Here is a 57,671-nt window from a genome sequence, read left to right as displayed (position 1 = left end):
CGCGTCGTCGCTGGTACCGCTCCTCGCGCCCCGCACGGTATGCCTCCAGCCGCTGCCGCTCCCTCGCACTCGCCTCCTGCATCTCGCGGCGGCGGTCCGTGGCGACGAAGACGGCCAGCGTCTCCTCGGCGATCGTATCAAGGGCCGACAGGAGGTCGATGCCGGGCTCGCGCAGCCCCCATCGGTCGAGCTCCTTGACCCCAGCGCGGAGTCCGGCCGGCGTGAGCCCCACCCAAGCCCCGGGTTCGGCGTTGTGGAGCAGCAGCGCGAGGAACGCCCGCGGCCCCAGCGCCCCCTCGGAGTAGCTCCACGCGGGGTGAGCCGCTGTGGCGATAACGGCTGCGAGCGGATCGGTGTCGGGGCGCCCCTGGGCCAGCGCCTCGATCGCATCGCCATGCGCCCACGCGACCTCGTTCGCCTCAGCGTCCAGCTTGGTAAAGCGGAACAGCAACCGCCCTCCGCCCGCGCTGCCCGTGCGCCTGGTCCACCGGGCCCCGCGTTCCAGCGCGGTGAGGATCTTCTGCGCCTGCCGCGGTGTGGTGTTGATCTGCCCTGCCAGCCAGCCCGCGGTCACCATGACCGCGGTCTTCGCCTCAGGCTCGCCAGTGACCTCGACGGCGCGTGCCGCGGTCACTGCGGCGGCGAGGCGCACCCGCGGCTCGGCCCTCGAAGAGATCGCCGCGTTGTCGGGAAGCGGCGAGAGCAGTCGGGCCACGGCTCGGCGCGCGATCTGTCGGCGAGCTGCGTCAACACCCTCACCCGTCCGCATCTCCTCCAGGTGCCGTGCCGCGCGCGCAGCGGCGGAGCGTGCGACGCCGGGGGAGGCGAGAACTTCGCGCAGCTCCGTGTCTCGGGAAGAGATCCATGCGGTGACGGCCGGCTCACTCCAGCCGGCGGCAAGGGCGCGCGTGTAGAGAGCGAGCAGGCGTGCCTGTGGTGTCTGATGCTGACGAGCGCGATCGGCGAGCGTGCGCGATAGCAGCGGCCCGAGAGCAGGGCGAGCGGGGCGAGAGCTACCGGTGTCGGCAGAGAAACGAGGGGTCATGCTGGTCTCCGATGCGTTCCTAGTGTGGTGCCGCATCCCAGCCGCGCAGCGGCTGTGGACTCGGCTACGACGTATGTATGCGGCGCAACGAGGAACCGCGGCAGAAACCGGGCTCGGCTGCGCCTCGCCCGGCGTGAACGGGACGCTGGCGCACCGTGGCGAATCGCATGCGCGCGGGACGCGGCGCTGAGCGGCTCGGCGGGTTCGTCGCGCAGCGGCGGGCGGCGAAGCCGCCCGCGTGGTCGTCAAGCTGACGCTGCGATGCTCGATGCGAGCGGACCTGGTCGGCGGCGTAGAGGGTGCGCGACGTCGACGCTACGGGGCTCGGCATCGGGCCTGGCACGAGGCGCGGTGCTGAGTGTGGTTCGAAGCCGACAGATTGCAGGCTGAGGTTGAGAAGCTACCTACTCAGATTCCAAGGCTGATCTGCATTCTCACGACCGAGTGAATCATCGACTCAACCCATCCGCTCCAGTTGGTCGCGCATCTCCGGAACCAACTTCAGAACTAACCTGATCGAGAACGTCGTGCCTGACGCTGCTATCGCACGGCGTCGAGTTGCCCACAGAGGCGGAGCGTCAGACCGCGCACCTCAGTACCGGACGCCGAGATCGGGAGGTACTCCGTTGCAGTGTGCGTGCCGTCCGACTGGGTCACTACGAAGATCACACGTCCTTCAGCCTCGCTATGGATCACATGCACGTGCGGTCGCTCGGAAGTGATCTGCCCGTCGGGACCGTAGAAGGCACCAATCCGAGAAGCGTCAGCGTTGCTCTCGCTGTAGTAGCCCTCCGGGCGGCTGGGGCGAGGATAGCGCGCATAGTCGTCAGCATTTGCAGCTTTCTGTTGCAGCGCGTGGAGCTCCTTCCGTAGCGCCGCGACCTCCTTGTTGAGCGTCTCCATGCGAGACAGCGCCGCATTTCGTTCCTTCTCGACGGCTGCGTTGTGAGCATCGACATCGCGCTGCATGGCCAAGTCATCGCGTTCGAGTGCCTCCGCTTCCCGGAGTAGCTCTTCTCGCTCGGACATGTAGGCGGTGACTTTCTTCGCCAGAGAGGTGTAGCGCCGGCCGAAGTCCATCGCTTCGCGGCGCAACGCATCTTGCGCCGCCGGATCGCGCGCCGCTACGGCTCTCCGTTTGAGCTCATCACCTTCGCGTGCCAGCGACTGTTGCCGCTGCTCGGATACATCGTCGGCACGCCGACCTAGGGCCTGCGCTCGCGCTTCAAGTCGCGACCTCCTTTCACCCAGGTCGCGGGCACGTTGCGACAGCGACTGCTTTCGAGATGACCCTGCTTTGGCCCGTTCGAGGATCTGCTGTTGTTCCGATTCCAATGTGCGAAGGCGCTGTTGCAACGTCGCAATCTCGTGGGTGCTGTCTGACACGGCGAATCGGCTCCTAGCGTCGACGCCCGATATGCCGAGCAGATGCGGACTGGGCACAGTCGTGGGCCTTATGTTGTAGCAGGTCTCAGCGCCTTGGCGCAACAGGGCCGGCTGGCCGAGAACAACGGCTCACTTCGTTCGCCGGCGCAGCGGCAAGCACACGCGATGAGGTCGTTGAGCTACGTCGCGCGCCACGGTGCGTCTCGTGGTCGCGGCGCTTCGTCGCGTGGCGGCGGGCCGGCTACGCCGGCCCGCGTGTCGGTTCGTTCTGCGGTGTGAGCGTGATGAGGACGTGCCGTGCGAGGGCGGGACGGATCGCATCGGAGGCGGGGCTGGGAGGGCTTCGGGGTCGGCGGGGACGCAGCGCTGGGCGGCTGATCGATCCGAAGCCAATCAGGGTGTAGCTAGGGCTGGGGTTCAGAGGTTCATGATGATCAGGATCTTGATCAACTACCCGACCGTAACCACCACCACCGCCCGCGCCGCATCCCCCTGCGTCTGGCTACACTCGGCGCACAAGCGATTGGAGCCGCGGATGACCTACGACCCCGAAGAGCATGGCCGCAGGGCCAACGCATGGCGCTACGGCGAGGGCACGAAATGGGATCAGGACGAAGTCTGGATTACGGGTGCAGGCGACATGATTCCGCTGGAGGACCTCGAAGCCGACCATCTCCACAACATCGTCGGCCGCATCGAGCGAGGGAGCAGCGCGGACGCCGTCGAGGATACGCCGCTAATGCGCCGACTTCGCGAGCTCGACGGCGACGGCGGATAGACCTGAGCCGGACCTTCGGCCCGGCGCCAAGGGCACGCACCCTCGACGCCAGCGCCGAGCCATCGGCAGCGGGGGAGCGGTTCCACCCGTTCCCCACGGCTAAACCACACGACCTGCGGCACACGGCGGCGTCCATCGCCGTGCAGGCGGGCGCGAGCGTGAAGGCTCTCCAGCGGATGCTCGGGCATGCGTCGGCTTCTATGACCCTCGACCGGTACGCAGGGCTGTTCGACGAAGAGCTTGACGACGTGGCCGCGCGCATCGGCCGCGCGTTCGACGACGACGACGCCACAGCCTGACCGTGAGTCGGCCTAGATGCGCCCCGGGAGCCAGTCCTGGGGCGTTTCTTTCTGTGCTTGCCCTGCCCACAAGAGATCCAGATCAGGCGTGGGCAAGTCGTGGGCACGGCCCCGAAATCGCGGACGGAAGCTAACCCCGCAGAAACAGAAAACCCCCGGTCAACCGGGGGTTTTCTACTGTGGGCGATACCAGACTCGAACTGATGACCTCTTCCGTGTGAAGGAAGCGCGCTACCAACTGCGCCAATCGCCCGCGACGACCATCCTGCCACATCCGCGGGAGTGCCAGGCGCCATCCGCGCGCCCCCGTCACACGGGGCGCGCCGGTTTGGCCCTCGCCCGAGGATGGGCTACAGTCGAACACGCACGCCGCAAGGCGGGCAACGCGGATGTAGCGCAGTTGGTAGCGCATCACCTTGCCAAGGTGAGGGTCGCGAGTTCGAGTCTCGTCATCCGCTCGAGTGGAGTCTCACGGTCCACCGGGAAACCGGCACCTGGGCCGCACACCTGGTGGCGTGGCCGAGAGGCGAGGCAGCGGCCTGCAAAGCCGTCCACACGGGTTCGAATCCCGTCGCCACCTCACTCACCGCACCGATCAGCCCCATCGATCGGAACGGGCGATTGGCGCAGCGGTAGCGCGCTTCCCTGACACGGAAGAGGTCACTGGTTCGATCCCAGTATCGCCCACCAAGATCCGGCCCCTGCCTCTAGGGTCGTTGTCATGAGCGACCAGACCACCTCCGCCCCTCCCGGTTGGTATCCCGACGCCCAGGTCCCCGGTGGGGAGCGCTGGTGGGACGGGATCGGCTGGACCGACTTCCGCCGCACAGCCTCGACCGTGCCGCCGGCGGTCGTCGCGAGCTACGCGAGCCCGTACGGCTACGCATCCGCGACGACCCTGCCTGGAGGTCCCGTCCCGCTCTGGGCGCCGCTCTACGGGGCGACGATGGGGCAGGCGTGGCAGCGGTTCTGGAAGAAGTACGCGGACTTCACGGGGCGCGCCTCCCGGTCGGAGTTCTGGTTCGCCTACCTGTGGATCATGATCCTCGTCTTCGGCACCTACCTGCTGCTCGGCATCGCGGGCGGCGTGCTCGGCGCCGTCACGGCATCGAACGGCTACTCCTCGGGCTCGGGGGCGTTCGGCGTGGTCTACGGGCTCGTGTCGCTCGTGCTCATCGTCGGATGGATCGGGATGTTCATCCCGTACCTCGCCGTCGCCGTCCGGCGGCTGCACGACGCGGGCTACCCGGGGACGTATCTGCTGTTCTCGCTCATCCCGTTCGTCGGCGGCATCCTGATGATCGTCTTCCTCGTCTCCGAGTCGAAGCCCTCGGGCGCCATCTACGACCGGCCGACGAGCTGACGGGATCCCGGGGAGGAGCACGATGCGCGCACCCGTCGTATCCGGCGTCATCCTCGTCGCGGCGGTGCTGCTCCTCGCGGGGTGCACGGCGCCTCCCGCGCCCGAACCGGAACCCGACTGGGGGCTGTCGCAGGTCGCCGACCCCCTCCCGCTCGAGCAGCTCGCGGCGTTCAGCGGCGTCGTCATGCTCAACACGGACGCCGACTGCACGGGCACCCTCGTCGACACCGGGGTGCCCGACGGGCCCGCGTGGGTCCTGACGAACGGCCACTGCGCGGGCGACCTGGGGCGATTCGACCAGCAGACCACGATCGGCGCCGCCGGCGTAGGCCACGCGGTGTTCCTCCGGGCCGCCGGCAACCTCGACGCCACCTACTCGCGCGACGTCGTCGAGGTGGGCTACTCCACCATGCGGTTCACCGACACCGCACTCGTGCGCCTCGAGGGCACGCTCGGCGAGCTGCAGGCGCTCGGACTGCGCGCCGTGCCGATCGCCGACGACGAGCCCGCACCGGGCGACGAGGTCGTCAACGTCGGGGTGCCGGTCCAGCACCTGGACGAGGACGACCGGGTGCTGCGCCGAGGCGAGTGCACCCTCGGCGAGCAGCAGACGCTCATCGAGGGCTCCTGGACCTGGTTCGGCGCCTGGGCGAACGACTGCCCCGGCATCGTGCAGGGATCGAGCGGCTCCCCGCTGCTGCGCCTGGCATCCGACGGCACCCCCGAGGCGATCGTCGCCGTCATCAACACGACGACCGCGGGGGCCTCGCGCGACATCGGCGGCCCCTGCTTCCTGCAGCAGCCGTGCGAGATGCACGACGGTGAGGCGCGCCTCGTCGTCGACACGAGCTACGCGCAGAGCGTCGCCGGCATCGGGCGGTGCCTGGATGCCGCGACGGGGGAGCTCACCTTCGGCGAGGGATGTCCTCTGCCGAGGGGCGACGTCTGGGTCGAGTTCGGCGGGGGGCCCTTCCGCGGCGGTGATCTGCCGGACGGCGTGGGCCGGTTGCCGCGCGTGAGTCTCATCGGCGAGGAGGCGGGCACGGTGCGCACGGCCCTCGTGCCGTTCGGCGACGGGCGGGCGTGCCTCGACCCGGAGACCTATGCGGGGGCGGAGCAGCACGATCTCCCGCAGGCGGGGGAACGCTGGGAGGTGGTCGGGCTCGAACTGCCCGTCACGCTGCCCGAGGTCGAGGGGCGCTACCACCTCTGCGCCGTGCGCGGCGAGGCCTACGACCGCGCGGCCGCCGTGCTGTTCGAGGTCGATCGCACGCCGCCCCGCTACCCGGCGAGCGCCGAGGTGCTCCGCGGCGACGACGGATCGGTCTTCGTGCAGCCGCACTTCAACCCGCCGGAGATCGGCAGCGTGCGCTTCACCTGGGGACCGAAGGGCGAGGTCGACTGCACCGACACGGCCGCGTTCGAGGACTTCCTCATCGTGCCGGTGGCGATCGCGCCCGACGAGCTGCCCGCGACGTATTGCCTCTACGGCATGGACTTCGCCGGCAACCCGAGCGAGGTCACCGTCATCGACATCCCCCGTTCGTGAGCGCGCGGTGACGCGCCGACCCGGATGCGGCCGGCACCGCGGCCGGGGACCGACGATGGCTCCATGACCGTGGCGGAGCAGAGCGCGCACGCCCGAGCCGCGCCCTCCGCCGACGCCGCGGACGCCGCAGCCGGCTTCCGCGCGCCGTACCGTCCCGAGCTCGAGGGACTGCGGGCGGTCGCGATCCTCCTCGTCGCCGCCTCGCACCTGTGGTGGGGGCGCATCTCGGGCGGCATCGACGTGTTCCTCGTCGTCTCCGGGTACCTCATCACCGTCACGCTCGTGATCCGCTGGATCCGCACCGGCGAGGTCGGCGCGGTGCGCTACCTGCGCAGCCTCGGCGGTCGGCTGCTGCCCGCCGCGCTCCTCGTGATCGGCACCGTGGTCGCGGTGTCGACGGTGCTGCTCGCCGCGACGCGCCCCGCGCTGCTCGGCGACATCCTGCGCTCCTCCGGCTGGGCGGCGCTCTTCGGCGAGAACTGGTACCTCGCCTTCGCGACGGGCGGCTACCTCGACGCCGACCGGGTGCTGAACCCCGTCGAGCACTTCTGGGCGCTCTCGATGCAGGTGCAGTTCTACCTCGTCTGGCTCGTGCTCGTGGCGGTGCTCGCGGCGGTCGTCGGGCGCCGCAGCACGGCGCAGCGGCGGATGCGGCTCGCCGTGACCGCGATCGCGGTCGTCGCCCTCGCCTCCTGGGCGTGGTGCGTCGTCGAGACCCTCCGCGATCAGCCCGTCGCCTATCTCGACACCTCCGCGCGCATCTGGGAGTTCGCGGTGGGCGGGCTGCTCGCGCTGCTCGGGGCGCGGCTCGTCCCGGGACGGGTGCTCGGCTGGATCGTCGGCTGGTTCGGGCTCGCGATGGTCGTCGGGCTCGGCTTCCTCGGCGACTTCGACCCCTGGTTCCCCGGCATCGCGTCGCTCTGGCCCGTGGCCGGCACCGCGCTCGTGCTCATCGGTGCGAATGCCGCCGCGGGCGGCGCGGAGCGGCTGCTCGGCTCACGACCGTTCGTCTGGCTCGGCGGGCTCGCCTTCGGGCTGTACCTCTGGCATTGGCCCGCGATCTCGGCCCTCGCGATCCTGCAGAACCGGCGCGAGTTCACCGTGACCGACGGGCTCACCATCGTGCTCGCGGCGCTCATCGCCTCCTGGGTCATGAAGCACGCGTTCGAGCAGCCCTGGCAGCGCTGGGGGAGGCGCACGCCGTGGGCTGCCATCGTCGCGGCGGTGCTCGTCGTCGCGCTCGGCGTCGGCGCGCTCGTCGCCGTCCCCCCGGCCTTCCCCGCGGCGTCGCCCACCTCGAGCGAGACCCCGGTCGACACGGAGTCGCCCACCGACGACCCGCAGTACCTCGACGCGCCCGACGTGTTCCCCGACGCGGGCACCCTCGCCGAGCGGGTGGCCGCATCCGCGGAGTGGGAGACGCTCCCCGACGGGATCCTGGCCGACGCCGACTCGGCGACGACCGCGTACCTGGGCGAGGAGTGCGTGCACGGCACCACGTGGGCGACGGCGTGCACGCTGGGCGACCCGGACGCCGAGCACACCGCGGTGATCGTGGGCGACTCGGTCGCCGCCAGCTGGCTGCCCGCGCTGTCGAACGCCCTCGGGCCGGCCTGGCGCGTGGTGCTCGCCGTGCAGGGAGCCTGCTCCGCGGCCGCCGTCGCCGCGTACTACGACCGCCAGACCGACCCCGCGTGGGTCGCGCAGTGCGCCGCGATCCGCGCGGACCGCGAGGCGGGAATCGTCACGAGCGACCCCGAGCTCGTCGTCTTGACCAGCTCCTCGCGCACCCTCGACCGCCTCACCAGCGGAGCCACCGGCAGCGAGGCGACGGCGGAGTGGCGACGGGGGATGGAGGAGAGCCTGCGTCGACTCGGTCACGTCTCGTCGCAGCTCGTCGTCATCGCGCCGCCGCCGCTGTCGGTGGCGAGCTGCGGATCGGCTGACTTCGAGCCCGGGGGGACCTCCTGCCGGGTCCCGCTCACCCCCGAGTGGCGCGAGCAACGTGCCGCCGAGTCGGCGGCCGCGGCGGCCATGGGTGTCTCGTACGTCGACACCAGCCCCTGGTTCTGCACGCCGGCGGGCCTGTGCCCGTGGGCGGTCGACGGTTCGGTCGCGCGCACGGACACGCATCACCTGACGAAGGAGTTCTCGGCGCGGCTCGCCGCCGTGATGCGCACGTCGCTCCTCGAGGCGGCGCCCGGGCTGCCCGACGTCGGAACGCGGCTCGACGCGCCGGTAAAGTAAGGGGAATGAGCGCCCAGACCGGCTTCGAGCTGTTCCCCGACCGCTCCGTCATCGCGATCCGCGTGAACGGCGAGCTGAAGGACAAGGCGACGACGGTCACCGAGACGGATGTCGTGGAGCCGGTCGAGGTCAGCTCGGCCGACGGGCTCAACATCCTGCGCCACTCGACGGCGCACGTCATGGCGCAGGCCGTGCAGCGCATCAACCCGGAGGCGAAGCTCGGCATCGGCCCGCCCGTGCAGGACGGCTTCTACTACGACTTCGACGTCGCGGAGCACTTCTCGCCCGACGACCTCGCCGCGATCTCCAAGGAGATGGACCGCATCATCCGCTCCGGCCAGCGCTTCGTGCGCCGCGTCGTCACGGACGACGAGGCGCGCGTCGAGCTCGCCGACGAGCCCTACAAGCTCGAGCTCATCGGCCTGAAGGGCGGCGCCGAATCCGGGAAGGACGGCGAGAGCGTCGAGGTCGGGGCCGGCGAGCTCACGATCTACGACAACGTCGACCGTGACGGGAACGTCGCCTGGAAGGACCTCTGCCGCGGCCCGCACGTTCCGAACACCGGCGCGCTCGGGGCCTACAAGCTCACCCGCGTCGCCGCGGCGTACTGGCGGGGTTCCGAGAAGAACCCGCAGCTGCAGCGCCTCTACGGCACCGCCTGGCCCACCAAGGACGAGCTGCGCGCCTACCTCGAACGCCTCGAAGAGGCGGCGAAGCGCGACCACCGCAAGCTCGGCAAGGAGCTCGATCTGTTCTCCTTCCCGGACGAGATCGGCTCGGGCCTCTCGGTGTGGCACCCGCGCGGCGGCGTCGTCCGCATGGAGATGGAGCAGCACGCCCGGCGCCGCCACATCGCGGCCGGCTACACCTACGTGTACACGCCGCACATCGCCAAGGAGGACCTCTTCCTCCAGTCGAACCACCTCGTCACCTACAGGGAGGGGATGTTCCCCCGATCGTCATGGACGAGGAGCGCGACGCGGACGGCGCGGTCACGAAGCAGGGCCAGGACTACTACCTGAAGCCCATGAACTGCCCGATGCACATCCTCATCTACAAGGAGCGGGCTCGCAGCTACCGCGACCTGCCGATGCGGCTCGCCGAGAACGGCACGGTGTACCGCAACGAGCTCTCGGGCGCCCTGCACGGCCTCACCCGGGTGCGCGGCTTCACCCAGGACGACTCGCACCTCTTCGTCACCCCCGAGCAGCTCGAGGAGGAGGCGACGAAGGTGCTGGAGTTCGTCATCTCCATGCTGCGCGACTTCGGCCTCGACGACTTCGAGCTCGAGCTCTCGATGCGCGACGACGAGAAGTCGAAGTGGATCGGATCGGACGAGTTCTGGGACTACTCGACGAACGCGTTGCGCAACGTCGCGAGGGCCTCGGGGCTCAAGCTCACCGAGATGCCCGGCGAGGCTGCGTTCTACGGCCCCAAGATCGACCTCAAGACCCGCGACGCGATCGGTCGCACCTGGCAGCTGTCGACCGTCCAGGTCGACCCCAACCTGCCCGAGCGCTTCGGCCTCGAGTTCACCGACCGCGACGGCCAGAAGAAGCGCCCCATCATGATCCACCGGGCCCTCTTCGGATCCATCGAGCGCTTCTTCGCGATCCTGCTCGAGCACTACGCGGGCGCGTTCCCGGTGTGGCTCTCGCCCGTGCAGGTCGTGGGCGTCCCCGTGGCCGACGAGTTCGCCGACTACCTCGGCGAGGTCATCGACCGGCTGCGGGCCGACGGCGTGCGCGCCGAGCTCGACACGAGCGACGAGCGGATGCAGAAGAAGATCCGCACCCACACGCTCGCGAAGGTGCCGTATCAGCTCATCGCCGGCGCCCAGGACCGCGACGCGGGCACCGTGAGCTTCCGGTTCCGCGACGGTCAGCAGGAGAACGGGATCCCCGTCGACGAGGCCGTGCGACGCATCCGCGCAGCGATCGACACCCACGCGCAGGTCTAGGGCAACAATCCTGCGCACGACGCAGGGATCTTGCGCATTCCCCCTCTAGCGCCCCGCCCGGGCGTGCGGATACGTTACCCAGCAGGCGCCGAATAGACCCATGGGTCTACCCGCGAAGGGGGGCGGCGTCGCATGCCGCACCACCACTCGCGGAAGGGAAGCCATGCGCTCTCGTCGGTCTGTCCTCGTGTCCGTTCTCGCCGCATCGGCACTCGTCACGGGGGCGATCGCCGGCCCCGCGTACGCGGCCGATCCCGGTTCCGGTTTCACCGCCACGACGGTGACCCCCGAGGCGCCTCCGCTGGATCTGGCGCGCTCCAAGTCCGGTCAGCTCGCCGAGAGCGACGACGCGCTGCTCGCACGCTCGGATGCGACGGTGATCCCCGTGATGGTCAAGGTCGACATCGACCCCGTCGCCTCGTACGCGGGGGGCATCGAGGGCTACGCCGCCACGAGCCCCGAGGTCACCGGCAAGGAGCTCTCGCTGAGCGACCCCGCGGTGAAGAAGTACCTCGACTACGTGAACCAGGTGATCGCCGAGACCCGTGACAGCATCGTCGCGGCCGTGCCGTCGGCGAAGACGATCACCACCTACGCGGTCGCCTACGGCGGCCTCGCGATGACGGTCAAGGCGCGCGACGCGAAGACCGTGCTCGGCGTGGAGGGCGTCGCGGCCGTTCAGGACAACTCGCTGCGGCACCTGCCCACCTCCGACACCGGTTCGCTCTCCGCATCCGCCTCGGCCGTGAGCGCCGCGGGGGCGGCCGTCGCCGCCGGCGGCAGCACGATCGACAACGACGCGAGCACCTTCATCGGCGCGGATGCCGTCTGGCCCTCGCTCGGCGGTCGCGACAAGGCGGGCAAGGGCGTCATCGTCGGCGTCATCGACACCGGCATCTGGCCCGAGCACCCGATGCTCGCCGACAACGGCCTCCCGAAGCCGGCGGGCGGCCCCTGGGCGTGCGAGTTCGGTCAGGGCGGCGACGCCGCGTTCGCGTGCAACGACAAGCTCGTCGGGGCCTACGCGTTCCTCGACACCTACCAGTCGCTCAACGCCATCGGCGCGGAGGACTTCTGCTCCGACGCCGGCTGCTCGGCCCGCGACTCCGACGGTCACGGCACGCACACCGCGACGACCGCGGCGGGCGACTACGTGTCGAGCGCACCGATCTTCGGCGTCGACCGCGGCCCGGTCAGCGGCATCGCACCCGGAGCCTCGGTCATCGCCTACCGCGCGCTCGGGCCGCTCGGCGGCTACACCTCCGACCTCCTCGCCGCCGTGCAGCAGGCGATCGTCGACAAGGTCGACGTCATCAACTACTCGGTCAGCGGCAGCGCCTCCGTCTACACGGACGCCGTGGAGCTCGCCTTCCTCGACGCCTACGCCGCGGGGATCTCGGTCAACGCCTCGGCCGGCAACGACGGTCCGGGCGAGTCCACCGCCAACCACGCGGGACCGTGGGTCACGACGGTCGGCGCCTCGACCTTCGACCGGCAGTTCGCCTCGACCCTGACGCTCACCTCGACCGACGGGGCCACCTACTCGAAGGCCGGCTCGACCCTCACGCAGGGCGTGACGGACACGCCCGTCGTGCTCGCGGCATCCGTGCCCGGGTACGCGGGCGGCGCGGCGTGCCTCGAGCCCTTCGCGGCCGGATCCGTGACGGGCCAGGTCGTCGTCTGCGCCCGCGGCACGAACGGCCGCGTCGAGAAGGGCTACAACGCCCTGCAGGGCGGCGCCGCCGGCATGATCCTCTACAACCCGGTGGCGAGCGACGTCGAGACCGACAACCACTTCCTCCCGGCGATCCACCTCGAGGGTCCCAACGACGAGCTGCTCGCCTTCCTCGGCGCGCACCCCGGCATCACGGCGACGTGGGCCGAGGGCCAGTCGACGGCGGCCCAGGGCGACGTCATGGCCGGATTCAGCTCGCGCGGCCCGATCGGCGAGTTCCTGAAGCCCGACATCACCGCCCCCGGCGTGCAGATCCTCGCGGGCCTCACGCCCGCCTCGACGGATCTCGCGACCGGACCGCAGGGGGAGCTGTTCCAGGCCATCGCGGGAACCTCGATGTCGTCGCCGCACGCGGCGGGCGTCTCGGCGCTCGTGATCGCCGCCCACCCGAACTGGACCCCCGGTCAGGTGAAGTCGGCGCTCATGACCTCCTCGCTGCAGAGCGTGACCAACCCCGATGGGAGCCCCGCGGGCGTCTTCGACCGCGGCGCCGGCAGCATCCGCGCAGACCGCGCGGTGTCGCCGACCCTCACCATCAGCGAGACGGCGGCGGACTTCCTCGCGAGCGCCGCGGACCCGCTCGGGCGTCACGACCTCAACATCCCGAGCGTGCTCATCGACCCGCTGCCCGGTGCCGCGGTCGTCAAGCGCACGGTCACCAACGTGAGCGGCAAGGCGCAGACCTTCACCGCGAAGGGAACGCTCGCGGGCGGGGCGCAGGTGATCGTCACCCCGGCCTACTTCACCCTGGCACCCGGCGCGTCGAAGACGCTCACGATCGTGCTGAGCGGCATCAACGTCGACGAGGGATGGCACGAGGGCCAGATCACGATCACCGCCTCGCGCAAGGGGGTCACCCCGGTCGTGCTGCCGGTCGCGGTCAACGTGGGCGAGGCCTCGCTCGCGCTCGCCCAGTCGTGCACGCCGACGGAGATCAAGCGGAGCAAGACGACGACCTGCACGGTCACCGCGTCGAGCACGATGCCGGTCGACGTGCAGGCGACGATCGACGTGCTCGCCAACCCGCTGCTCAAGGTGACCAAGGTCACCGCGCCGGCCACCAAGCGCCCGCTCGGCGCGACGTGGACCGGGACGCTGACGGCGGCCCAGCCGCCCACGATCGACGCGATCGACGCGGTCGACCCCGGGGACACCGCGAGCGGCGGCTACCTGCCGCTGTCGCTCTTCGGGGTCGCTCCGATCGCCGGCGTCGACGACGAGAGCATCACGAACTTCACCGTGTCCGACTTCGTCTACGGCGGTGAGGTCTACAACCGGATCGGTGTCGTCTCGAACGGCTACGTCGTGATCGGTGGGGGAGACGCGGGTGACGTCGAGTACGCACCGCCGGCATCGTTCCCCGACGCGGCGACCCCGAACAACGTGATCGCGCCGTTCTGGACCGACCTCAACCCGGCCGCCGGCGGAGCGCTCCGCGTCGGCACGTTGACCGACGGCACGAACGACTTCCTCGTGATCGAGTGGGAGGACGTGCCCTCGTGGAGCGACGGGGGTGAGAACTCCTTCCAGGTGTGGATCCAGCTCGGCACCGCCGAGAACCAGTGGATCACCTACGGAGGCGACCTCACCGCCGACTCCTCGGTCGGGTCGCTCTCGGGAGCCGAGAACCGCGACGGCACGAGCGGGGTGACGATCGCGGATGTCGACCCGGAGTCGGCCTACGTGCTGCACACGAGCCCGCCGACGGCGGGCGGGGCGGTGACCTTCGACTACACGCTGAAGGGCCTGCTGCGCGGCACGTGGTCGACCGCCGCGACCCTGCGCTCGGATGCCCTCGACACCATCCCGGTCGAGGTCACCAAGATCAAGGTCAAGTAGGCCGAGCGGATCGTGGGGGCGCCCCGGCGCCCCCACGATCCGCCGTGCCGGCGATCGCTACCCTGGTGACGATGACACGCGACTACGACGGCAGCGAATACCCGGACGCCGAGCCGTCCACCTCCCTCGCGGGCGTGCCCGACGGCTTCGGCCGGCTGTGGACCCCGCACCGCATCGCCTACATCGAGCAGGGCGGCGGCGCACCCGGAGACGAGTGCGTGTTCTGCACGGCGCCGACCCTGTCCGACGAGGACGCCCTCATCGTGCACCGCGGCGAACTCGCCTACGCCCTGCTCAACCTGTTCCCCTACAACAGCGGTCACCTGCTCGTGGTGCCGTATCGGCACATCGCGGGCTACGACGAGGCGACGGAGGCCGAGGTCGCCGAGATCGGCGCCATCACGCAGACGGCGATGCGCGTCATCCGCGGCACCTCCCACGCCGACGGCTTCAACATCGGCATGAACCAGGGGGCGATCGCGGGTGCCGGCATCGCCGCGCACCTGCACCAGCACGTCGTGCCGCGCTGGGCGTCGGATGCGAACTTCTTCCCGATCATCGCCCGCACGAAGGCGATCCCGACGCTCCTCGGCGAGGCGCGCGCGACGATCGCGGAGGCGTGGCCCGCTACCTGAGCCGACGCACCTCGAACTGCAGGGGCGGGTGGGCGTAGAACTCCTGCGCCTCGACGAGCTGCAGCTCGCGCTCGCCCGACTCGTGGGTCGCGCGCAGCAGCTCGTAGACGCTCGAGGTGGTGCGGGCGAGCGCGGTCGCGGCGTCGCCCGACTCCAGGTAGTGGGCCGTGAAGAGCGCCGCCGTCACGTCGCCCGAGCCGTTCGCCTTCATTGGCAGCAGCGGGGTCGTCACGATCCAGGCGCCCGCCTCGTCGACGACCATCATCTCGATCGTCTCGGGGTCGCGGTCCGGCCGTTCGACGCTCGTCACGAGCACCGTGCGCGGCCCCAACGCCCGCGCCGCATCCGCGGAGTCGAGGGTCGACTCGATCGTCGTCGGCGAGGTGCCGGTGAGGAAGCCGAGCTCGAACTGGTTGGGTGTGATGATGTCGGCCACCGGCACCACGCGCTCGCGCAGCAGCACGGGGATCGCGGGTGCGACGAAGCATCCCGACTTCGCGTTGCCCATCACCGGGTCGCACGCGTACACCGCGGAGGGGTTCGCGGCCTTCACGCGCGCGACCGCGTCGACGATGACGTCGCCGATGCCCTCGGAGCCCTGGTAGCCCGAGAGCACCGCGTCGATGCCCGGGAACACGCCGCGCTCCTCGACGCCGGCGATCACCTCGGCGACGTCCGCGGGCGGGATGAGCGGCCCGCGCCAGGCGCCGTAGCCCGTGTGGTTGGAGAAGTTCACGGTGTAGACCGGCAGCACCTCGACGCCGATGCGCTGGAGGGGGAACACGGCGGCCGAATTGCCGACATGGCCGTAGGCGACCGCCGACTGGATCGAGAGGATCTTCACCCGCACGATCATGCCACCGGCCGACGTGTGGCCGAGTGTGTCGCCCCCGGCGGATCGTGCCCCGCGCGGCGGAATAGGATTCCTCCCATGACGACCCCCGAATCCGGATCCACCGCCGCCACCGCCCTCGGTACCGACCGCGTCAAGCGCGGCCTCGCCGAGATGCTCAAGGGCGGGGTGATCATGGATGTGGTCACGGCCGAGCAGGCCCGCATCGCCGAGGACGCGGGTGCGGTCGCGGTCATGGCCCTCGAGCGGGTCCCCGCCGACATCCGCGCCCAGGGCGGCGTCGCCCGCATGAGCGACCCCGACCTCATCGACGAGATCATCGCCTCCGTGTCGATCCCCGTCATGGCGAAGGCCCGCATCGGCCACTTCGTCGAGGCGCAGGTGCTGCAGGCGCTCGGCGTCGACTACATCGACGAGTCCGAGGTGCTCTCGCCCGCCGACTATGTCAACCACATCGACAAGTGGCAGTTCACGACGCCGTTCGTGTGCGGCGCCACCAACCTGGGCGAGGCGCTGCGCCGCATCACCGAGGGCGCGGCCATGATCCGCTCGAAGGGCGAGGCGGGCACGGGGGATGTGTCGGAGGCGACCAAGCACATCCGCACCATCACCTCCGAGATCAACGTGCTGCGCTCGAAGACCAAGGACGAGCTGTACGTGGCCGCGAAGGAGCTGCAGGCCCCCTACGAGCTCGTGGCCGAGATCGCCGAGACCGGCAAGCTGCCCGTCGTGCTGTTCACGGCAGGCGGGGTCGCCACCCCCGCGGATGCCGCGCTCATGATGCAGCTCGGCGCCGACGGCGTGTTCGTCGGCTCCGGCATCTTCAAGTCGGGTAACCCGGAGGCGCGTGCCGCGGCGATCGTGAAGGCGACCACCTTCTTCGACGACCCGGCCGTCATCGCGGACGCCTCGCGCGGTCTCGGCGAGGCCATGGTCGGCATCAACGTCGCCGACCTGCCGGCCCCCCACCGCCTCGCCGAGCGTGGCTGGTAACGCGCCGAAGGTCGGCGTCCTCGCCCTCCAGGGCGACGTGCGCGAGCACCTCGCGGTGCTCGGCGCCCTCGGGGCGGATGCCGTGCCGGTGCGCCGCCCGTCCGAGCTCGCCGAGGTCGCCGGGCTCGTGCTGCCCGGCGGCGAGTCGAGCGTCATCGACAAGCTGAGCCGCCTGTTCGGGATGCGGGAGCCGGTGCGGGAGCGCATCGCCGCCGGGATGCCCGTCTACGGCACCTGCGCGGGCCTCATCATGCTCGCCGACTCCGTGCTCGACGGCATCGCGGGGCAGCAGAACTTCGGCGGGCTCGACGTGGCGGTGCGCCGCAATGCCTTCGGCAACCAGAACGACTCCTTCGAGACCGACCTCGACGTCCCGGCGCTCGGCGAACCGCCCGTGCACGCCGTCTTCATCCGCGCCCCGGTGGTCGAGAGCGTGGGCGCGAACGCGACGGTGCTCGCCTCGCTGCCCGACGGCCGGATCGTCGCCGTCGAGCAGGGCAACCTCCTCGGCACCTCCTTCCACCCCGAGGTCACGGGCGAGCACCGCTTCCACGCCCGCTTCCTCGACCGGGTGCGCGCCACCTCCTGACGGGCCATGCTGGGGGCATGAGCCTCTACTCGGACTTCGCCCCCCGCCGCACCGTGCAGATCGTGGCGGACGTCGTCGCCATCGTGGTCGTGATCGTCGCCGTGCTGCTCGGGGTCGCCGTGCACGGCGCGATCGCCGCGCTCGGCGGCGTGCTCGTGAAGCTCGAGGAGGCGGGCGACGGCTTCCAGGGCACGATGGGCGAGATCGGGGACCGGCTCGGCGAGGTGCCCCTCATCGGCGACGGCATCCGGGGGCCGTTCGACTCGGCGGCCGGCGCGGGCGGCTCGCTCGCCGACGCGGGACGCGCGGGGCAGACGATCGTCGAAAACATCGCGACGGCCGCCGGGGTCGGGGTCGCGCTGCTGCCCATCGCGATCGTGCTGCTCGTCTGGCTGTGGCCGCGCGTGCGCTTCGCCCGCCGCGCCGCGGAGACGCGCGCGCTCCTGCGGCTCGAGGGCGGGGAGCAGCTGCTCGCGCTGCGTGCGCTCGACGGCGCGCCCGCGAAGGAGCTCGCCGCGATCGCGCCGCACGTGGTGCGCGGATGGCAGGCGGGGGAGCCGGAGGTCGTGCGCCGGCTGGCCGCGCTCGAGGCCCGCGAGGCGGGGGTTCGGCTGCCCGCGCCCGCCGCGCCCTAGACTGGACGGCGGATTTCTTCGAGAGGGGCACCGTGAGCGGGCATTCCAAGTGGGCGACGACCAAGCACAAGAAGGCGGTCATCGACGCGCGTCGGGCGAAGTCGTTCGCGAAGCTCATCAAGAACATCGAGGTCGCCGCGAAGATGGGCGGCGCCGACCTCGCCGGCAACCCCACCCTGTACGACGCCGTGCAGAAGGCCAAGAAGACCTCGGTGCCGAACGACAACATCGATCGCGCCATCAAGCGCGGCGCCGGCATCTCGGGCGAGTCGATCGACTACCAGAACATCATGTACGAGGCCTACGGCCCGGGCGGCGTGGCCCTGCTCGTCGAGTGCCTCACCGACAACAAGAACCGTGCGGCCGCGGAGGTGCGCACGGCGCTCAGCCGCAACGGCGCGACCCTCGCCGACCCCGGCTCGGTCGCCTACAACTTCGCGCGCAAGGGCGTCATCTCGATCACCAAGGGCGACGGCGTGACCGAGGACGCGATCCTCGAGGCCGTCATGGAGGCGGGCGTCGAGGACGTCGTCGACCAGGGCGGCGGCTTCGAGGTCATCACCGACCCCTCGGAGCTCGTCGCGGCGCGCACGGCCCTGCAGGCCGCGGGCCTCGACTACGACTCGGCGGAGGCGGAGTTCGTGCCGAGCCTCAAGGTCGAGGTCGACCTCGAGACGGCGAAGAAGGTGTTCCGCATCATCGATGCCCTCGAGGACAGCGACGACGTGCAGAACGTGTTCGGCAACTTCGACATCCCGGCCGAGGTGCAGGCCGAGCTCGACGCCGAGGACTGAGCCACGCCCTCCTCCGCGCTCCGGGTGCTCGGCATCGACCCCGGGCTCACCCGGTGCGGCGTCGGCATCGTCGACGTGCTGCCGGACCGCCGGGTGTCGCTCGTGCACGTGGGCGTCATCCGCACCCCCGCGGATGCGGAGCTGCCGGCGCGTCTGCTCGCGATCTCGGAGGGCATCGGCGCCGCGATCGCCGAGTTCCGCCCGGATGCGGTGGCCGTCGAGCGGGTGTTCGCGCAGCAGAACCTGCGCACCGTGATGGGCACGGCGCAGGCGAGCGGCATCGCCGTCGCGAAGGCGGCGGAGGCGGGGCTCGCGGTCGCGCTGCACACGCCGAGCGAGGTGAAGGCGGCCATCACGGGCTACGGTTCGGCCGACAAGGCCCAGGTGGGTGCGATGGTCGCCCGGGTGCTGGGCCTCGCCGAGGCGCCGAAGCCCGCCGACGCCTCCGATGCCCTCGCCCTCGCGATCTGCCACGGCTGGCGCGGCGGGGCGACGGCGCCGGATGCGGGGGAGGCCGGGGGACTGACCCCGGCGCAACGGGCGTGGCGTGCCGCCGAGAAGGCGTCGGCGAAACGTAGACTCTAGAACATGATTTCGAGTCTCCGCGGTCAGGTGCTGCACGTCTCGGGGGGTTCGGCGGTCATCGAGGTCGGCGGGGTCGGCATGTCGGTCGCGCTCACCCCGGCGCACGCCGCGGGCCTGCGGGCGGGCGGCGAGGCCTTCGTGCACACGGCCCTCATCGTCCGGGAGGACGAGCTGAGCCTGTACGGCTTCGCGTCCCGCGAGGAGCTCGAGCTCTTCGAGCTGCTGCGCGGGGTCTCGGGTGTCGGACCGAAGTCGGCGCAGGGCGTGCTCGCGCAGTTGAGCCCCGACGAGATCGCCGCGGCCGTCGCCGCCGAGGACGACGTCCCGTTCCGCAAGGTGTCCGGCATCGGGCCGAAGACCGCGAAGCTCATCACGGTCTCGCTCGCGGGCAAGTTGCACGCCCCCGCGCGCGTCCCCGGCCGCGTCGCCCCCGCGGCATCCCCGAACGCGGATGTCGTGACCGCCCTCGTGGGCCTCGGCTGGCCCGAGCGCGTAGCGACCGCGACGGTCGACGAACTGCTCGCCGAGGCCGAGGGCGTCGCACCCGACACGCAGACCCTGCTGCGCACGGCGCTCGCACGGCTCGGACCGCAGCGGGCGGGGGTGGCGTCGTGACCGATCCGCTCACCGCGCCGACGCCCGAGTCGGAGGCCGAGCTCGCGTTCGAGGGGGCCCTGCGCCCGCGCTCGCTCGCCGAGTTCGTCGGCCAGCAGAAGGCGCGCGGCCAGCTCCAGCTGCTGCTGCGGGCGGCGGAGCTCCAGGCGCGCACGCCCGACCACATCCTGCTCGCGGGCCCGCCCGGCCTCGGCAAGACGACGCTCGCGATGATCGTCGCCCACGAGGGCGCCCGCCCGCTGCGCATGTCGAGCGGCCCCGCCATCCAGCACGCGGGCGACCTCGCGGCGCTGCTGTCGAGCCTGGTGCCCGGCGAGGTGCTGTTCATCGACGAGATCCACCGCATGGCGCGCAGCGCCGAGGAGATGCTCTATCTCGCGATGGAGGACTTCCGCATCGACATCATGGTCGGCAAGGGGGCGGGCGCGACGAGCATCCCGCTCGACCTCGCGCCGTTCACCCTCGTCGGCGCCACGACCCGCTCGGGCCTGCTGCCGAATCCGCTGCGCGACCGCTTCGGGTTCACGGCGCACCTCGAGTTCTACGACGACGCCGAGCTCGACGAGGTGCTCGCGCGTGCCGCGCGGCTGCTCGGCCTCGAGCTGCCGGCGGACGCCCGCATCGAGATCGCCTCGCGCAGCCGCGGCACCCCGCGCATCGCCAACCGGCTGCTGCGCCGCGTGCGCGACTACGCGCTCGTGCACGGGCGCCCCGCCGACCGCGAGTCGGTGCGGGCGGCGCTCGAGCTCTACGACGTCGACCCGCTCGGGCTCGACCGCCTCGACCGGGCCGTGCTCGACGCCATCCTGAGCCGCTTCGACGGCGGGCCGGTGGGGCTCTCGACCCTCGCCGTGTCGGTGGGCGAGGAGCCCGAGACGGTCGAGTCGGTCGTCGAACCGTTCCTCGTGCGGATCGGGATGATCAGCCGCACCCCGCGCGGGCGCGTCGCCACGCCGCGCGCCTGGGAGCACCGGGGGATGCGGCCTCCCGTGCGCGGCGCCGCCGTCGCCGGGACGCTGTTCGACGATGACGTATGATTCTGTGGAACCGTCCAGCCTCGCTCCGTAGGCTCTGCGCGATTCCTCACATTCCCGGAAGGCCTTCCTCCTCTCATGCCATTCGATCCGCTTCTCATCCTGCTGTTCGGCCTCCTGGTGGTGATGATCTTCTTCACCTGGCGCAACTCGAAGAAGCGCAAGGCGGAGGCCGAGGAGATGCAGACCAAGCTCGTGCCCGGCGCCGAGATCATGACGCAGCACGGCATCTACGGCACGCTCATCTCGATCGACGACGAGAAGAACGAGGCGATCATCGAGACGACCCCCGGTACGAAGCTGCGCGTGCACCGTCAGACGGTGGCACGCGTCGTCACGCCGGAGGAGCAGGAGCACGCCGACGAGGACATCGTGAGCGACGACGCGGACGCCTCCGTCGAGGATGCCGTGGCCGAGACCTCCGATGACGCCGCCGAGCCCGAGTTCGGCGAGCGCGTCGAGAAGCCCAAGCGTTCGCGCACCAAGCCCACCGAGACCGCAGAGTAGGCCGTGGCCGTACGTTCCACGCCGGTCCGCAAGGCCTGGCGCTCACTCACCTGGCTGGGCGTGCTCATCGCCCTGCTCCTCGGGCTGCAGACCGCCGGCGCCCTGTTCTGGGGCTGGGGCTGGACCCCGAAGCTCGCGCTCGACCTCGACGGCGGCACCCAGATCATCCTGACGCCCACCCTCGAGGACGGCGAGACGGTCACCGAGGAGCAGTTGCAGCAGTCGGTCGAGATCATCCGCAACCGCATCGATGCGGCGGGCGTCTCGGAGGCCGAGATCTCCACCCAGGGCGGCGACAAGATCGTCATCGCGATCCCCGGCACGACCCCGGACCAGGCGACCCTCGACCGCATCCAGCAGTCCGCCAAGCTCGAGTTCCGGGCGGTGCTCCTCACCGGGCAGCCCACGGCGACCGCATCCGCGACGAGCACCGACGACCCCGACGCGACCGCCACGCCGACCCCCACGGACGAGCCGACGGCCGAGTCCACGCCGACCGCGACGCCGACCGACGGCTCCGACCTCGCGTGGGTGACCCCGGAGCTGCAGGCGAAGTACGACGCGTTCACGTGCGACCAGGTCACCGGGTCCGGTGCCAACGCGGCTCCCGTCGACGAACCCCTCATCACCTGCGACAACTCCGGCACCGTCAAGTTCCTGCTCGGCCCGGCCGAGGTGCAGGGCGCGACGATCAGCGACGCGGCGGCACAGCTCAAGACCACGAGCACGGGCGCCACGACGGGCGAGTGGGCCGTCGTCATCACCTTCAACGCCGAGGGCACCCAGCAGTTCGCGGATGTCACGACGCGGCTCTACGGTCTCGACGGTGTGCGCAACCAGTTCGCGATCGTGCTGGACGGCCAGGTGATCTCGGCGCCGACGACCAACGCCGTCATCACCGACGGCCGCCCCGAGATCTCCGGATCCTTCACGCAGGAGAGCGCCAAGACGCTCGCCGACCAGCTCAAGTACGGCGCGCTGCCGGTGGGCTTCCAGGTCGAGAGCCGCGACACCATCTCGGCGACCCTCGGTCAGACGCAGCTGCAGTCGGGACTCATCGCGGGCCTCATCGGCCTCGTGCTCGTGTTCGTGTACTCGCTGTTCCAATACCGGCTGCTCGGCACCGTCACGATCGCCTCGCTCGTCGTGGCCGCGATCATCACCTACCTCGTGGTGAACATCCTGTCCTGGCGCGAGGGCTACCGGCTCTCGCTCGCGGGCGTCGCGGGCCTCATCGTCGCGATCGGCTTCACGGCCGACTCGTTCATCGTGTACTTCGAGCGCATCCGCGACGAGCTGCGCGACGGACGCGGGCTCGTCGGCGCCGTCGAGGCCGGTTGGAAGCGGGCGCTGCGTACCGTGCTCGCGGCCAAGAGCGTCAATCTGCTCTCCGCGGTCATCCTGTTCATCCTCGCCGTCGGCTCCGTGCGCGGCTTCGCCCTCACGCTCGGCGTCACGACCGTGATCGACGTCATCATCGTCATCCTGTTCACGCACCCCGTGCTGCAGCTCATGGCCTCCACGAGGTTCTTCTCGAGCGGGCATCCGGCGACCGGCCTCGACCCGACGGCGCTCGGCGCCGTCTACCGCGGCCGCGCCGAGTTCCGCGTCTCGAAGGACGCCCGTCGTGCCGGTGCGAGCCGCGAGGCCGAGCGCCGCCAGACGATCGCCGAGCGCAAGGCCGCCGAGCTCGCCGCCTCGAAGCCGTCGACCGAGAAGAAGGGGTCACGCTGATGGCCGGACCGTTCCAGCGTCTCGGAAACGACCTCTACACGGGCGAGCGCAGCGTCGATTTCGTCGGTCGCCGCCGCATCTGGTTCCTCATCGCGGGCGTGCTCATGGCGCTCTCGATCGCGGTGCCGTTCATCCGCGGCGGCGGGGACTTCCTCGCCGGCTTCAACTTCGGCATCGAGTTCCGCGGCGGATCGCAGTTCCTCGTCTCCGAGGTCGCCGAGGAGCACCTGCCGGTCGACACCTCGCTCGCCGAGCAGGCCGTGCAGGAGGTCGTGCCGGGTGCCGTCGTGCACGTGACGGTCGTCGGCGACGACGGCGTGCGCGTGCAGACCGACCAGCTGACCGACCCGCAGACGAGCTCCATCACGACGAAACTGCAGGACGCGTACGGCACCGAATCCGTGTCCTCGTCGTTCATCGGCGCGACCTGGGGCGCCGACATCACCTCGAGCGCGCTACGCGCCCTCGGCGTGTTCGTGCTGCTCGCCCTCGTCTTCATGGCGCTGTACTTCCGCACCTGGAAGATGTCGATCGCGGCGATCCTCAAGCTCCTGCACGACCTCATCGTGACGGTCGGCATCTACGCGGCGACCGGCTGGGAGATCACCCCGGCGGCCGTCATCGGCTTCCTGACGATCCTCGGGTACTCGCTCTACGACACGGTCGTCGTGTTCGACAAGATCCGCGAGAACACCGCGGAGCTCGGCGACGAGTCCAACCGGACCTTCGGCGAGGCGGTCAACCTCGCGGTCAACCAGACGCTCATCCGCTCCATCAACACGGGTGTCGTCGCGGCCCTCCCGGTCGCCGCGATCCTGTTCATCGGGGCGTTCGTGCTGGGCGCCGACACGCTGCGCGACATCTCGCTCGCGCTCCTCGTCGGCACCGTCGCGGGCACCTACTCGACGCCCGCGTTCGGCGCGCCGCTCTACGCGACGTTCCGCGAGCGCGAGCCCGAGATCGCCAAGCGCGACAAGCGCGCCCTTCAGCTTCGGGCGAAGGCGGCAGCCTGATCCGGTCGCGCGCGTCCTTCCCTCCTAGAATCGAGGTCCGGGGAGGACGCGCGCGATGAGCACCGAGGCGACACAGGGCATCGCATCCCGCCGCGCCCTCCTGCCGCGGCTGTTCTCCCGCGCGCAGCCCACCGGGGCGGTGGACCGGCTGCTGAAGACGGTGCGCTCCCACCACCCGAAGGCCGACCTCGCGCTCATCGAGCGCGCGTACAGCGCGGCCGAACGCGCCCACGACGGGCAGAAGCGGCGCAGCGGCGAGCCGTACATCACGCACCCGGTCGCCGTCGCCCAGATCCTGGCCGACCTCGGCATCGGACCGAAGACGATCGCGGCCGCCCTGCTGCACGACACCGTCGAGGACACCGAGTACACCCTCGACCTGCTGCGGGCCGACTTCGGCGACGAGATCGCGATGCTCGTCGACGGCGTCACCAAGCTCGACAAGCTCAAGTACGGCGACTCGGCGCAGGCCGAGACGGTGCGCAAGATGGTCGTCGCGATGTCGAAGGACATCCGGGTGCTCATCATCAAGCTCGCCGACCGCCTGCACAACGCCCGCACCTGGGGCTTCGTGCCGCAGGAGTCGGCGGCCCGCAAGGCGCAGGAGACGCTCGAGATCTACGCGCCGCTCGCGCACCGGCTCGGCATCCAGGCCATCAAGTGGGAGCTCGAGGACCTCAGCTTCGCCGTGCTCTACCCGAAGCTGTACGTCGAGATCGAGAGCATGGTGCGCGACCGCACGCCGCAGCGCGAGGAGTTCGTGCAGCAGGTGATCGACGCCGTGAACGAGGATCTGCGCTCCTCTCGCATCAAGGGGCAGGTCGTCGGGCGTCCGAAGCAGTACTACTCGATCTACCAGAAGATGGTGCTGCGCGGCCGCGAGTTCGACGAGATCTACGACCTCGTCGGCATCCGCGTGCTCGTCGGCTCGATCCGCGACTGCTACGGGGTGCTCGGCGCGATCCACGCCCGCTGGAGCCCGATCCCGGGCCGCTTCAAGGACTACATCGCGACGCCGAAGTTCAACCTCTACCAGTCGCTGCACACGACGGTCATCGGCCCCAAGGGCCGCGCCGTCGAGATCCAGATCCGCACCCACGAGATGCACCAGCGCGCAGAGTTCGGCGTCGCGGCGCACTGGAAGTACAAGGAGCGGGTCGCCGCCGGGCACGCCGACGACAAGGGGCAGGCCGGCAGCGAGATGGCGTGGCTCGCGCACATCAGCGACTGGCAGGCCGAGACCTCCGACCCGGGCGAGTTCCTCGACAACCTGCGCTTCGAGATCGGGGCGAAGGAGGTCTACGTCTTCACGCCGCAGGGGAAGGTCATCGGCCTGCCCGCGGGGGCGACGCCGGTCGACTTCGCCTACGCCGTGCACACCGAGATCGGCAACCGCACGATGGGCGCGAAGGTCAACGGCCGCCTCGTGCCGCTCGAGTCGAGCCTCGGCTCGGGCGACGTCGTCGAGATCTTCACCTCCAAGAACCCGGATGCCGGCCCGAGCCAGGACTGGCTCGCCTTCGTCAAGTCGGCGCGCGCCCGCAACAAGATCCGCGGCTGGTTCACGAAGGAGCGCCGCGAGGAGGCGATCGAGCAGGGCAAGGACTCGATCGCCCGCGCGATGCGCAAGCAGAACCTGCCGCTGCAGAAGCTCATGAGCCAGGACGTCGTGACGGGTGTCGCCGCGCAGATGCGGTACGACTCCGTCGACGCGCTCTACGCCGCCGTCGGCGAGGGCCATGTGTCGACCCAGTCGGTCATCGAGAAGGTGCTCGCCTCGCTGCAGACCGAGGTGGAGGCCGAGGAGGAGACCCTCGCCTTCACGCCCCGGTCCCGCGGGCGGGCGCTGCGGCCGAGCGACTCGGGCGTGCTCGTGCGCGGGGCCCCCGACATCCTCGTGAAGCTCGCGAAGTGCTGCACCCCGGTGCCGGGCGACGACATCGTGGGGTTCGTGACGCGCGGCGCGGGCGTCTCGGTGCACCGCTCCGACTGCGTCAACGTGAAGTCGCTGCTCGCCGAGCCCGACCGCATGATCGACGTGCAGTGGGCGCCGACCTCGTCGAGCCTGTTCCTCGTGCAGATCCAGGTGGAGGCGCTCGACCGCGCCGGGCTGCTCTCGGACATCACCCGTGTGCTCTCCGAGCACCACGTGAACATCCTGTCCGCCAACGTGTCGACCTCGAGCGACCGTCTCGCGATCAGCCGCTACGTGTTCGAGATGGGCGACACCGTGCACCTCGACCGGCTGCTCAACGCGGTGCGCCGCATCGACACCGTCTACGACGTCTACCGGGTCAACTCGGGCTGATCCGCGAGCGTCGCGGTGAGCCGCTCGACCGCGAGCAGCTTGCCCGCGAGGTGCCGCGCCTCCTCGAGGGACGCGAGCGCCTCGGCGAGTCCGAAGCCCCCGAGTGCGGCGAGGGTACGCACCTGCTCGGCGTCGACGAGGGTGAACGGCATCCGGAACCGGGCGAGGTCGACGGCGGTGCGCAACGGCGAGGTGACCGCGACGCCGCCGCAGTCGACCGTCTCGCCCGGCCGGATCACGGTCTCGACGACGTCGATGCCCTCGCCCGGCACGGGTGCCCACCGCGCCCCGGTGTCGACGACGAACTCGGGGCGGAGCGCCGGGAGGAGCGCGGCGCCCCAGATCCACGACGCGGTGGCCCGGGCCGGGATGAGGCGCCGCGAGCGTCCCGCGATCGCGGCGGCGGCCCGCAGCTCCGGGCACTCGGGCATCCCGACGGGCACGAACGCGTCACCGAGACGGAACAGCTCCCCGTCGAGGCGCATGGCCTGACGCACGGGATCGGGGAACTCGACGACGGGGAACGGTTCCATCCGCCCAGCATCGCGGGATACAGGGGTCCGCGGTTGTCGATCGCTGCCGATCGGTGCAGAACCGGGCCTGTGGAGAACTCAGCCGAGCGCGTCGAGCCAGGCGCGCTGGGCGGCGAGCGCCTCCTCGGCCTTCTTCACGCGTGCCTTGTCGCCCGAGGTCTTCGCGGCGGCCAGCTCGTCCTCGGCCTTCGCGATCGCGGCGTGCAGCTGGGCGGCGAAGCCCTCCGAGCGCGCCTGCTTCTCGGGATCGGTGCGGTTCCAGTGGTCGTCCTCGAGCTTGCGCACGGCGGCCTCGATCTTGCGCAGGCGGTCCTCCACGACCCGCACCTCGTCGCGCGGCACCTTGCCGATCTCGTCCCAGCGCCGCTGGATGCCCGTGAGAGTCGTGCGTGCGGCGGTGCGGTCGGTGGCCTTCAGCAGCGGCTCCGCCTCGTCGAGCAGGGCGAGCTTCTTCTCGAGGTTGGCGGAGAACTCGATGTTCTCGAGCGCGTCGGCCTCGGACTTCGCGCCGTAGAGCACGTCTCCGGCCGCCTTGAACCGCGCCCAGAGCGCGTCGTCGACCTTCTTGCCCGCGCGTCCCGCGGTCTTCCAGTCGTCGAGCAGCCGACGGTAGTCGGGGATGCCGGCGGCCCCCTTCGGGGCGAGGGCCTCGGCGCGCTCGACGAGGGTCTGCTTGCGGCCGCGTGCGTCGCGGTGCACGGTGTCGAGCTGGGCGAAGAACCCCTTGCGGGCGGTCTCGATCGTGCCGCGGGCCGCCCGGAACCGCTTCCAGAGCTCGTCGGCGTCCTTCTTCGGGATGCGCGGCGCCGAGTGCTGCGCCGTCTGCCAGCGCGCGAACAGCGCGTCGAGCTGGGAGGTGACCTGCTTCCACTGCGCCTTCGAGAGGTCCTGCGCGGCGAGCGCCTCGGCCTCGGCGACGAGCGCTTCGCGGTCGGCGACGGCATCCGCGACGGCCTGCTGCGCCTCGGCCGACTGCTTCTCGGTCGCGGCGCCGAGGGTCTCGGCGAGTCGGCCGAGCCGCTCGGCGAGGCCCTGCAGGTCGCCCACGGCGTTGGCGGTGGGGATCGTCGGCGCGAGCGCCGAGACGGCCTTCGCGACATCCTGGGCGTTGGCGCCGCCGCGCAGTCGCTGCTCGAGCAGGCTCACCTGGCCCTCGAGCTCGACGAACTTGCGTTCGTAGTAGGCGAGCGCCTCCTCGGGCGTCGCGTCGGGGTACTGGCCCACCGCGCGTTCACCGTCCGCCTCGCGGACGTACACGGTGCCGTCGTCGTCGACGCGGCCCCAGGGGGCCGACTGCTCGTCGCTCACTGCTCTCCCACCTCTGTCGTCGGCCGGTCGCCTCACGCCGGCCCGTGCCAGCCTATTGCAGGGTCAGGCTCGTGATGGTGGTCGGGATGGCGGGGGAGCCGGTGCCGTCGGTGCCGACCGTGTCGGGGTCGATGCCCGCCGAGGTGATCTGCTGGATGAGCTGGTCGAGGCCGCCGGTCACCTGTCCGACGACCGTGTAGCCGCCCGCGGTGTCGGCCGGGAGGGTCGTGTCGGCCGTGATGATGAAGAACTGGTGCCCCTGGCTGTAGGCGTCGCCGCCCGCGCGGGCCATCGCGATCGTGCCCGCGAGGTAGATGTTGTCGGCGGGTGCGTTCTCGATCGGGCCGTAGGAGAAGTCGGGGTCGCCGGCGCCCGTGCCGTCGAGCGAGCCGCACTGGATGAAGGAGAAGGTCTCCGAGTTCGCCATGCGGTGGCAGGTCTTGCCGGGGAAGTAGCCGTCCTGGTAGTCGGCGATCCAGCCCGAGACCGCCTGCGGGGCGAGGGCGCCGTCGAGGGCGATGTCGAGGGTGACCGTGTCGTTCAGGACGAGCTGGCCCGTCCAGGTGCGCCCCTCGGCGAGCGAGGAGTCGGGGGCGCCGATGTTGAGGTCGGCCTCGGCCGACGGCGAGGCGCTCGGCGAGGGCTCCGGCATGCCGGGGCCCGCGGTGAAGTAGACGACCTGGGTCGTGACCGCCAGGGCGGCGACGAGCACACCGGCGGCGATGCCGAGGATGTTGTCGCGGCGCCGACGGCGGGACTGGACGTCGTGCACGTCCTGCCGGGCCCGGTACGCGCGCAGACGCTCTCGGGCTTCACGCTGCTCGCGCTGCTGACGGTTCGATGCCACTCGCGGTCCTCTCGACGGGGCGCGATCCGTCGCAACCCAGGTCGACTTTAGTCAGCGGGTCTGAGCCCGCCAAACCACGCCGCACGGGTGCGTCGGGCGCCGCGGTTAGCATGAGCGCATGACCGGCCAGCAGGGACTCCGAACGGGCTCGACCCCGCTCGCGGTGCGGATGCGGCCCACCTCGCTCGAGGAGGTCGCGGGCCAGCGTCACCTGCTGACCCCGGGTTCGCCGCTCGTGTCGCTCGCACGCGAGGGTTCGGGTGAGGCGGGTTCCGTGTCGGTCATCCTGTGGGGTCCGCCCGGGACGGGCAAGACGACGCTCGCGCAGGCGATCGCACGCAGCTCGGGGCGGCGTTTCGTGGAGCTCTCGGCCGTGACCGCCGGCGTCAAGGACGTGCGTCAGGTCATGGACGAGGCGCGTTCGACGCGCGACCTCTACGGCGTCTCGACGGTGCTGTTCCTCGACGAGATCCACCGCTTCACGAAGGCGCAGCAGGATGCGCTGCTGCCGGGCGTCGAGAACGGCTGGGTGATCCTCGTGGCCGCGACGACCGAGAACCCCTCGTTCTCGGTCGTCTCGCCCCTGCTGTCGCGCTCCCTGCTGCTGACGCTCGAGCCCCTCTCGGAGGACGACCTCGCGCTGCTGCTGGACCGTGCCGTCGCCGACCCGCGTGGCCTCGACGGGGCGGTGGAGTTGGCGGAGGACGCGCGGGCGGCGCTCGTGCGGCTCGCCTCCGGCGACGCGCGGCGTGCGCTGACGGCGCTCGAGGCGGCGGCCGTCGTCGCGGCGTCGCCGGGCGGCGGTGCGGATGCGGGGGAGCCCCCCGTGATCACGGCCGAGATCGTGGCCTCCGCGGTCGACCGCGCGCTGCTGCGCTACGACCGGCAGGGCGACGAGCACTACGACGTCATCAGCGCCTTCATCAAGTCGGTGCGCGGCTCCGACGTCGACGCGGCGCTGCACTACCTGGCCCGCATGATCGAGGCGGGGGAGGACCCGCGCTTCATCGCGCGTCGCATCATGATCTCCGCCGCGGAGGACATCGGCATGGCCGACCCGAACGCGCTCTCCGTCGCGGTCTCGGCGGCCGAGGGCGTCGCCCTCATCGGCATGCCCGAGGGGCGCATCCTGCTCGCTGAGGCGGTCGTCTACCTCGCGACCGCCCCCAAGTCGAACGCCTCGTACCAGGCGCTCGACCGCGCGATCGCCGACGTGCGGGCCGGCCGCATCGGACGCGTGCCGAACCACCTGCGCGACGCCCACTATCCGGGGGCCAAGCGACTCGGGCACGGCAAGGGCTACAAGTACGCGCACGACGAGGCGTACGGAGTGGCCGAGCAGCAGTACCTGCCCGAGGAGCTCCGCGGCACCCGCTACTACGACCCCACCGGCAACGGCTACGAGCGCGAGGTCGGTCCGCGGCTCGAGCGGCTGCGCGCCCTCCTCGAGGGCAAGCCGATGCCGAAGCGCGACGACCCCGAGTAGCGCCGGGCGCGCGTCTGCTAGACTCGCCAGGTTCGACTCCGAACACATCCCACACTTCAGCTCCGCCGGTCGCGTCGACGTGCGCCCGGAACCACGGACGGGGGGATGCACGTCTGTGAGCCGCGAAAGTCGCGGCCATGTGTTGGAAGGAACCATTCGTGGTCACCAAGTCCCAGGACCGCCGCAAGGTCCGTCTCTCCCGTGCGCTCGGCATCCCGCTGACGCCGAAGGCCGCCAAGTACCTCGAGAAGCGTCCCTACGCTCCGGGTGAGCACGGCCGCACCAAGCGCAAGGCCGACAGCGACTACGCCGTGCGCCTCCGCGAGAAGCAGCGTCTGCGCGAGCAGTACGGCATCCGCGAGAAGCAGCTGCGCATCGTCTTCAACGAGGCCCGCCGCACCCAGGGCCTCACCGGTGAGAACCTCGTCGAGCTGCTCGAGATGCGTCTGGACGCCCTCGTGCTGCGTGCCGGCTTCGCCCGCACCACGGCGCAGGCCCGCCAGTTCGTCGTGCACCGTCACATCCAGGTCGACGGCAAGATCGTCGACCGCCCGTCGTTCCGCGTGAAGCCGGGCCAGCTCATCCACGTCAAGGAGCGCTCCGAGGGCACCGAGCCCTTCCAGGTCGCCGCGGCCGGCGGTCACGCCGAGGTGCTCCCCAAGACCCCGGGCTACCTCGAGGTCGAGCTCGACAAGCTCCAGGCCCGCCTCGTGCGTCGCCCCAAGCGCGCCGAGGTCCCCGTGACCTGCGACGTGCAGCTGGTGGTCGAGTACTACGCCGCTCGCTGAGCGAGCGGCGTAGTACTCAGCGCGGCGGATTACCGCCGCGCCAGAGACACAGCTACGCAGCCCTCAACAAACACAGGACGCCCCGGGATTCATCCCGGGGCGTTCCTCGCTCTGGACGCAACCCCGAACACGCATCCGCAGAACGTCATAGGCTAGGACAGTTGCGCGGCATCCCGCCGCCGACGCCGCGAACGAAGGAGGAACACGATGAAGGGTGCACTGCTTCTGATCGCCGGAGTCGCCATCGGCTTCGTGGTCGCGCACGAGGTCGCGAAGACCCCGCAGGGCAAGCAGTTCTTCGACGAGGTCGACCACAAGGCCAAGGAGTTCGGCGACGCGGTCGTGCAGGGCTACAAGTCGCGCGAGTCGGAGCTGCGTCAGGCGGTCGCGAACGCGCAGGACGCGATCGACGACCTCGCCAAGCGCGCCAAGAGCTAACACCGGCGCCGTCCATCCCGGCGGCGCGCCGTCCACGCCCCGTCCGGGGGCACATCCGAGGAACACCCGTGCAGACCGCTGAGATCCAACGCCGCTGGCTGACCTTCTTCGGCGACCGGGGACACACCGTCGTCCCGTCCGCGTCGCTCGTCACCGACGACCCGACCCTGCTGTTCACGGTCGCGGGCATGGTGCCGTTCATCCCGTACTTCACGGGCGTCGTGCCGGCACCCTTCCCGCGCGCCACGAGCGTGCAGAAGTGCATCCGCACCCTCGACATCGAGGAGGTCGGCAAGACCACGCGGCACGGCACCTTCTTCCAGATGAACGGCAACTTCTCCTTCGGCGACTACTTCAAGGAGGGCGCGATCGGCTACGCCTGGGAGCTGCTGACCTCCTCGGAGGCGGACGGCGGCCTGGGCTTCGAGGAGCGCGACCTGTGGGTCACGGTCTACGAGGACGACGACGAGGCGATCGAGCTGTGGAAGCGCGTCGCGGGGCTCCCCGAGCACCGCATCCAGCGGCTCGGCAAGGCCGACAACTACTGGCACACGGGCCAGCCGGGCCCCGGCGGACCCTGCTCGGAGATCTACTTCGACCGCGGTCCCGAGTTCGGGCCCGACGGGGGGCCGGCGGCCGACGACACCCGCTACCTCGAGATCTGGAACCTCGTGTTCATGCAGTACCTCCTCAAGGAGGTGCGCTCGAAGACCGACTTCGACGTGGCGGGCGAGCTGCCGAAGAAGAACATCGACACCGGCATGGGCATGGAGCGCGTCGCCTTCCTCAAGCAGGGTGTCGACAACATGTACGAGATCGACCAGGTGCGCCCGGTGCTCGACATGGCCTCCACGCTGTCGGGTCGTCGCTACGGTGCGGTGCACGACGACGACGTGCGGATGCGCGTGATCGCCGACCACGTGCGCTCGAGCCTCATGCTCATGACCGACGGCGTCGCGCCGTCGAACGAGGGCCGCGGCTACATCCTGCGGCGCCTGCTGCGTCGCGTGGTGCGCGCGATGCGGCTGCTCGGGGTCGACGCGCCGAGCTTCGCGGAGCTGTTCGACGCCTCGCGGCTCGCGATGCGCGACGCCTACCCGGAGGTCGACGCCGAGTACGAGCGCACCTCGCGGCTCGCGCTCGGCGAGGAGGAGGCGTTCCTGCGCACCCTCGCCTCGGGCACGACGATCCTGGACGTCGCGGTCACCGAGACCAAGCAGGCCGGCTCGGACGCCCTCTCCGGCGACACGGCGTTCCTGCTGCACGACACCTTCGGCTTCCCGATCGACCTGACCCTCGAGATCGCCGAGGAGGCGGGCCTCACGGTCGACCGCGCGGCGTTCGACGAGCTGATGACCGACCAGCGCACGCGGGCGAAGGCGGATGCGAAGGCCAAGAAGGGCAAGCTCGCCGACCTCTCCGTGTACTCGGAGTTCCGCGCCCAGGGCGAGACCGTCTTCACGGGTTACGACTACCTGCAGACCGAGACCCGCATCCTCGGCATCATCTCGGCCGCCGGCTCGGTGCCCGCGGCGTCGGCGGGGGAGGTCGTCGAGGTGATCCTCGCCGAGTCCTCGCTGTACCCGGAGGGCGGCGGTCAGGCGCCCGACAAGGGCTCGATCGTGGGCGACGGCTTCGACCTGGAGGTGCTCGACGTGCAGCGCCCCGTGAAGGGGCTCATCAGCCACACCGTGCGCGTGCGCTCCGGCGCGATCGCCGTGGGCGACGCGGCGACGACCGTCGTGGACCGCGAGTACCGGCACGCGGCCGCCCAGGCGCACTCGGCGACGCACCTCGTGCACGCGGCGCTGCGGCAGACCCTCGGCCAGGAGGCGCACCAGTCCGGCTCGTTCAACAAGGCCGGCTACATGCGCCTCGACTTCTCCTGGAACCAGGCGCTCAGCCCCGAGACGCGCAGCGAGATCGAGGAGATCGCGAACAACGCGGTGCGCGACAACCTCGAGGTGACCACCCGCATCCTGCCGATCGACGAGGCCCGCAAGGCCGGGGCGATGGCGCTGTTCGGCGAGAAGTACGGCGACACGGTGCGCATGGTCGACATCGGCGGCCCCTGGTCGCGCGAGCTGTGCGCCGGCATCCACGTGCGCACCTCGGCCGAGGTCGGCCTCGTGAACCTCGTGTCGGAGTCGAGCGTGGGTTCGATGAACCGACGCGTCGAGGCGCTCGTCGGGCTGGACGCCTTCCGCGACCTCGCGGCGGAGCGCGCGATCGTCGGCCAGCTCACCTCGAGTCTCAAGACGCCGCGCGAGCAGCTGCCCGAGCGCATCGGCGACCTCGTCGCCCAGTTGAAGGCCGCGGAGAAGAAGATCGCCGCGTTCGAGGCGGCCCGCCTCTCCGGCCGCGTCCCGGCGCTCGTCGAGCAGGCGTCCCGGGTCGGCTCGGTGCTCGCGGTGACGGAGGACGTCGGCGAGCTGCAGTCGGTCGACGAGCTGCGCAGCCTCGTGACGTCGGTGCGCGAACGGCTCGCCTCGGAGGCGGCCGTCGTGGCCCTCGCGGCGCGTGTCGCCGACAAGCCCTCGGTCATCGTCGCGACGACGGCGGGGGCGCGTGATGCCGGGGCGAAGGCGGGTCCGCTCGCCAAGCAGGCGGCCGCGATCCTCGGCGGCGGCGGCGGCGGCAAGGACGACCTCGCGCAGGGCGGCGGCTCGGACGTCGCCGCGATCGGGGCAGCGATCCAGGCCATCCGCGGCTCGCTCGGCGGCTGATGCGGCGCGGGGTGCGGATCGGCGTCGACGTCGGGCGTGCCCGGGTCGGGGTCGCGCGCTGCGATCCCGACGGGCTGCTCGCGACGCCGCTGGAGACGCTGCCGCGCGACGAGCGCACGGTCGCCGGCATCCTCGCCCACGCGGGCGAGTGGGATGCCGTCGAGCTGGTCGTCGGGCTTCCGCTGTCGCTCAGCGGGGGCGACACCGCCTCGACCGCGGATGCGCGCGAGGTGGCGGACGCCCTCGCGGGTGCGACCGAGCTCCCGGTGCGACTCGTCGACGAGCGCCTGAGCACCGTGACGGCTCACAGGCAACTCCAGGCCGGCGGTCGGCGCGCGAAGGGCTCGCGTTCCGTGATCGACCAGGTGGCCGCTGTTATCATCCTTCAGAACGCCCTCGACTCCGAGCGGACGTCGGGTCGACCCCCCGGAACCCTCGTCCACCGTACGAAAGACCCCGACAGTGGCCTCTGATCCGAGCTGGGACGACATCTTCGGACCCACCCGCACCGCGCCGACGACGGCTCCCGCCCCCTCGGCGCCCGACGACCCGGCAGCGCTCCCGTCCCGTCGCGCCCTGCGCGACGGCGGCGCACCGGCGGGCGGCTCGGGCCCCGCTCCCCGCACGCCCCGCAAGCGCAAGCGGCGCGGGGGCGGCGCGATCGCCTGGATCATCGCGACCGTCGTCGTGCTCGCCCTCCTGGTCGGCGGCGGCGTCACCGTGTGGGTCATGTTCGAGGACAAGATCCGCGACGTGCTCGGCATCGCCCCGCCGATCGACTACACGACGACCGGGAACGGCGAGGAGGCGATCGTCGTCATCCAGCCGGGCGACATCGGCTCCGACGTCGCCACGACCCTGCGCGACGCGGGCGTGACGATGACCTTCCAGGCGTTCTACGAGCTGCTGCTCGACAACCCCGACGTCACCTTCGAGCCCGGCAACTACCGGCTGCAGAAGGAGATGAGCGCGGCATCCGCCCTCGCGGCCCTGCAGGACCCGGCGAACCGCATCATCAACCAGGTGACCATCCGCGAGGGCATCAGCGCGGCATCCGCGCTCGAGCTCATCGCGGCCGCGACCGAGATCCCGCTCGATCAGCTGCAGGCGGAGGCCGCGAACTTCACCCAGTTCGGCGTGCCCGCGAACGCGCCGAGCATCGAGGGCTTCCTGTTCCCCGCGACCTACACCTTCGACCCCGGCATCAGCGCCCACGACGCCATCAAGACCCTCGTCGACAAGATGCTCGAGACGTTGGATGCGGCGGGCGTCGCCCCCGAGAACCGCTTCACGGTCATCACGATGGCCTCGATCATCCAGCGCGAGTCGGGGCCCGTCGTCGAGGACATGGCGAAGATCTCGCGGGTGTTCCAGAACCGGCTCGACCGCGGCATGAACCTGCAGTCGGACGCGACCGTGCACTACGGCCTCGGCGACACCTCCTCGGTGTGGACCTCGGCCGAGGCGCGCGCCGACGCCTCGAACCCGTACAACACCTACGCCAACCCGGGGCTCCCGATCGGTCCGATCGGCCTGCCCGGCGCCGACGCGATCAACGCGGCGCTGCACCCCGCCGACGGCGGCTGGCTGTACTTCGTCACGGTGAACCTGCGCACCGGGGAGACCGTGTTCTCGAACACCCTCGCCGAGCACGAGCGGGCCGCCGACCAGCTGTACGCGTGGTGCAAGGAGAGCGACGAGAACGCCGCCTACTGTGCCTGAGCCGCGTCGGCTGGCGGTGCTCGGCTCGCCGATCGCTCACTCGCGCTCCCCGCAACTGCACCTCGCGGCGTACCGCGTGCTCGGGCTCGACTGGGACTACGGGCGTCAGGAGGTCGACGACGCGGGGCTCGCCGGGTTCCTCGGCGGCCTCGGCCCCGAGTGGCGCGGGCTCTCGCTCACCATGCCGCTCAAGCGGCGGGTCGCCGAGCTCGTGCCCGAGGTCGACGACGTCGCCCGGCGCACCCGCCAGGGCAACACGATCCTGCTCGACGGCGGGGCGCCCGTGAAGGCGTTCAACACGGATGTGCACGGCGTCGTCGCGGCGCTCGAGGACGCGGGCGTGCGCGCGCCGCGCCGGGCGACGGTGCTCGGCGGGGGAGCCACCGCCGAGAGCGCCGCGGTCGCCCTCGAGCACCTCGGCGCCGAGGTGGTCGTCGCGGTGCGCGACGTGGCCAAGGTGACGGCGTCCGGCGCCTTCGGCGCGGCCCGGATCGTGGCGCTCGGCCCCGAGGCGGATGCCGCCCTCGCCGCGAGCGACGCGGCCGTCAGCACGATCCCGCCCGGTGCCGAGTTCGCGGTCGCACTGCCCGCGCTCCGACCCGAGCAGACGCTCCTCGACGTCGCCTACGCCCCCTGGCCCACACCGCTCGCCGCGGCCTGGGAGGCCGCGGGCGGGCGGGTCGTGCACGGGCTCGAGATGCTGCTGCACCAGGCCGTGCACCAGGTGCGCATCTTCGTCGCGGGCGACCCCGGCATCCCGCTCCCCGGGGAGGAGTCCGTGATCCGGGCCATGCGCGCCGCTGTGGAATGATCGGAACCATGCTGCGTTGGTTGACGGCCGGTGAGTCGCACGGACCCGAGCTGGTCGCGATCCTCGAGGGGATGCCGGCCGACGTGCCGATCCTCCCCGAGCAGATCCAGGCGGACCTGCAGCGCCGCACCCTCGGCTACGGCCGCGGCGCGCGCATGAAGTTCGAGCAGGACGAGCTCACGATCTCGGGCGGCATCCGCTTCGGCCGCACGATCGGCAGCCCCGTCGCCCTGCGGATCGGCAACACCGAGTGGCCGCGCTGGGTCGAGGTCATGTCGGCGACGCCGGTCGACCCCGAGACGCTCCCCAAGGGCCGCGGCGCCGCCCTCACCCGGCCGCGCCCCGGGCACGCCGACCTCGTCGGCATGCAGAAGTACGACTTCCCGGAGGCGCGCAACGTGCTCGAGCGGGCGAGCGCCCGCGAGACCGCCGCCCGTGTCGCCCTCGGCGCCGTCGCCCGGGCCTTCCTCGGCGAGCTCGGCATCCGCCTCGTCGCCCACACGCTCGCGATCGAGACGGTGCGCGTGCCCGAGGGCTCGCCGCTGCCGACGCCCGACGACGTCGACGCCCTCGACGCAGACCCGCTGCGCTGCTTCGACCCCGCCACCTCGGAGGCCATGGTCGCCCGCATCGACCGCGCCCACGACGACGGCGACACGCTCGGCGGCGTCGTCGAGGTGCTCGCCTACGGGGTGCCGCCCGGGCTCGGCAGCTACGTGCACTGGGACCGCCGCCTCGACGCGCAACTCGCGGCCGCGCTCATGGGCATCCAGGCGATCAAGGGCGTCGAGGTCGGCGACGGCTTCGAGACCACCCGCCGCCCCGGGTCGGCCGCGCACGACGAGCTCGTGACCGACGGCGGCGTCATCCGGCGCGAGTCGGACAAGGCGGGCGGCACCGAGGGGGGCATGTCGACCGGCACCATCCTGCGGGTGCGTGCCGGCATGAAGCCCATCGCGACCGTGCCGCACGCCCTGCGCACCGTCGACGTCGCCACGGGCGAGGCCGCCCAGGCGCACCATCAGCGCTCCGACGTGTGCGCCGTGCCCGCCTCGGGCGTCGTCGCGGAGGCCATGGTCGCGCTCGTGCTCGCGAACGCCGTGCTCGAGAAGTTCGGGGGCGACTCCGTCGGCGAGACCAGGCGCAACCTGGAGGCCTACCTCGCCGCCATCCCCGACGCGTTGCGCACGGGCGGCGTCACCGCATGAGCGGCCCGCTCGCCGTCTTCGTCGGGCCCATGGGATCCGGGAAGACCCGCATCGGCAAGCGCGTCGCCGCGGCGCTCGGGGTGCCCTTCACCGACACCGACAAGGTCATCGTCGCCCAGCACGGCCCCATCGCCGAGCTCTTCGACACCCACGGCGAGCCGCACTTCCGCGCCCTCGAACGCGACACCGTGCGCGAGGCGCTCACCGGTGCCGGCATCGTCTCGCTCGGCGGGGGAGCGGTGCTCGACGCGAGCACGCGCGAACTGCTCGCCGCGCATCGGGTCGTGTACCTCACCATCACCGCCGAGGCGGTCGCCTCCCGGCTCGGCGACGGCAAACGCCCCCTCGTCCGCGGTGGCATCGGCGACTGGCAGCGCATCTACGACGAGCGCAAACCCGTCTACGAGTCGCTCGCGAGCGTCACGTTCGACACCTCGCGGCTGCCCTACGACCGGATCGCCGCCGACGTCGTCACCTGGCTGGAGGCACGATGAGCGACACGACCGTCATCCCGGTGCGCGGCACCGACGGGATGCGCGACTACGAGGTGCACGTCGGACGGGGACTGCTCGGCGACGTCGCGCGGCACCTCGGCCCGCGGGTCGCGAAGGTGCTCATCGTGCACGCGCCCGCCCTCGGAGCCCGTGCGGAGCTGCTGCGCGAGCAGCTCGCCGACCGCTACGAGGTGCTGCTCGCCGAGGTGCCGGATGCGGAGGGCGCCAAGCGCGTCGAGGTCGCCGCGTTCTGCTGGCAGATCCTCGGTCAGACCGACTTCACCCGCAGCGACGCCATCATCGGCCTCGGCGGGGGAGCGACGACCGACCTCGCCGGCTTCGTCGCCGCCACCTGGCTGCGCGGCATCGACGTCGTGCAGCTGCCGACCACGGTGCTCGGCATGGTGGATGCAGCGGTCGGCGGCAAGACCGGAATCAACACCGCCGAGGGCAAGAACCTGGTGGGCGCGTTCTGGGCGCCCCGCGCCGTGCTGTGCGACCTCGAGCTGCTCGACACCCTGCCGCGCAACGAGATCCTCGCCGGCTACGCCGAGGTCGTGAAGGCGGGCTTCATCGCCGAACCGGAGATCCTCGACATCGTCGAGGCCGACCCGCAGCGCGCCACCGACCCCGGCACCCCCGAGTTCCGCCGCGCCGTCGAGCTCGCGATCGCCATGAAGGCACGCGTCGTCGGCGAGGACTTCACCGAGCAGGGCCTGCGCGAGATCCTCAACTACGGCCACACCCTCGGCCACGCCATCGAGCACGCCGAACGCTACCGCTGGCGCCACGGCGCCGCGATCGCGATCGGCATGATGTTCGCCGCAGAGCTCTCGCGGCTCACCCGGCATCTGCCCGATGCCGCCGTGGAACGGCACCGCCGCATCCTCGACTCGCTCGACCTGCCGACGAGCTACCCGGCCGGCCGCTGGCAGTCGCTGCTCGCGACCATGAAGCGCGACAAGAAGGCGCGCGGCGCCCTCATGCGCTTCATCGTGCTCGACGACATCGGCCGCCCCACCACGCTGCAGGGCCCCGACGAGTCCCTCCTCTTCGCGGCCTACCAGGAGATCGCCTCCTAGTCGCCCCGCCATCCCAAGCGGGGTCCGCTCCACGGGGGCGCGGGATGGCTAGGCTCGGGGCATGACACGCGTGCTGGTGCTCAACGGACCGAATCTGGGGAGGCTGGGCAGCCGGGAGCCGGATGTGTACGGCTCGCAGGATCTGTCGGCGTTGCGGGTGCTGCTGGCCGAGGAGGCGGGCGACGGGGTCGAGATCGACCTGCGTCAGACGGACGACGAGGCGGAGCTCGTGCACTGGCTGTACGAGGCCGTGGATTCCCGCATCCCGGTGATCCTGAACCCGGCGGCGTTCACGCACTACAGCTACGCGCTGCGGGATGCGGCGGCGCTCGTGACGAAGGCGGGTGTGCCGCTCGTCGAGGTGCACATCTCGAATCCGCACGCGCGTGAGGCGTTCCGGCACAACTCGGTGATCTCGGGGGTGGCGTCGGGCGTGATCGCCGGGTTCGGCTTCGAATCGTACGTGCTGGCGTTGGCGGCGGTTCGCCGCGCCGGATAGCCGTCGTTACACTCGTACGGGCGCATCCGCCCACGACATCTGCGAACGGAACAGCGAATCAGCATGGCCACGACGAACGACATCAAGAACGGCAGCGTCCTCAGCATCGACGGGCAGCTCTGGAACGTGGTGGAGTTCCAGCACGTGAAGCCGGGCAAGGGCGGCGCGTTCGTGCGCACCAAGCTGAAGAACGTGCTCTCCGGCAAGGTCGTGGACCGCACCTTCAACGCGGGCACCAAGGTCGACTTCGCGACGGTCGATCGCCGCGACTTCCAGTACCTCTACCGCGACGGCGAGGGCTTCGTGTTCATGGACACGACCGACTACGACCAGATCACCATCCCGGCCGGCACGGTGGGGGATGCGGCGAACTTCATGCTCGAGAACCAGAACGTGCAGATCGCGTTGCACGAGGGCGAGGCGCTCTACGTGGAGCTCCCGGCGTCGGTGATCCTCGAGGTCACCTACACCGAGCCGGGCCTGCAGGGCGACCGTTCGAGCGCGGGCACGAAGCCGGCGACGGTCGAGACGGGGTACGAGATCCAGGTGCCGCTGTTCCTGGAGACGGGCACCAAGGTGAAGGTCGACACCCGCACGGGCGACTACCTGGGTCGGGTCTGATCGCCTCGTGAGCTCCCGCACCAAGGCGCGCAAGCGCGCCGTCGACATCCTCTACAGCGCCGACCTGCGCGAGCGCGCCCTCGCGGACGCCCTCGTGGAGGAGTCGCAGCGCGCGGCGCAGCAGCCGGCCCGCGAGGGCTCGTGGGTGTACGCGCGCGAGATCGTGTCGGGCGTGGATGCGCACCTGGCGGAGCTGGACGCGGCGATCACCGCACACGCCCACGGCTGGACGCTGGAGCGCATGCCGGTGCTCGATCGCGCGATCATCCGGGTGGGCGCATGGGAGATCCTGCACAACGACGAGGTGCCGGACGGCGTGGCCATCTCGGAGGCGGTGCAGCTGGCCGCCGAGCTCAGCACCGACGACTCGGGCGGTTTCGTGAACGGCGTGCTCTCGGCGATCGCCCGCGATCGCTGATCGACGTCGTCATATTTCATTTCGTGACGCGCGCTTTTGCGCGCCGTTCCCGGTTCTCCCTACCGTCGAGCGTGTGACCCTGCTCGACGCCCCTGCCCAGGCCGCACTCCCCGTGCGCCTCTCGGGCGTCGGACGGCACTTCCCGAGCCCCGACGGGGGCCGGCGGGTGGTGCTCCGCGACGTCGACCTCAGCATCCGCGCGGGGGAGATCGTCGCCCTGCTCGGTCCCTCCGGGTGCGGCAAGTCGACGCTGCTGCGGCTCGTGTCGGGCCTGGACCGCGCGGACGCGGGTGAGCTGTCGATCGGTGCCACCCCGGTGGCGCCGCTGGACCAGCGCTGCGCGGTCGCCTTCCAGGAGCCGCGCCTGCTGCCGTGGCGCACCCTCGCGCGCAACGTGGAGCTCGGCCTGCCGCGCGGCACGGATGCGGCCCGCGGGCGCGCCCGTGTCGAGGAGCTGCTGCGGCTCGTGCAGCTCGACCACGCGGCGACCCTGCGGCCCCGTCAGGTGTCGGGCGGAATGGCGCAGCGCACCTCGCTGGCCCGCGCGCTCGCCCGCAACCCCGGCGTGCTGCTGCTCGACGAGCCGTTCGGCGCGCTCGACGCCCTCACGCGCCTCACGATGCAGGACCTGCTGCTCGACATCCACGCGGCCGAGCCGGCCACGATCCTGCTCGTCACGCACGACGTCGACGAGGCGCTGCAGCTCGCCGACCGGATCGTGCTGCTCGGCTCCGAGGACGGCGCACCGGGTGCGACCATCCGTCGCGTGCTCGAGGTCGGCAAGCGTCGCCCGCGCGACCGCGGCGACGCCCAGCTGGCGATCCTGCGCGCGGAGCTGCTCGCGCTGCTCGGCGTCGAGACCCACCACCCCGAGAACTACCTCACCCAGGCGATCAAGGCCCAGCGCGCCAAGCGCTCGGCCACCTGAGCGCCTCCGCACCATCCGTTCCACCCGCCATCACCACACAGCCCCTGAAGGACATCCCTCATGAAGAAGACCCTGCTCGCTGCGGCCGCCGCCGCGGCCACCCTCGCGCTCGCCCTCTCGGGCTGCGCGGGTGAGAACGCCACCCCGCCGGCCGCCGAGGGCGACGGCGACTCCTCGTGGAGCGGCACGACGCTCAACCTCGACTTCGCCACCTACAACCCGCTGAGCCTCATCATCAAGGAGCAGGGCTGGATCGAGGACACCCTCGGCGACGACGTGACCGTCACCTGGACCCAGTCGCTCGGCTCGAACAAGGCCAACGAGGGGCTGCGCGCGGGCGCGATCGACGTGGGCTCGACGGCCGGTTCCGCGGCGCTGCTCGCCCGCGCGAACGGTTCGCCCATCCACACGATCGACATCTACACGCAGCCCGAGTGGTCGGCGCTCGCCACCCGCCCGGACAGCGGCATCGACTCGGTCGAGGATCTGCGCGGCAAGACCGTCGCGGTGACCGTCGGCACCGACCCGTACTTCTTCCTGCTGCAGGCGCTCGACGAGGCCGGCGTCGACCCGAGCGAGGTCAACATCCAGAACCTGCAGCACGCCGACGGCGGTGCCGCGCTCGTCGCGGGCACGGTCGACGCGTGGTCGGGCCTGGACCCGATGATGGCCGCGCACGAGCTGAACGACGGCATCGAGCTGTTCTACCGGAACGTCGACTTCAACACCTACGGCTTCCTCAACGCGACCGAGGACTTCATCACCAACCACGCCGACCTCGCACAGGTCGTCGTGGACGCCTACGAGAAGGCCCGTGCCTGGGCGCTCGAGAACCCGGAGGAGACCTCCGCGCTGCTCGCCGAGGTGGCCGGCATCGACCAGGCCGTCGCCGACAAGGTGCTGCTCGAGCGCACCGTGATCGACCTCGACAACGTGCCGGGCGCCAAGCAGCTCGCCGTGCTCAAGGTCGTGGCGCCCATCCAGGTCGCCAACGGCGATATCGCCTCGCAGGATGCCGCGGACGACGCGCTCGACACCCTGTTCGACACCACGTTCGCCGAGGCGGCCGACCCGAGCCGGGTGGGCTGACGCGATGGCGACCGCCGTACTCACCGCGCCAGGCGGCACGGAGCCGCCCGTGCGGAGGAGGCGGCGGTCGCCGTGGCGCTGGGCGCTCGGCGCGATCATCCCGATCGTGCTGGTGGCGCTCTGGTGGGCCGCCTCCCATCAGGGCTGGGTACCCGCCTACAAGCTGCCGACGCCCGAGTCGGTCGTGCTGTCGGCGGTCGACCTGGCCGATCGCGGCGTGCTCTGGACGCACATCGGCATCTCGATCCAGCGCGTGCTGCTCGGTTTCGCGATCGGTGCCGTCGCGGGTCTCGCGCTCGGTTCGATCGTCGGCCTCTCACGCCTCGCGGACGGCCTGCTCGCGCCCACCATCGGCGCCGCGCGTGCGGTGCCCTCGCTCGCCTGGGTGCCGCTGCTCGTGCTCTACATGCAGTACGGCGAGAACTCGAAGGTCACCCTCGTGGCGATCGGCGCGCTCTTCCCCGTCTACACGACCGTCGCGGGTGCGCTGCGGCACGTCGACCCGCACCTCGTGGAGCTCGGCCGCGCCTACGGCTACAGCGGTGTGCGGCTGCTCACGACCGTGCAGCTGCCCGCCGTCATCCCCGCGATCGTCTCGGGCCTGCGGCTCGCTCTCGCCCAGGCGTGGCTGTTCCTCGTCGCCGCGGAGCTGCTCGGCTCGACGATGGGTCTCGGCTTCCTGCTCATCGAGTCGCAGAACAACGGCCGCCTCGATCGGCTGTTCCTCGCGATCGTCGTGCTCGCCGTGCTCGGCAAGGTCACCGACGCCCTGGTGGGCGTGCTCGAGCGGTTCCTGCTCAAGCGCTGGGGCTGAGCCCGGGCGCCACCTGCTAGCATCGTCACGATCGACGACCACCTTTAAGTCCGTCCCGAGAGGCGGGGAAGGAGGTCAGGATGACTGCACGCACCGTCCTGCAGGAAGCTGACATCACGCGCGCTCTGACGCGCATCTCCCACGAGATCCTCGAGTCCAATCGCGGCGGCTCGGATCTCGTCCTCCTCGGCATTCCGACTCGGGGGGTGCTGCTCGCCGAGCGGATCGCCGCCGTGCTCGCCCGGCTCGAGCCGGGCGCGGGCGTCGTGGGCGCGCTCGACGTGACGATGTACCGCGACGACCTGGACCGGCATCCGACCCGCACCCCGAGCCCGACGCGGCTGCCCGCGGGCGGCATCGACGGCAAGACGGTCGTGCTCGTCGACGACGTGCTCTACTCGGGCCGCACGATCCGCGCGGCGCTCGACGCGATCGGCGACCTCGGCCGCCCGCGCGCGGTGCGGCTCGCGGTGCTCGTCGACCGCGGTCACCGCGAGCTGCCGATCCGCGCGGATTTCGTGGGCAAGAACCTGCCGACTGCGGTCGCGGAGCGCATCTACGTGCGGCTGCGCGAGACCGACGGCGAGGACGCCGTCGCGATCGAGTCCGACCCCGAGGGGACGCGCGCATGAGGCACCTGCTGTCGACGGTCGGACTCGCCCGCGACGAGGCGCTCGGCATCCTCGACCTCGCCGAGGACATGGCCGAGGTCGCGACCCGCGCCGTCCCGAAACTCCCGACCCTGCGCGGACGCACGGTCGCCAACCTCTTCTTCGAGGACTCGACCCGCACGCGGCTCAGCTTCGAGGCGGCCGCGAAACGGCTCTCGGCGGACGTCATCACCTTCAGTGCGAAGGGCTCGAGCGTCTCGAAGGGGGAGAGCCTCAAGGACACCGCCCAGACGATCGCGGCGATGGGCATCGACGCGGTCGTGCTGCGGCACTCGGCCTCGGGTGCCGCCGAGGTGCTCGCCGGATCCGGCTGGATCGACGCCGCCGTCGTCAACGCCGGCGACGGCACCCACCAGCACCCCACCCAGGGGCTGCTCGACGCCTACACCCTGCGCAAGACGCTGCACGGCGACGCCTCGCGCGGCCGCGACCTCGACGGCGTGCGGGTCGCCATCGTGGGCGACATCCTGCACTCGCGGGTCGCGCGGTCGAACGTGTGGCTGCTCACGACGCTCGGCGCCGAGGTGACCCTCGTCGCCCCCCGCACCCTGCTGCCGACGGGCGTCGACGCCTGGCCCGTGCGGGTCGGCACCGACCTCGACGCGGCGATCGCGGAGGCGCCGGACGCCGTCATGATGCTGCGGGTGCAGCAGGAGCGCATGCACGCGGCGTTCTTCCCGCACGAGCGCGAGTACGCGAACGAGTGGGGCCTCGACGACGCACGGCTCGCCCGACTCGCGGCGGATACGATTGTCATGCACCCCGGGCCCATGAACCGCGGGCTCGAGATCTCGGCACGCGCCGCGGACTCGCCCCGGTCGGTCATCCTCGATCAGGTCACCAACGGGGTGTCGATACGGATGGCGGTGCTCTACCTCGTGCTCTCAGGTTCCGACCCGCGGGAGGTCGCGGAATGACCTCGATCCTCATCCGCGGAGCGCAGCTCCCCGACGGCGCGGGCACCGACCTCCTGGTGGAGGACGGTCGGATCGCCGAACGCGGTCCCTCGCTCTCCGCCGCCGGCGCGACCGTGATCGACGCCGACGGGCTGCTCGCCCTGCCGGGCCTCGTCGACCTGCACACGCACCTGCGCGAGCCGGGCTTCGAGCAGAGCGAGACGGTGCTCACGGGCACCCGCGCCGCGGCCTCCGGCGGCTTCACCGCGGTGTTCGCGATGGCCAACACCTCGCCCGTCGCCGACACGGCGGGCGTCGTCGAGCAGGTCGCCTCGCTCGGCGCGGAGCACGGCTACGCGACCGTCCGCCCGATCGGCGCCGTGACGGTCGGCCTCGCGGGGGAGCGGCTCTCCGAGATCGGCGCGATGGCCCGCTCGCGCGCCGGGGTGCGGGTCTTCAGCGACGACGGCAAGTGCGTGCACGACGCCCTGCTCATGCGCCGCGCGCTCGAGTACGTGGCGACCTTCGACGGCGTCATCGCCCAGCACGCCCAGGAGCCGCGGCTCACCGAGGGCGCCCAGATGAACGAGGGCGCGCTCAGCTCGGAGCTCGGCCTCGCCGGCTGGCCCGCGGTCGCCGAGGAGGCGATCATCGCCCGCGACGTGCTGCTCGCGGATGCCGTGGGCGCCCGGCTGCACGTCTGCCACGTCTCGACGGCGGGCAGCGTCGAGATCGTGCGCTGGGCGAAGGCGCGCGGCATCCGGGTGACCGCGGAGGTCACCCCCCATCACCTGCTGCTCACCGAGGAGCTCGCGCGCGGCTACGACGCCCGCTTCAAGGTCAACCCGCCGCTGCGCCGCGACGAGGATGTGCACGCCCTGCGAGCGGCCCTCGCCGACGGCACGATCGACATCGTCGCGACCGACCACGCGCCGCACCCGATCGAGACGAAGGAGTGCGCCTGGCAGGAGGCCTCCTTCGGCATGGTGGGGCTCGAATCCGCGCTCTCGGTCGTGCAGGCCGCGATGGTCGACACGGGGCTCATCGGCTGGGCGGATGTCGCGCGCGTGCTCTCGCGGACGCCCGCCGAGATCGGCCGCCTCGCCGGCTACGACGCCCCGTTCGAGGTGGGCGCGCCGGCGCACCTCACGCTCGTCGACCCCACCGCGACCCGCGTGTTCGGGCTCGCCGAGCTGCACGGCAAGGGCGTCAACTCGCCGTACCTCGGCCGCGAGCTGCCCGGGCGGGTCGTCGCGACCCTGCACGGGGGAGTGCCGACGGTGCTCGACGGCGTGCTCCGCGAGGCGGAGGAGGTCGCCCGTGGCTGACAAGTTCTGGCCCGTGCTGGTCATCGCGCTGCTGCTCGCCATCGCGGTCGGCTTCATGCTGCTCGGCTGGCGCAACCGCCGCCGCCGGCAGTCCGCGCTCGACGTGGTGGCCGTGCCGCCGGCCGAGATCGGTGAGGAGCTGGGGAGCGAGCGCGTGCTGTACTCGGCGACGACGCTCGCCGAGCAGCCGCTCGAGCGCATCGTGGTCGGCGGGCTCGGATTCCGCGCCCGCGGTCTCATGCGGATCGCGCGCGGCGGCGTCGTGCTCGACCTCGCCGGCACGGCGCCCGCCTTCATCCCGCTCGCCGACATCCGCGGGGTGGGGCTCGCGTCCTGGACCATCGACAAGGGCGTCGACGAGGACGGCCTCGTCTTCGTGCGCTGGGAGCTGGCGGGCACCCTCGTCGACAGCTACTTCCGCGCCGACGACCCCGACCGCCTGCTGGCGGTCCTCACCGAGCTCTCGCCGAGCGCCGCGGCCGCCGCGCGCACGGCGCACCCCGACACCCCTCAGGAAGAGGCCCCCGCATGATCGACACCGACCCCGCCGTGCTCGTGCTCGAGGACGGCACCCGGTACACCGGGCGCGCCTACGGCGCCCGCGGCCGCACCCTCGGGGAGGCGGTCTTCGCGACCGGCATGACCGGCTACCAGGAGACCCTCACCGACCCGAGCTACGCGGGCCAGATCGTCGTCATGACGGCTCCGCACATCGGCAACACGGGCGTCAACCAGGAGGATCCGGAGTCGCGGCGCATCTGGGTCTCCGGGTACGTCGTGCGCGACCCCTCCCGCGTCGTGTCGAACTTCCGGGCGACGGGCAGCCTCGACGCCGACCTCGGCGAGAACGGCGTGGTCGGCATCAGCGGCATCGACACCCGGGCCGTGACCCGCCGCCTGCGCGACGCCGGGTCCATGCGGGCGGGCATCTTCTCCGGCCCGGATGCCGCGCTCGGCGCCGAGGAGCAGCTCGAGATCGTGCGCTCCGGCGCGTCGATGGCGGGCCTCAACCTCTCGGCGCAGGTCTCGGTCGCCGCAGCCACGGTGACCCCCGCGCGCGGCGAGCGGCTCGGCAACCTCGCCGTGCTCGACCTGGGCGTCAAGCAGGCCACGATCGACAACCTCGCCGACCGCGGTTTCGAGGTGCACGTGCTCCCGCAGGACGTCACCCTCGAGGGCATCCTCGCCATCGACCCGGTCGCGGTGTTCTACTCCAACGGCCCGGGCGACCCGGCGGCCTCCGGCGACCACGTCGAGCTGCTGCAGGGGGTGCTGCGGGAGGGGCTGCCGTTCTTCGGCATCTGCTTCGGCAACCAGCTGCTCGGCCGCGCCCTCGGCCTCGGCACCTACAAGCTGCCGTTCGGCCACCGCGGCATCAACCAGCCCGTGCTCGACAAGGCCACCGGCCGGGTCGAGATCACCGCCCACAACCACGGCTTCGCCGTCGACGCCCCGCTCGAGGGCGTCATCGAGAGCCCGGCCGGCTTCGGGCGGCTCGAGGTGAGCCACGTGGGCCTCAACGACAACGTCGTGGAGGGGCTGCGCGCCCTCGACATCCCCGCCTTCTCGGTGCAGTACCACCCCGAGGCGGCGGCCGGTCCGCACGACGCCAACTACCTGTTCGACCGTTTCCGCGACATGGTCGCGGCCGACCTCGCGAAGAAGAACTAAGTGCCCAAGAGAGCCGACATCCAGAGCGTCCTCGTCATCGGGTCCGGCCCGATCGTCATCGGGCAGGCCGCCGAGTTCGACTACTCCGGCACGCAGGCCTGCCGGGTGCTGCGCGCCGAGGGGGTGCGGGTGATCCTCGTGAACCCCAACCCCGCGACGATCATGACCGACCCCGACTTCGCCGACGCGACCTACATCGAGCCGATCACGAACGAGATCCTCGAGGCGATCATCGCGAAGGAGCGCCCGGATGCCGTGCTGCCGACGCTCGGCGGCCAGACCGCGCTCAACGCGGCCATAGCGCTCGACGAGGCCGGCATCCTCGAGAAGTACGGCGTGGAGCTCATCGGCGCGAAGGTCGACGCCATCAAGAAGGGCGAGGACCGCCAGATCTTCAAGGACCTCGTGATCGAGGCCGGTGCCGACGTCGCGAGGTCCTACATCGTGCACACCCTCGACGAGGCGATCACGGCGGCCGACGACCTCGGCTACCCGCTCGTCGTGCGCCCGTCGTTCACGATGGGCGGCCTCGGCTCCGGCTTCGCCCACGACCGCGCCGAGCTCGAGCGCATGGTCTCCGACGGTCTGCACCAGTCGCCCACCACCGAGGTGCTCCTCGAGGAGTCCATCCTCGGCTGGAAGGAGTACGAGCTCGAGCTCATGCGCGACACCTCCGACAACACGGTCGTCGTCTGCTCGATCGAGAACGTCGACCCGGTCGGCGTGCACACGGGCGACTCGATCACGGTCGCGCCCGCGCTCACCCTCACCGACCGCGAGTACCAGCGGCTGCGCGACATCGGCATCGACATCATCCGCGCGGTCGGCGTCGACACGGGCGGCTGCAACATCCAGTTCGCGGTCGAGCCGACCACGGGGCGCGTCATCGTCATCGAGATGAACCCGCGCGTCTCGCGCTCCTCGGCGCTCGCCTCGAAGGCCACGGGCTTCCCGATCGCGAAGATCGCCGCGAAGCTCGCGATCGGCTACCGCCTCGACGAGATCCCCAACGACATCACGAAGGTCACCCCGGCCTCCTTCGAGCCGACCCTCGACTACATCGTCGTCAAGGTGCCCCGCTTCGCCTTCGAGAAGTTCCCCTCGGCGGATGCCACCCTCACGACCACCATGAAGTCGGTCGGCGAGGCGATGGCGATCGGCCGCAACTACACGACCGCCCTGCAGAAGGCGCTGCGCTCGCTCGAGAAGCGCGGTTCGAGCTTCCACTGGGACACCCACCTGGCGCCCAAGGGCGAGCTGATCAAGCTCGCGAAGACGCCCACCGACGGTCGCATCGTCACGGTGCAGCAGGCGCTGCGCGCCGGCGCGACGGTCGAGGAGTTGTATGCCGCGACCGGCATCGATCCCTGGTTCCTCGACCAGATCGTGCTCGTCAACGAGGTCGCCGACGAGATCGCGAGCCTGCGCCCGCTCGACGAGGCGCTCTTCCGCCTCGCGAAGGACCACGGCTTCTCCGACGCCCAGATCGCCCAGCTGCGCGGCCTCGAGGAGCAGCAGGTGCGCAACCTCCGCTGGCAGCTCGGCGTCCGGCCCGTCTACAAGACGGTCGACACCTGCGCGGGCGAGTTCCCGGCCCTCACCCCGTACCACTACTCGAGCTACGACCTCGAGACCGAGGTCGCTCCGAGCGACAAGCGCAAGGTGGTCATCCTGGGCTCCGGCCCGAACCGCATTGGACAGGGCGTCGAGTTCGACTACTCCTGCGTGCACGCGAGCTTCGCGCTGCACGACGCCGGGTTCGAGACGATCATGATCAACTGCAACCCGGAGACCGTGTCGACCGACTACGACACGAGCGACCGGCTCTACTTCGAGCCCCTCACCCTCGAGGACGTGCTCGAGGTCGTGCACGCGGAGTCGCAGTCGGGCGAGCTCGTGGGCGTCATCGTGCAGCTCGGCGGCCAGACCGCCCTCGGTCTCGCGAAGGGCCTCGAGGCGGCGGGGGTGCCGATCCTCGGCACGAGCCCCGGCGCGATCGACCTCGCGGAGGAGCGCGGACTGTTCTCCGGCATCCTCGACCGCGCGGGACTCATCTCGCCGCGCAACGGCACCGCCACCGACGCGCCGAGCGCCGTCGCCGTCGCCGAGGCGATCGGCTACCCGGTGCTCGTGCGTCCCAGCTTCGTGCTCGGCGGACGCGGCATGGAGATCGTCTACGACACCCCGAGCCTCGAGGACTACTTCGACCGGGTGCGCGACCAGGCCATCATCGGCCCGGGCTCGCCGCTGCTCGTCGACCGCTTCCTCGACGACGCCCTGGAGATCGACATCGACGCCCTCTACGACGGCGAGCGCCTGTACGTCGGCGGCATCATGGAGCACATCGAGGAGGCCGGTGTGCACTCGGGCGACTCCGCCTGCACTCTGCCGCCCGTCACGCTCGGCCGCGACGTGCTCGACCGGGTCGTCGACGCGACGCGCAAGATCGCCGAGGGCATCGGCGTCAACGGCCTGCTCAACGTGCAGTTCGCGATCGGCGCGGGCGTGCTCTACGTGCTCGAGGCGAACCCGCGTGCCTCGCGGACGGTGCCGTTCGTCTCGAAGGCGCTCGGCATCCCGCTCGCCAAGGCGGCCTCGCTCGTCATGGTGGGCCGCTCGATCGACGAGCTCGTGGGCGACGGCCTGCTGCCCGAGCACGACGGCTCGCGCGTGCCGCTCGACTCGCCCGTCTCGGTCAAGGAGGCGGTGCTGCCGTTCAAGCGCTTCCGCACCCGCGACGGCCACGTCGTCGACTCGGTGCTCGGGCCGGAGATGCGCTCGACCGGCGAGGTCATGGGCATCGACGCCGACTTCCCGCGCGCCTTCGCGAAGAGCCAGGACGCGGCCTACGGCGGGCTGCCCGACTCCGGCACCGTGTTCGTGTCGGTCGCCGACCGCGACAAGCGCGCCGTCGTGCTGCCGGTGCTGCGCCTGCAGCAGCTCGGCTTCGACATCGTCGCGACCGAGGGCACCGCCGAGGTGCTCGCGCGCAACGGCATCCGGGCCACCACGGTGCGCAAGTACTCGATGGGGCAGGGCGGCATCGAGGGCACGGTCGTCGACCTCATCAACACGGGGCGCATCGACGTGGTCATCAACACCCCGAGCGGCCGCAGCGCGCGCGCCGACGGGGTCGAGATCCGCACGGCGACCGTCGCGGCCGACAAGCCGCTGTTCACGACGATCGCGCAGCTCGGCGCCGCCGTCGGCTCGCTCGAGGCGCGCGGCTCCGAGGTGCGGGTGCGCAGCCTCCAGGACTACGCGACCGATCGCGCGGCCCGGGCGGGAGTCGCCGGATGACGGACGGATTCGGCGCCCGGCTCGCGGAGGTCGTCGCTCGACGAGGGCCCCTGTGCGTCGGCATCGATCCGCACGCGCCGCTGCTGGCGGCGTGGGGTCTCGGCGACGATGCCGCGGGGGTGCGCGAGTTCGGCCTCCGGGTGATCGACGCCGCGGCGTCGCGCATCGGCATCGTCAAGCCGCAGATCTCCTTCTTCGAGCGGCACGGCTCGGCGGGCTACGCGGTGCTCGAGGAGCTGCTCGCCGCGGCCCGTGCCGCGGGCCTGCTCGTCATCGCCGACGTCAAGCGGGGCGACGTCGGCTCGACCGTCGACGCCTACGGCGAGGCGTGGCTCACGCCCGGCACGCCGCTCGAGGCGGATGCCATGACGGCCGTCGCCTACCAGGGCTTCGGCTCGCTCGACGGCGTGCTCGCGCGCGCGGCCGCGGCCGGCAAGGGCGTGTTCGTGCTCGCGGCGACCTCCAACCCGGAGAGCGCGGAGGTGCAGACCCTGCGCACGGCATCCGGCGAGACCATCGCCGCCCGCATGGTCGCCCACGCGGCCGAGCACGGCGGGAACGTGGGCGTCGTGGTCGGCGGCACGGTCGAGCTCGCGGCCGTCGGCATCGACCCGGATGCGCTGCGGGCCGTGCCGGTGCTCGGTCCCGGCTTCGGGGTGCAGGGCGCCCGCCTCGCCGATGCCCCGGCGACCTTCGGCGCGGCGATCGGTTCGCTGCTGCCGAGCGTGTCGCGTTCGGTGCTCGGCGCCGGTCCCGACGGCATCGGCTCGGCGATCGACGCCGCGGTCGCGGAGGTGGCATCGTGGCAGAGGTGACGATGCCCGAGGTCGACCGGGTCGCCGCCTCCCGTGCGGCGATCGCCGCACGGCGCGCCCGCGCCGCCGTGAAGGAGGCCGTGCGCCGCCGTGAGCGCCGGCCGCTCGAGATCGCGGAGGCGGCCTGGGCCGACCCGAGCACGCCGGAGGGCAGCCTCCGCGTGCGCGAGCTGCTCACGAGCATCCCGGGGATCGGACCGAGCCGCGTCGCCCGCATCATGGAGGAGCTCGGGATCGCCGACGCCAAGCGCGTCGGAGGCCTCGGCGCCCGGCAGCGGGTGCGCCTGCGCGACTGGCTCGCCGCGCGCGACGTCGGCCCGCTGCGCGCCGCCGGGCGACTCGTCGTGCTCGCGGGGCCGACCGCGGTCGGCAAGGGCACCGTCTCGGCCCACATCCGCGACAACTACCCCGAGGTGCTGCTGAGCGTCTCCGCGACGACACGGCCGCCGCGTCCCGGCGAGGTCGACGGCCGCCACTACTACTTCGTCTCGGACGAGCAGTTCGACGCCATGATCGAGGGCAACGACTTCCTCGAGTACGCGACGGTGCACAACGCCTCCCGCTACGGCACCCCGCGTCCGCCCATCGAGGCGGCCCTCGCCGAGGGGCGCAGCGTCCTCCTCGAGATCGACCTGCAGGGTGCCCGGGCGGTGCGGGAGGCGATGCCGGATGCGCTGCTCGTCTTCCTGCTGCCGCCCAGCTGGGAGGAGCTCGTGCGCCGACTGACCGGCCGCGGCACCGAATCGGCGGCCGAGCAGGCCCGTCGGCTGGAGACCGCGAAGGTCGAGCTCGCGGCCCAGCACGAGTTCGATGTGCGCGTCGTGAACCACGACGTCGGACGCGCGGCCCGCGAGGTCGTAGAATTGCTGGCAGTGCCCGGAACCGATTCCGCGCGCACGCGAACGTGAGGAGAGCCGCATGGCCGACAACAAGGGCATCATCGACCCGCCCATCGACGAACTGCTGTCGAAGGTCGACTCGAAGTACCAGCTGGTGATCTTCGCCTCCAAGCGCGCCCGCCAGATCAACGACTACTACGCCGACCTGCACGAGGGCTCGCTCTTCGACAACGTCGGACCGCTCGTCGATTCGACGATCGACGACAAGCCCCTGTCGGTCGCGCTCCACGAGATCAACGAGGACAAGCTCGTCCTCACCCCGCTCGCCGAGTAAGCCCGACCCCCTCCGCGCATGAGCGATCCGCTGCGCGTCGTCGTCGGCATCTCCGGCGGCATCGCGGCCTACAAGGCCGTCGGTGTCGTGCGCGAGTTCGTGCTGCGCGGCCACGACGTGCACGTCGTGGCGACGGAGGCCGCGCTGCGGTTCGTGGGCCGGCCGACGCTGGAGGCGATCAGCCGCAACCCGGTCGAGACCGAGCTGTTCGACGGCGTCGCGGAGGTGCGGCATGTCGCGCTCGGCCAGTCGGCCGACCTCGTGGTCGTGGCCCCGGCGACCGCGAACACCCTCGCGAAGCTCGCGGCGGGGCTCGCCGACGACCTGCTCGGCACCACGATCCTCGCCTCCACGGCACCCCTCGTCGTCGCGCCCGCGATGCACACCGAGATGTGGGCCAACGCGGCGACGCGTGCCAACGTGGCGACGCTCGTCGCGCGGGGCGTGCACGTCGTAGGCCCGGCATCCGGGCAGCTCACCGGATCCGACAGCGGACCGGGGCGCATGTCGGAACCCGCCGACATCGTCGACGCCGCCCTCGCGGCGCTGCGGCCCCGCGACCTGGCGGGACGCCGCGTCGTCGTGACGGCGGGCGGCACGCGCGAACCGCTCGACCCCGTGCGCTTCATCGGCAACCGCTCGAGCGGGCGCCAGGGGGTCGCGATCGCGGAGGCGGCCGCCGCGCGTGGCGCTTCCGTGCTGCTCATCGCGGCGCATCTCGAGGTGCCGGCACCCTCGGGCGTCGAACTGCGCGAGGTCGGCACGGCGCTCGAGCTGCGCGACGCCGTGCTCGAGGCCGCCGCGGGCGCGGATGCCGTCGTGATGGCCGCCGCGGTGGCCGACTACCGGCCCGAGCACGTGGCCGAGACCAAGATCAAGAAGGAGACCCAGGGCGACGAGCTCGCCCTGCGGCTCGTGCGCAACCCCGACATCCTCGCCGAGGTCTCCGCCGCGCCCCGCGACGGCCGCACGATCGTCGGCTTCGCCGCGGAGACGGAGCCCGACGACGATCGGCTGCTGGAGCTCGGCCGCGCCAAGGCCGCCCGGAAGGGCGCCGACTATCTGGTCCTCAACAGGGTCGGCTGGAGCGAGGGTTTCGCCACGGAGGGCAACAGCGTCGTCATCGTGTCGAGGGGCGGCGATATAGTGACCCGGGCGAGCGGCTCCAAACGCGAGGTCGCCGATGCGATCCTCGACCTCGTGGTCTGAGCCGCACCTCCACCCCTTCGACGACATCGACCGAAACAGGCTGTCCGTGAGCTCCTCCCTGCGTCTCTTCACCTCCGAATCCGTCACCGAGGGTCACCCCGACAAGCTGTGCGACCAGGTGAGCGACTCGATCCTGGACGCGCTGCTCACGGTCGACCCGCACGCGCGGGTCGCGGTGGAGACGCTCGTGACGACCGGCCTCGTGCACGTCGCGGGCGAGGTGTCGACGACCGGCTACGTCGAGATTCCCGCGATCGTGCGCAAGCGCATCACCGACATCGGCTACGACTCCTCCGACGTCTGGTTCGACGGGCGCTCCTGCGGGGTCTCGGTGTCGATCGGCGGGCAGTCGCCCGACATCGCGCAGGGCGTCGACGACGCCTTCGAGACGCGCGAGGGCACGAGCCTCGACGACCTCGACAAGCAGGGGGCGGGCGATCAGGGCATCATGTTCGGCTACGCCACGCGCGAGACCCCCGAGCTCATGCCGCTGCCCATCTGGCTCGCCCACCGACTCGCCGAGCGGCTCTCGGAGGTGCGCCACCGCGGCGAGGTGGACTACCTGCGACCCGACGGCAAGACCCAGGTGACCGTCGGCTACGAGGGCGCCGTGCCGCGCACCATCGAGACGATCGTCATGTCGGCCCAGCACTCGCCGAAGGTCGGCAACGAGCAGTTGCGCTCGGAGCTCTTCGAGCTCGTCGTGCGGCCCGTGCTCGAGCGCGTCGACCTGCCGTGGGAGCAGGCGAACCGCTTCATCAACCCCACCGGGCGCTTCGAGATCGGCGGCCCCCAGGGCGACGCCGGGCTCACGGGTCGCAAGATCATCGTCGACACCTACGGGGGCGCGTCCCGCCACGGCGGCGGCGCCTTCTCCGGCAAGGACCCCTCCAAGGTCGACCGTTCGGCCGCCTACGCGATGCGCTGGGTGGCCAAGAACGCGGTCGCCGCGGGCCTCGCCGATCGGCTCGAGGTGCAGATCGCGTACGCGATCGGCAAGGCGGCCCCGGTTGGGCTCTACGTCGAGACCTTCGGCACCGGGGCCGTGTCCGACGCGGTCATCACCGACGCCATCCGCGAGGTGTTCGACCTGCGTCCGGCCGCCATCATCCGCGACCTCGACCTACTGCGTCCGATCTACGCGCAGACCGCCGCCTACGGCCACTTCGGCCGCGAGCTTCCCGACTTCACGTGGGAGCGGCTCGACCGCGTCGACGAGCTGCGCAGCGCCGCCGGGCTCTGACGGTGCCTCCCGTCGAGCCGACGATCGCGCGGGTCATCCTCGACACCCCGCTGCCGCAGCTCGACCGCCTGCTCGACTACCGCATCCCGGCGGGTATGGAGGGCGTCGTGCCCGGCGTGCGCGTCAGCGTGCCGCTGCGCACCGCGAACCGGATGACGCAGGGCTTCGTCGTCGAGCTCGCGACCCAGCAGGAGCATCCGGGCCCGCTCTCGGACCTCGAGGCCGTGGTGTCGAGTGCGGAGGTGCTGCGCCCCGAGGTGTGGCGGCTCGTGCGCGCGGTCGCGGACCGAGCGGCCGGGTCGGCGATCGACGTGCTGCGACTCGCGATCCCGAAGCGCCAGGTGCGGGTCGAGAAGGCGTGGCTGGCGGCGCGGGCGGCGGGCCGCGCCGAGCCGCCGCCGCTCGAGCGCGAGGCGCCCGTCGTGCCCGGCTACGCGACCGGGGAGGTCGACGCCCTGCTCGCGGGCGGGCGGGCCGCCCTCGAGGTCGACCCGGGCGTCGAGCGCGCGGGGGAGGTCTGGGTGGGTCGCTGGGCGCTCGCCCTCGCCGCCCTCGCCGCGCGCACCGTGACCCGGGGGGCGAGCGCCATCCTCGTTGCGCCCGACCACCGCGACATCCGCCAGCTGGAGGCGGCCCTCGGCGAACTGCTGCCCGCGGATCGCATCGTGCGCTTCGACGCGGGGCAGCCCGACGCCGACCGCTACCGCGGGATGCTGCGCGCGATGGGGGAGGAGCCGGTCGTCGTGCTGGGCGGCCGCTCCGCCGTGTACGCACCGGCCTCCCGGCTCGGACTCCTCGCGGTCTGGAACGACGGCGACCCGCTGCTCGCCGAGCCGTTGACCCCCTACGTGCACGCCCGGGACGCGGCCCTCATCCGCCAGGAGCAGCAGGGCGGCGCGCTCGTGTTCGCGGGGCACACCCGCACGACCGAGGTGGAACGGCTCGCGGAGCTCGGCTGGCTCTCGCGGCTCGCGCCCGAGCGGCCGCGCCGCGCGCGGGTCGTCTCGACGGCGAACGCGGCGGGGGCACCCGACGACGCCCACGCCCGCATCCCCGG

General features: G+C 71.5%; 51 protein-coding genes, 4 tRNA genes and 2 pseudogenes (2 of these 57 running past the window's edge). 50 read left to right on the top strand and 7 right to left on the bottom strand.

All coding sequences use genetic code 11. The annotated features are described in order from the left end of the window. Nucleotides 1–1,045, bottom strand: the 5' portion of a protein-coding gene (locus D7I47_RS13350) for a hypothetical protein (RefSeq protein ID WP_157981734.1). 245 nt of this gene lie to the left of the window's left edge; the window shows 1,045 of its 1,290 coding nt (coding positions 1–1,045); the start codon lies at nucleotides 1,043–1,045; the stop codon falls past the left edge of the window. Nucleotides 1,046–1,585: 540 nt separating this feature from the next. Further along, nucleotides 1,586–2,431: a hypothetical protein gene (locus D7I47_RS14810; protein ID WP_157981733.1), complete on the bottom strand. Its 846-nt coding sequence runs from the start codon at nucleotides 2,429–2,431 to the stop codon at nucleotides 1,586–1,588. A gap of 535 nt (nucleotides 2,432–2,966) precedes the next feature. Between D7I47_RS14810 and D7I47_RS14905 the strand changes: the two genes are divergently transcribed. Next, nucleotides 2,967–3,209 (top strand): hypothetical protein, encoded by a 243-nt coding sequence (locus D7I47_RS14905; protein ID WP_170154348.1) that lies wholly within the window; start codon nucleotides 2,967–2,969, stop codon nucleotides 3,207–3,209. 92 nt (nucleotides 3,210–3,301) lie between these two features. After that, nucleotides 3,302–3,508, top strand: a pseudogene (locus D7I47_RS13340) (tyrosine-type recombinase/integrase); the annotation flags it as partial. A gap of 180 nt (nucleotides 3,509–3,688) precedes the next feature. On the opposite strand, the gene D7I47_RS13335 reads toward D7I47_RS13340, so the two are convergent. Then, nucleotides 3,689–3,761, bottom strand: a tRNA-Val gene (locus tag D7I47_RS13335). A gap of 132 nt (nucleotides 3,762–3,893) precedes the next feature. Between D7I47_RS13335 and D7I47_RS13330 the strand changes: the two genes are divergently transcribed. From D7I47_RS13330 to D7I47_RS13290, 9 genes and pseudogenes are all read left to right on the top strand, one after another. Beyond that, a tRNA-Gly gene (locus D7I47_RS13330) sits at nucleotides 3,894–3,966 on the top strand. Between the two features lie 51 nt (nucleotides 3,967–4,017). Then, a tRNA-Cys gene (locus tag D7I47_RS13325) sits at nucleotides 4,018–4,088 on the top strand. A 35-nt stretch (nucleotides 4,089–4,123) separates the two neighbouring features. Continuing rightward, nucleotides 4,124–4,198: transfer RNA gene (locus tag D7I47_RS13320), tRNA-Val, on the top strand. A gap of 31 nt (nucleotides 4,199–4,229) precedes the next feature. Beyond that, on the top strand, nucleotides 4,230–4,871 hold the full coding sequence (locus D7I47_RS13315) for a DUF805 domain-containing protein (protein WP_120763509.1): 642 nt from the start codon (nucleotides 4,230–4,232) through the stop codon (nucleotides 4,869–4,871). Between the two features lie 22 nt (nucleotides 4,872–4,893). Beyond that, nucleotides 4,894–6,420, top strand: a complete 1,527-nt coding sequence (locus D7I47_RS13310; RefSeq protein WP_120763508.1) for a trypsin-like serine peptidase — start codon at nucleotides 4,894–4,896, stop codon at nucleotides 6,418–6,420. 63 nt (nucleotides 6,421–6,483) lie between these two features. Then, nucleotides 6,484–8,667, top strand: coding sequence for an acyltransferase family protein (locus D7I47_RS13305; RefSeq protein ID WP_170154385.1), 2,184 nt, complete (start codon nucleotides 6,484–6,486; stop codon nucleotides 8,665–8,667). Between the two features lie 5 nt (nucleotides 8,668–8,672). Next, nucleotides 8,673–10,627 (top strand): annotated as a pseudogene (gene thrS, locus D7I47_RS13300) (threonine--tRNA ligase). 187 nt (nucleotides 10,628–10,814) lie between these two features. Beyond that, the gene (locus D7I47_RS13295) at nucleotides 10,815–14,201 is read left to right on the top strand and encodes a S8 family serine peptidase (RefSeq protein ID WP_120763506.1); all 3,387 of its coding nucleotides are present in this window, start codon (nucleotides 10,815–10,817) and stop codon (nucleotides 14,199–14,201) included. Nucleotides 14,202–14,272: 71 nt separating this feature from the next. After that, a complete protein-coding gene (locus tag D7I47_RS13290; RefSeq protein ID WP_120763505.1) occupies nucleotides 14,273–14,836 on the top strand; it encodes an HIT family protein in 564 nt (187 codons plus the stop codon). Here D7I47_RS13290 and pdxY read toward each other — a convergent pair. Then, complete coding sequence (pdxY, locus tag D7I47_RS13285) at nucleotides 14,829–15,680, bottom strand: pyridoxal kinase PdxY (RefSeq protein ID WP_120763987.1); 852 nt, start codon at nucleotides 15,678–15,680, stop codon at nucleotides 14,829–14,831. The genes D7I47_RS13290 and pdxY overlap by 8 nt on opposite strands. Before the next feature lie 87 nt (nucleotides 15,681–15,767). Here pdxY and pdxS point away from each other — a divergent pair, with 87 nt between their 5' ends. From pdxS to D7I47_RS13230, 11 genes are all read left to right on the top strand, one after another. Further along, nucleotides 15,768–16,682, top strand: coding sequence for a pyridoxal 5'-phosphate synthase lyase subunit PdxS (gene pdxS, locus D7I47_RS13280; RefSeq protein ID WP_120763504.1), 915 nt, complete (start codon nucleotides 15,768–15,770; stop codon nucleotides 16,680–16,682). Next, entirely contained in the window at nucleotides 16,672–17,271 is a 600-nt protein-coding gene (pdxT, locus tag D7I47_RS13275) for a pyridoxal 5'-phosphate synthase glutaminase subunit PdxT (protein WP_120763503.1), read from the top strand. The genes pdxS and pdxT overlap by 11 nt, the downstream gene beginning before the upstream one ends. A 17-nt stretch (nucleotides 17,272–17,288) precedes the next feature. Further along, the gene (locus D7I47_RS13270) at nucleotides 17,289–17,906 is read left to right on the top strand and encodes a hypothetical protein (RefSeq protein ID WP_120763502.1); all 618 of its coding nucleotides are present in this window, start codon (nucleotides 17,289–17,291) and stop codon (nucleotides 17,904–17,906) included. A gap of 32 nt (nucleotides 17,907–17,938) precedes the next feature. After that, nucleotides 17,939–18,700, top strand: coding sequence for a YebC/PmpR family DNA-binding transcriptional regulator (locus D7I47_RS13265; protein WP_120763501.1), 762 nt, complete (start codon nucleotides 17,939–17,941; stop codon nucleotides 18,698–18,700). A gap of 24 nt (nucleotides 18,701–18,724) precedes the next feature. Further along, nucleotides 18,725–19,285: a crossover junction endodeoxyribonuclease RuvC gene (ruvC, locus tag D7I47_RS13260; protein ID WP_120763500.1), complete on the top strand. Its 561-nt coding sequence runs from the start codon at nucleotides 18,725–18,727 to the stop codon at nucleotides 19,283–19,285. Between the two features lie 3 nt (nucleotides 19,286–19,288). After that, nucleotides 19,289–19,900, top strand: a complete 612-nt coding sequence (ruvA, locus tag D7I47_RS13255) for a Holliday junction branch migration protein RuvA (protein WP_120763499.1) — start codon at nucleotides 19,289–19,291, stop codon at nucleotides 19,898–19,900. Beyond that, nucleotides 19,897–20,937, top strand: a complete 1,041-nt coding sequence (gene ruvB / locus D7I47_RS13250; protein WP_120763498.1) for a Holliday junction branch migration DNA helicase RuvB — start codon at nucleotides 19,897–19,899, stop codon at nucleotides 20,935–20,937. Before ruvA ends, ruvB begins: the two co-directional genes overlap by 4 nt. A gap of 75 nt (nucleotides 20,938–21,012) precedes the next feature. Next, nucleotides 21,013–21,441: a preprotein translocase subunit YajC gene (gene yajC, locus D7I47_RS13245; protein ID WP_120763497.1), complete on the top strand. Its 429-nt coding sequence runs from the start codon at nucleotides 21,013–21,015 to the stop codon at nucleotides 21,439–21,441. Nucleotides 21,442–21,444: 3 nt separating this feature from the next. Beyond that, nucleotides 21,445–23,175: a protein translocase subunit SecD gene (gene secD / locus D7I47_RS13240; RefSeq protein ID WP_120763496.1), complete on the top strand. Its 1,731-nt coding sequence runs from the start codon at nucleotides 21,445–21,447 to the stop codon at nucleotides 23,173–23,175. After that, a complete protein-coding gene (secF, locus tag D7I47_RS13235) occupies nucleotides 23,175–24,188 on the top strand; it encodes a protein translocase subunit SecF (RefSeq protein ID WP_120763495.1) in 1,014 nt (337 codons plus the stop codon). Before secD ends, secF begins: the two co-directional genes overlap by 1 nt. A gap of 55 nt (nucleotides 24,189–24,243) precedes the next feature. Next, nucleotides 24,244–26,496 carry a RelA/SpoT family protein gene (locus D7I47_RS13230; protein ID WP_120763494.1) on the top strand — a complete coding sequence of 751 codons (2,253 nt, stop codon included), beginning with the start codon at nucleotides 24,244–24,246 and terminating at the stop codon, nucleotides 26,494–26,496. Here D7I47_RS13230 and D7I47_RS13225 read toward each other — a convergent pair. The 3 genes from D7I47_RS13225 to D7I47_RS13215 all read right to left on the bottom strand — a co-directional run bounded on the left by D7I47_RS13225 (nucleotide 26,475) and on the right by D7I47_RS13215 (nucleotide 29,184). Further along, nucleotides 26,475–27,029 carry a hypothetical protein gene (locus D7I47_RS13225; RefSeq protein ID WP_120763493.1) on the bottom strand — a complete coding sequence of 185 codons (555 nt, stop codon included), beginning with the start codon at nucleotides 27,027–27,029 and terminating at the stop codon, nucleotides 26,475–26,477. The two genes, D7I47_RS13230 and D7I47_RS13225, sit on opposite strands and share 22 nt — an antisense overlap. Nucleotides 27,030–27,107: 78 nt before the next feature. Beyond that, complete coding sequence (locus D7I47_RS13220) at nucleotides 27,108–28,337, bottom strand: DUF349 domain-containing protein (protein WP_227000679.1); 1,230 nt, start codon at nucleotides 28,335–28,337, stop codon at nucleotides 27,108–27,110. A 52-nt stretch (nucleotides 28,338–28,389) separates the two neighbouring features. Continuing rightward, nucleotides 28,390–29,184, bottom strand: a complete 795-nt coding sequence (locus tag D7I47_RS13215) for a peptidylprolyl isomerase (RefSeq protein WP_120763492.1) — start codon at nucleotides 29,182–29,184, stop codon at nucleotides 28,390–28,392. A gap of 118 nt (nucleotides 29,185–29,302) precedes the next feature. On the opposite strand from D7I47_RS13215, the gene D7I47_RS13210 reads away from it, so the two are divergent. The 28 genes from D7I47_RS13210 to D7I47_RS13075 form a co-directional block, all read left to right on the top strand. Further along, on the top strand, nucleotides 29,303–30,670 hold the full coding sequence (locus D7I47_RS13210; protein ID WP_120763491.1) for a replication-associated recombination protein A: 1,368 nt from the start codon (nucleotides 29,303–29,305) through the stop codon (nucleotides 30,668–30,670). Nucleotides 30,671–30,828: 158 nt separating this feature from the next. Further along, nucleotides 30,829–31,458, top strand: coding sequence for a 30S ribosomal protein S4 (gene rpsD / locus D7I47_RS13205; RefSeq protein ID WP_120763490.1), 630 nt, complete (start codon nucleotides 30,829–30,831; stop codon nucleotides 31,456–31,458). 207 nt (nucleotides 31,459–31,665) lie between these two features. Beyond that, nucleotides 31,666–31,896, top strand: coding sequence for a hypothetical protein (locus D7I47_RS13200; protein ID WP_120763489.1), 231 nt, complete (start codon nucleotides 31,666–31,668; stop codon nucleotides 31,894–31,896). A 68-nt stretch (nucleotides 31,897–31,964) separates the two neighbouring features. Next, complete coding sequence (alaS, locus tag D7I47_RS13195) at nucleotides 31,965–34,622, top strand: alanine--tRNA ligase (protein WP_120763488.1); 2,658 nt, start codon at nucleotides 31,965–31,967, stop codon at nucleotides 34,620–34,622. After that, nucleotides 34,622–35,095: a Holliday junction resolvase RuvX gene (gene ruvX, locus D7I47_RS13190; RefSeq protein WP_120763487.1), complete on the top strand. Its 474-nt coding sequence runs from the start codon at nucleotides 34,622–34,624 to the stop codon at nucleotides 35,093–35,095. Before alaS ends, ruvX begins: the two co-directional genes overlap by 1 nt. After that, nucleotides 35,085–36,344, top strand: coding sequence for an endolytic transglycosylase MltG (gene mltG / locus D7I47_RS13185; RefSeq protein ID WP_120763486.1), 1,260 nt, complete (start codon nucleotides 35,085–35,087; stop codon nucleotides 36,342–36,344). The genes ruvX and mltG overlap by 11 nt, the downstream gene beginning before the upstream one ends. Continuing rightward, entirely contained in the window at nucleotides 36,337–37,155 is an 819-nt protein-coding gene (locus tag D7I47_RS13180) for a shikimate dehydrogenase (protein ID WP_120763485.1), read from the top strand. The genes mltG and D7I47_RS13180 overlap by 8 nt, the downstream gene beginning before the upstream one ends. 8 nt (nucleotides 37,156–37,163) lie before the next feature. After that, nucleotides 37,164–38,363 (top strand): chorismate synthase, encoded by a 1,200-nt coding sequence (gene aroC / locus D7I47_RS13175; protein WP_120763484.1) that lies wholly within the window; start codon nucleotides 37,164–37,166, stop codon nucleotides 38,361–38,363. After that, nucleotides 38,360–38,857 (top strand): shikimate kinase, encoded by a 498-nt coding sequence (locus tag D7I47_RS13170; protein ID WP_120763483.1) that lies wholly within the window; start codon nucleotides 38,360–38,362, stop codon nucleotides 38,855–38,857. Before aroC ends, D7I47_RS13170 begins: the two co-directional genes overlap by 4 nt. Beyond that, nucleotides 38,854–39,939: a 3-dehydroquinate synthase gene (gene aroB, locus D7I47_RS13165; RefSeq protein WP_120763482.1), complete on the top strand. Its 1,086-nt coding sequence runs from the start codon at nucleotides 38,854–38,856 to the stop codon at nucleotides 39,937–39,939. The genes D7I47_RS13170 and aroB overlap by 4 nt, the downstream gene beginning before the upstream one ends. A gap of 61 nt (nucleotides 39,940–40,000) precedes the next feature. Next, nucleotides 40,001–40,438 (top strand): type II 3-dehydroquinate dehydratase, encoded by a 438-nt coding sequence (locus D7I47_RS13160; RefSeq protein ID WP_120763481.1) that lies wholly within the window; start codon nucleotides 40,001–40,003, stop codon nucleotides 40,436–40,438. A gap of 63 nt (nucleotides 40,439–40,501) precedes the next feature. Continuing rightward, complete coding sequence (efp, locus tag D7I47_RS13155; RefSeq protein ID WP_120763480.1) at nucleotides 40,502–41,059, top strand: elongation factor P; 558 nt, start codon at nucleotides 40,502–40,504, stop codon at nucleotides 41,057–41,059. A gap of 7 nt (nucleotides 41,060–41,066) precedes the next feature. Continuing rightward, complete coding sequence (nusB, locus tag D7I47_RS13150) at nucleotides 41,067–41,477, top strand: transcription antitermination factor NusB (protein ID WP_120763479.1); 411 nt, start codon at nucleotides 41,067–41,069, stop codon at nucleotides 41,475–41,477. Nucleotides 41,478–41,550: 73 nt separating this feature from the next. Then, entirely contained in the window at nucleotides 41,551–42,405 is an 855-nt protein-coding gene (locus D7I47_RS13145) for an ABC transporter ATP-binding protein (protein WP_170154384.1), read from the top strand. 60 nt (nucleotides 42,406–42,465) lie between these two features. Continuing rightward, entirely contained in the window at nucleotides 42,466–43,494 is a 1,029-nt protein-coding gene (locus D7I47_RS13140) for an aliphatic sulfonate ABC transporter substrate-binding protein (RefSeq protein WP_120763478.1), read from the top strand. A gap of 4 nt (nucleotides 43,495–43,498) precedes the next feature. Beyond that, nucleotides 43,499–44,308, top strand: a complete 810-nt coding sequence (locus D7I47_RS13135; protein ID WP_120763477.1) for an ABC transporter permease — start codon at nucleotides 43,499–43,501, stop codon at nucleotides 44,306–44,308. An 80-nt stretch (nucleotides 44,309–44,388) separates the two neighbouring features. Beyond that, nucleotides 44,389–44,940 (top strand): bifunctional pyr operon transcriptional regulator/uracil phosphoribosyltransferase PyrR, encoded by a 552-nt coding sequence (gene pyrR, locus D7I47_RS13130; RefSeq protein WP_120763476.1) that lies wholly within the window; start codon nucleotides 44,389–44,391, stop codon nucleotides 44,938–44,940. Next, nucleotides 44,937–45,896, top strand: coding sequence for an aspartate carbamoyltransferase catalytic subunit (locus tag D7I47_RS13125; RefSeq protein ID WP_120763475.1), 960 nt, complete (start codon nucleotides 44,937–44,939; stop codon nucleotides 45,894–45,896). Before pyrR ends, D7I47_RS13125 begins: the two co-directional genes overlap by 4 nt. Beyond that, a complete protein-coding gene (locus tag D7I47_RS13120; protein WP_120763474.1) occupies nucleotides 45,893–47,203 on the top strand; it encodes a dihydroorotase in 1,311 nt (436 codons plus the stop codon). Before D7I47_RS13125 ends, D7I47_RS13120 begins: the two co-directional genes overlap by 4 nt. After that, the gene (locus D7I47_RS13115; RefSeq protein ID WP_120763473.1) at nucleotides 47,196–47,735 is read left to right on the top strand and encodes a PH-like domain-containing protein; all 540 of its coding nucleotides are present in this window, start codon (nucleotides 47,196–47,198) and stop codon (nucleotides 47,733–47,735) included. The genes D7I47_RS13120 and D7I47_RS13115 overlap by 8 nt, the downstream gene beginning before the upstream one ends. Then, on the top strand, nucleotides 47,732–48,874 hold the full coding sequence (gene carA, locus D7I47_RS13110) for a glutamine-hydrolyzing carbamoyl-phosphate synthase small subunit (protein ID WP_120763472.1): 1,143 nt from the start codon (nucleotides 47,732–47,734) through the stop codon (nucleotides 48,872–48,874). The genes D7I47_RS13115 and carA overlap by 4 nt, the downstream gene beginning before the upstream one ends. Continuing rightward, complete coding sequence (gene carB / locus D7I47_RS13105) at nucleotides 48,875–52,174, top strand: carbamoyl-phosphate synthase large subunit (RefSeq protein ID WP_120763471.1); 3,300 nt, start codon at nucleotides 48,875–48,877, stop codon at nucleotides 52,172–52,174. Next, the gene (pyrF, locus tag D7I47_RS13100; protein ID WP_120763470.1) at nucleotides 52,171–52,989 is read left to right on the top strand and encodes an orotidine-5'-phosphate decarboxylase; all 819 of its coding nucleotides are present in this window, start codon (nucleotides 52,171–52,173) and stop codon (nucleotides 52,987–52,989) included. The genes carB and pyrF overlap by 4 nt, the downstream gene beginning before the upstream one ends. Nucleotides 52,990–52,991: 2 nt before the next feature. Next, complete coding sequence (gene gmk, locus D7I47_RS13095) at nucleotides 52,992–53,897, top strand: guanylate kinase (RefSeq protein WP_120763984.1); 906 nt, start codon at nucleotides 52,992–52,994, stop codon at nucleotides 53,895–53,897. 10 nt (nucleotides 53,898–53,907) lie between these two features. Continuing rightward, nucleotides 53,908–54,162, top strand: coding sequence for a DNA-directed RNA polymerase subunit omega (rpoZ, locus tag D7I47_RS13090; RefSeq protein ID WP_120763469.1), 255 nt, complete (start codon nucleotides 53,908–53,910; stop codon nucleotides 54,160–54,162). Nucleotides 54,163–54,180: 18 nt separating this feature from the next. Beyond that, nucleotides 54,181–55,371, top strand: a complete 1,191-nt coding sequence (coaBC, locus tag D7I47_RS13085; protein ID WP_120763468.1) for a bifunctional phosphopantothenoylcysteine decarboxylase/phosphopantothenate--cysteine ligase CoaBC — start codon at nucleotides 54,181–54,183, stop codon at nucleotides 55,369–55,371. 46 nt (nucleotides 55,372–55,417) lie between these two features. Beyond that, nucleotides 55,418–56,614, top strand: a complete 1,197-nt coding sequence (gene metK / locus D7I47_RS13080) for a methionine adenosyltransferase (protein WP_227000677.1) — start codon at nucleotides 55,418–55,420, stop codon at nucleotides 56,612–56,614. Nucleotides 56,615–56,616: 2 nt separating this feature from the next. Continuing rightward, nucleotides 56,617–57,671, top strand: the 5' portion of a protein-coding gene (locus tag D7I47_RS13075) for a primosomal protein N' family DNA-binding protein (protein ID WP_120763466.1). Its footprint extends 919 nt past the window's final position; only the first 1,055 of its 1,974 coding nucleotides appear in the window; the start codon lies at nucleotides 56,617–56,619; its stop codon lies beyond the right edge, outside the window.

It is taken from the genome of Protaetiibacter intestinalis (assembly GCF_003627075.1).
GTDB lineage: Bacteria > Actinomycetota > Actinomycetes > Actinomycetales > Microbacteriaceae > Homoserinibacter > Homoserinibacter intestinalis.
Note: the sequence above shows the minus strand (reverse complement) of the source record. Positions and strands in the feature narration are given on the sequence as shown.

Coding starts and splice junctions, on each gene's coding strand:
- coaBC (WP_120763468.1), top strand. CDS start 54,181: ATGAGCGATCCGCTGCGCGTCGTCGTCGGCATCTCCGGCGGCATCGCG.
- pyrR (WP_120763476.1), top strand. CDS start 44,389: ATGACTGCACGCACCGTCCTGCAGGAAGCTGACATCACGCGCGCTCTG.
- aroC (WP_120763484.1), top strand. CDS start 37,164: ATGCTGCGTTGGTTGACGGCCGGTGAGTCGCACGGACCCGAGCTGGTC.
- rpoZ (WP_120763469.1), top strand. CDS start 53,908: ATGGCCGACAACAAGGGCATCATCGACCCGCCCATCGACGAACTGCTG.
- pdxS (WP_120763504.1), top strand. CDS start 15,768: ATGACGACCCCCGAATCCGGATCCACCGCCGCCACCGCCCTCGGTACC.
- D7I47_RS13310 (WP_120763508.1), top strand. CDS start 4,894: ATGCGCGCACCCGTCGTATCCGGCGTCATCCTCGTCGCGGCGGTGCTG.
- secF (WP_120763495.1), top strand. CDS start 23,175: ATGGCCGGACCGTTCCAGCGTCTCGGAAACGACCTCTACACGGGCGAG.
- D7I47_RS13200 (WP_120763489.1), top strand. CDS start 31,666: ATGAAGGGTGCACTGCTTCTGATCGCCGGAGTCGCCATCGGCTTCGTG.
- D7I47_RS13140 (WP_120763478.1), top strand. CDS start 42,466: ATGAAGAAGACCCTGCTCGCTGCGGCCGCCGCCGCGGCCACCCTCGCG.
- D7I47_RS13270 (WP_120763502.1), top strand. CDS start 17,289: ATGAGCCTCTACTCGGACTTCGCCCCCCGCCGCACCGTGCAGATCGTG.
- D7I47_RS13125 (WP_120763475.1), top strand. CDS start 44,937: ATGAGGCACCTGCTGTCGACGGTCGGACTCGCCCGCGACGAGGCGCTC.
- yajC (WP_120763497.1), top strand. CDS start 21,013: ATGCCATTCGATCCGCTTCTCATCCTGCTGTTCGGCCTCCTGGTGGTG.
- efp (WP_120763480.1), top strand. CDS start 40,502: ATGGCCACGACGAACGACATCAAGAACGGCAGCGTCCTCAGCATCGAC.
- D7I47_RS13315 (WP_120763509.1), top strand. CDS start 4,230: ATGAGCGACCAGACCACCTCCGCCCCTCCCGGTTGGTATCCCGACGCC.
- pyrF (WP_120763470.1), top strand. CDS start 52,171: ATGACGGACGGATTCGGCGCCCGGCTCGCGGAGGTCGTCGCTCGACGA.
- D7I47_RS13225 (WP_120763493.1), bottom strand. CDS start 27,029: ATGGAACCGTTCCCCGTCGTCGAGTTCCCCGATCCCGTGCGTCAGGCC.
- D7I47_RS13290 (WP_120763505.1), top strand. CDS start 14,273: ATGACACGCGACTACGACGGCAGCGAATACCCGGACGCCGAGCCGTCC.
- D7I47_RS13120 (WP_120763474.1), top strand. CDS start 45,893: ATGACCTCGATCCTCATCCGCGGAGCGCAGCTCCCCGACGGCGCGGGC.
- D7I47_RS13230 (WP_120763494.1), top strand. CDS start 24,244: ATGAGCACCGAGGCGACACAGGGCATCGCATCCCGCCGCGCCCTCCTG.
- D7I47_RS13210 (WP_120763491.1), top strand. CDS start 29,303: ATGACCGGCCAGCAGGGACTCCGAACGGGCTCGACCCCGCTCGCGGTG.
- D7I47_RS14905 (WP_170154348.1), top strand. CDS start 2,967: ATGACCTACGACCCCGAAGAGCATGGCCGCAGGGCCAACGCATGGCGC.
- ruvA (WP_120763499.1), top strand. CDS start 19,289: ATGATTTCGAGTCTCCGCGGTCAGGTGCTGCACGTCTCGGGGGGTTCG.
- ruvX (WP_120763487.1), top strand. CDS start 34,622: ATGCGGCGCGGGGTGCGGATCGGCGTCGACGTCGGGCGTGCCCGGGTC.
- gmk (WP_120763984.1), top strand. CDS start 52,992: ATGCCCGAGGTCGACCGGGTCGCCGCCTCCCGTGCGGCGATCGCCGCA.
- D7I47_RS13160 (WP_120763481.1), top strand. CDS start 40,001: ATGACACGCGTGCTGGTGCTCAACGGACCGAATCTGGGGAGGCTGGGC.
- carA (WP_120763472.1), top strand. CDS start 47,732: ATGATCGACACCGACCCCGCCGTGCTCGTGCTCGAGGACGGCACCCGG.
- D7I47_RS13170 (WP_120763483.1), top strand. CDS start 38,360: ATGAGCGGCCCGCTCGCCGTCTTCGTCGGGCCCATGGGATCCGGGAAG.
- D7I47_RS13135 (WP_120763477.1), top strand. CDS start 43,499: ATGGCGACCGCCGTACTCACCGCGCCAGGCGGCACGGAGCCGCCCGTG.
- aroB (WP_120763482.1), top strand. CDS start 38,854: ATGAGCGACACGACCGTCATCCCGGTGCGCGGCACCGACGGGATGCGC.
- D7I47_RS13305 (WP_170154385.1), top strand. CDS start 6,484: ATGACCGTGGCGGAGCAGAGCGCGCACGCCCGAGCCGCGCCCTCCGCC.